Raw genomic sequence first — 57,340 nt, 5'->3', positions numbered from 1 at the left:
CTCCTTGATACGACCAGCCCGGGCCAGAGCGATGGCTGCAGGACCGTTCGAGGGGACGTTGAAAAAGAGGTCCTGCTCACGCCACGGCAGCACACCCGTGGACTCCTGCCGACCATCGCCCAAGCATGAAATCAGCCGTGCTGTCGTCTTCTTGGGCACCGATGCGCCGAGGACAGCGTCGGCACGCCCGAGCGCCAACGCCATCCACGCGCGATCGTCGTAGTACTTGTTCTTGGTCAGCAGCGTGAGGTTGCGAATGCGGATACCCCGAGTGGTCTGGCGGATAGCGCGGTACTTCTCCTTAGAAGGCACGCGCTTGGCTGCGTCTACCAGGCAGTCGAGATACTGCGCCTGCCACCAGTAATGCCAGTTGATGAAGACCTTATGTCGCAGCGGCGCGGGCCAGGAAGCCATTGCCAAATTCGTGCCCGGAAGACCCCACAGCTTCGCCGCATGACGGTTGCGAATCGCCTGTTCAGCCACGTCCGCACGATAGGCCCACGTTTCGGCCTCCGGACGCGACATTTTTAGAACCACTGGCTCTCCTTAAAACGGCTGTGAAACAGCTCTAAAACAGCCTTCGAAATAAAACACCTAAGCAGACAATTACCAGGCCGCGGTGATATCTGCATGAGTACGAATCCAAGAGTGCATGGCAATACCCGCCGCTACCCCCGCATTTATCGAACGCGTCGAGCCAAATTGGGCAATCGACACCGTCAAATCCGCCGACTGCTGTGCTTCTTCAGTCACTCCCGGCCCCTCCTGGCCGAAGAGCAAAAGACAACGCTCGGGCAACTCAACGGTTTCGATGGGTACGGAGCCCGGCACATTGTCCACGGCCACGACAGCCAAATCATGCTCGCGCGCCCAGCTAATGACCTCCGACACCGTCTCGTGGTGCAGCAAGTGCTGGTAGCGGTCAGTCACCATCGCGCCGCGACGATTCCAACGCTTGCGCCCCACGATGTGCACGGCCTCCACCAGGAAGGCATTTGCGGTGCGTACCACGGTGCCAATGTTGGAGTCATTCTCAAAATTCTCGATGGCGATGTGCAACGGATGACGACGCTTATCCAGCTCCGCGACGATAGCCTCCATCGTCCAGTAGCGGTAGGCATCGACGACATTACGTCGGTCGCCCTCATCCAGAAGCTGCTCATCGTATTCTGGGCCGGTCGGCCGGGGTTCGTTCGGGTGCTCCTGCTCCCACGGCCCCACCCCGACACGAGCCTCAAACCATTCCGTCGGCCCCTTCCCGGGCTCAGGCGCGGTCAAGAGCCAACAGCCCCTCGACCAGGAACAACTGCGCCACGGTGTAGGTGTCCATCACTGCCGCATTCAGAAGCTTGCCGACGACGCCCTCCTCCGCAAACATCTTTCGAGCCATCAGTAGCGTGTCGGAGACGAGGAACAGGTTGCCACCGTGGCCGAGGCCGTAGGCGGCATCGGCAATCGGTAGGCCGGTCTGCTCATCAGTACCGACAGCACCGGCACCCTCCAGCAGCGCCGGGTCATCGGCCAGTGCGGAGGTCACAGCCAGCAGCGGACCGTAGCCAACAGCAGCGGGCAGCGCCTCGGGCTTTACAGCACCGACCAGCGGTACCGAACCAGCCCACAGTGGGAAGCGAATGGCAGCACGCAGCGCGCTAATCCGAGCTCCGGCACGCCACAGCAGCACGTGGTAGGCAACCTGGTTAACTGCGAACGGCACAGAACCGCGGTTCAGGTTCGGCTTATTCGGCATGAGAATCAAGTCGCCCAGCCAACCGCCGGCGAGGCCGATGAGCAGGGTGGTCGTCGTAAAGCGAGACGTCTCGTGGCGACGGCGCCAAACATTGGCCGCCAACAGTGGCATGAGGACAGTCTTGGAAACTCGACGTGGAGTCTCCCAGCCGAAGGCACTGGAGACAACGTTGACCGCACTGGCGGCGATATAGCCGGCACGTTCTGGGGCACGGCGGGTGTCGGAGCTTGCGCTGGCGATACCGACGAGTGCGCCGAGGCCCTCGCCCGTGCGACGCACAAACATGTCAGCGACGGTTTCCTTGGTGCCGGGAAGTTTGGTCGTGGTGAGCTTGGACAGGAGTCCTGCGCGCTTGGTGGTCATGGGGATGTTCCTCTTTCGTGGGACTGCGTTGGGGCGGTGAGCTGGGTGAGGCTCGGCGAGCAGGGTGAGGCTCGGCGATAGCTCTAGCGCTCAGATTCTTAGGCCAGACCCAAGTCATCCAAACCGAGCAGGTAACGGTAGTCCAGGCCTTCAGCCTTGATGACCTCGTCGGCGCCCGTCGCGCGGTCAACCACCGTGGCGACACCGACAACCTCAGCACCGGCCTCACGTAGTGCAGCGACGGCGGTCAGCGGAGAGTTGCCCGTGGTGGTGGTGTCCTCCACAACCAGGACCTTCTTGCCTACAATGTCCGGTCCCTCGATGCGGCGCTGCATGCCGTGCTTCTTGGCTTCCTTACGCACCACAAAGGCATCAATTGGACGCCCTTCGGCGTGCATGACAGAGGTAGCCACCGGATCCGCGCCAAGCGTCAGACCACCGACGTGCGCGTAGTCCCAGTCTCCAGTGAGCTCTCGTAGCAGAGAACCAATCAGACGCGAGGCCTCATGATGTAGAGTGGCGCGGCGCAGGTCAACGTAGTAATCAGCCTCACGTCCAGACGACAGCGTGACCTTGCCATGAACAACCGCCAGCTCCTTGACCAGCTCGGCCAAACGCTGCAGCTTCTCCTGATTGACATTGCTCGTGTGGATGCTCATCTGAGGTTGTCTCCTAAATAAACGACTGTGTGCTCAAGGATATGTCTGGTTCTACTCGTCCGCGGAATCAGGGGTTACGCCCTTGTCCTCGGACATAGATTCGATGGGGTCGTCGCTGCTGTCGAGGTCTGGGGCGGCGTCGGTAAAAATACTGGCGGGCTTCACATTTGATCGCACCACACGCCCCTGGCTCGAGCGCATCCGGCTATGTTCGGGGTCCTCCCCAAGCGCAGGAATCTGCTGGCCAGAATCCCCAATGTCCTCCGACTCGCCAACGTTTGCACCCATCTTTCGTGCCGTCGACCGCGAAGGCAGCGCCGTCGGATCCAGCGGTATATCCCGCGTAGGGCGCCACGACGAACCGTCAATCGCCTGCACCACCGTGGGTTGTGCATTGCTTTGCGACGGCCACTGCGAATCATCCGTGGTTGCATCCGCGGTAGCAGCGGACGAGGACGAAGGAGAATCTGCGTAAACAATTTCCTCAACGTCCAGCGGCTCTTCACCCTTGCTATTCTGCGCGCTGTGACTCTGGGCATGCCCGTTCTGTGAGCTGTGATCCTGCGAATCGTGGTTAGCAGAACCGTTGCGACGCTGATCTGGTACCGCGTGCAAGTGCCCACGCCCGGTTCCATCCGAAATCAAGGAACCAGAGTCAACGGACTGCTCGGTGAGCTGCAAACGAGTGGGATCCCACTGTTTAGTGTCCGGAGCGACGGTTTCGCCTTCCGCTGGTGGCAACCTGCGTGCAATGTCGGAGAAGTCCGACAGCGATGCCAGTGCACCGTCCCAGTCCTCTGGCACCGAATTATCAATCAGCTGAGCCAAGGACCAGGAGTTTTCGGACCACATGCGGGTAATGGCCGGGTGCACGTCGGCAAGCATGCGGGTTGCACGGTCGTCGAAAATGCGATGAATGAGCTCTGGGTCGGTAGCTGCGACTACCAGGCCGGCTTCGGTAGCTACGTGAGGCAGCGTCGTGCCGCCGCTGCGGCGCAACTCGAAAACCTCATCGCTGGATACAGAACGGCGGATGGCGATGGTGGTGATGCCGCCGACATCGGCGAGGTGCATTTCCCGGCCAAAGGCGAAACCGGAGACCACGGCCTTGGCATCGCCGTCCGGCGTACGCTGCCAGTACGACGGCAGCTCATGGTCCACACGGTTATAGACAGAATTACGTTCCTGCGCCCAGGCCTTCCGCAAGTGACGCACACGGCGACCGCTGATACGTCGACGGATAGGGGCCACTGATTGCTGCTGAGCGCGCTGCGGTTGCGCGGGCTGGGTGGGCTCAGTGTGCGGGGTGGCCTGGGTGGCCTGGGTGCGCGCCGCACGATCGGATGATTGCGACACTTCGTCAGTCTCGGCATTTTCGCCGGCTGCAGCCCGGAATTCTGTACCCCCAACAGTTCCAGTGCGAGCGTCAGCAGCGGTGGTGCTGTCGGCCCCTGTGGCAACGGCATCGCCCACTAAACCTGTCTCGGGCTCATCCGCGGTATCGGTATCTTCAGCAGTCACCGACTCGGCTGGCTCCGCGCCAGGCCCTGCTCCAGATTCTGTGCCAGACTCCGCGCCGCTTCGGAGAGTCACGTCCGTTCCCGCATTCAGATCAGCTGCTGCTTCCGATGTTTCGGCAGCACCCGCGTCTTCTGTTGCTTCGGGCATTTCAGCAGTGGCCGCCGGCTCGATTCCCGAGACAGATTCAGGCTCCGTCGGTGTCTTTTCTACAGCTGAAGTCCCCAGTTCTGTCGTCGAAACCTCAGTTTCAGAATCAACTTCAGCGGCGCTATCAGTCTCAGCGGCAACCTCAGAGTCAGCGTCAGCTGCGACATTCGGTCTCGCCACAGAAGTTGTCTCGGGGCTGCCTTGCTCCGAAGAATCCGACTGTTCGGACACAACATCTTCTGCCGCCACACCGGTTACTTCGCCGGTGGAGTCCGAGGGCTCGTCGTAAAGCGATGGCGATGACGGAGACGCCACAGCAGTCTCACTTGTGCTGCGACGGCGGCGGTCGACAACGAACAGCGCGACTGCGGCGATGATGAGAATCGCTGCGAGGGTGAATACTAGGGGAATCATTAATCTCCTAGCTTAAGCCAGAAGCCGTTCTATTTGGTCAGCGACAAGATGCCGTCCCCCGTCTGGCGCAATGCCAATGCCCGAGGAGAAAGCGTACGGGACTCTCTAGGACGGTAAAGGGCGAGGGGCAAAAGCCACATGGACGGCACATCTGGGGCCCTGGGGCGGTCGCCCTGGCCCGGGCCCGCTTAGAAGCGGACGATAGGCAGGCTCGGATTGCCAGCCCACTGGGACCAGCCACCGACATACAGAGAGGCCCCCGTGATGCCCGCTTCTTCCATAGCCTGAATGAACAGCGAGGAATGAAGACCGGAACCGGAGTAGACCGCTACATTGCGACCGTCTTCGATACCGACGGAGGCAAAGCGCTCACGGAGCTGCTCAACAGGCAGGAAGGAGCCGTCGGCATTTTGCAGACTGCGAGCCGCCAGGTTCACGGCACCCGGGATGTGACCTGCCTGCAGATCGACGCGCTCACTACGACCTTCAAAACGGCTGGGCTCACGCGCATCCACCAAAATTCCACGCTCAGACCAGGTGCGCACGTCATCGAGGCTGGCAACAGGCATATTGCCTTCACTCACTGCAATCGTTCCAGGCCGCGGCAGATTTCCGGGCCCGAAGGCAGTCTCGTTTCCATCTGCTTCCCAAGCAGCTAGCCCACCGGTGAGGACACGCACATTCTCCAAACCTGCCCAGCGCAGAATCCACCAAGCACGTGACGCGAACAGTCCATCGCCCGCGTCGTAGACGATCACCAGATGCTCCGAGCGGACTCCCCATCGACGGACGGCATCGCGCACACGCTCGATATCCGGCAACGGGTTGCGACCAGCTTCTCGGCTTGGAACACCTGCTAGGTCCAACTCGGGATCACAGAACACGGCCAGTGGGATGTGAGCCGTGGCGTAGGAGTCATATGGTTTTTTAGCACGCGACCAGCGTGCGTCAACGACGACGATGCGACCGCCGCCGGCAATCTTGTCACGAAGCTCTTGTACCGAGATGGATGTTGTCATAATTCCGGATTCTAAATCGATTGACTTGGTAGCGCGATATGTACGTTATTAAAACTAGGAGCTTGGGAAGGTGTCTGAAGATGCTGCCCACATGGCCGTTTTCATCTCAGGCACCGGCCATGGAATCGGCTGTGCCACCGCAGAAAAACTACTGCACTATGCCGCCAGCGTCGGCACCCCTTTTCTTAACCGCTTCATTAACCCAAAGCTGACTACGAAACGGAAGATCAACCTCTAAGCCAGGCCCCGCCTCCCAATCCGACTACCCACCGGGATCCTGTCCCGTCCCACCATTGCCATCCGCTGTGTCCCTCGTCCGTTTCTCTCGCGCTTTACGACGCAACCAGCGCCCCGGGCTATCGAACGTATCGGGGTCCTCATTGGATTCCGCTTTCCGGTTTCCTTCCTCGTCTTTCGGGGGCACCCAGACCACACGATCAGTAGAGGCCGGCTCACACTCCCCGCTAACCCCGTCCCCTTCGTCAGTTCCTAGAATCTCCGGCACCTCATCCGGCCGGAGCGTCCACCAAGCATTTTCATCACATCGAGCATCATCGATCTTTCGATGCGTACCCGGATCCACCAACGTGAGATTATCCAGGTCAGTGCCACCACCGGAAGCCCACGACTGCACATGGTGAACATCGCACATAGCTCCCGGAGTGCCCATGCCCGGCGCGGAGGAACCTCCTTCCTCTCCAAGAAGGGCCAGATACTGCGGCAAAGTCCCCAGCCTGCGGGATCGACCAAAGTACAAGGTCTGCCCCTCATTCCCCAAGACTTGGAGGAACGAATTTCTATCGACCATCTGTTGCACGGCCTGACTAATGGAAATTCGCACTCCCGCGTCTGAGACCGCTTTACCCGATCCAGGAAGTACAAAATCTTCCCCCTCAGGCAGGGAGACTCCAGCTAACGCTGCCACATCTGCGATATGCGCGACGGTGACCACCGATGTCGTCCCCCGCGCCGGCTGAAGCTCACCGCCCGGTTGAAAGCCCCCATTCACCGCCGCTTCCACGGCATCATGGAAACGCTGCTCCGGATTCCGCTGGTCATCGGCACCTTCTTCGAGCAACCCGCCAGGTCGCGCATAATCTGCCTGCAGCCTTTTGAGCACCGCCGCAAACGAAGGCGTAACCACACCGCTCAACCGGCTCATGCCATCCGGCCCTTGAGCACCGATTTTTAGGCTTCGTTTCCGAGCACGGTCTTCATCCGTATACGGGTCATCAACCCCCAGCATCGCCCGCAGACGGTTCGGCAATTTATTGAGATCATCAACACGGATTTTGTCCACTAAATCTGCAATGTGCTTGTCCAGCAGCCTAGACAGCTGTGCATGCTCCGTTGCCGGCAGCTCGCGAACGGCTTTGTCAATCTTCGCAACAGCATCCGCACCGACAACACCTTCCTCAACTTTCTGACGAAGGTTCGGCATTCGCACATCCTCATTCGCCGGAGCAAACGGATCAACATTCCTACTCAGACGTCCGACGACATTGATACGCTGCCTCGCTTCTGCTCGCGAGATTCGCATCTCCTGCGCTAGCCACGCGATCCTTCGGTGCTCCGCGCTGGGCATCCGCCCTTTCATTGTCTCCACATAAGTCGCATCAATTACTGCGAGTCGTTTTCGCGCTTTCTCAATCGACTTATATGCGTCGTGCGCATGATCCGGTGCAAGTACTTCGAAGTTCTCCACGATGACTGTCGACAGAGCTTCAAACTGCGCAACCGCATCTAAAACCTGCGATGTCGAAAGCGGTCCACCGCCGTTTGACGCCGATGGTGTAGACATTTCCCCACCCCCCTTTTAAAACGCTAGCAATCCGAATCCCCAAATGGACTAACTAATTTCCCTCCCCCACATTATCGCACACCCATTCGACACACCACAACCCCCTAAGTCAACTTTTTCGAACCTTTTTCCGAAACGCTGCCTCGCTTCCAGCGCCTAAACACCCCACCATCCGCCCTGAAAACCCCACCAACTCGCGCAGTCCCTCACCACCCGCGCAGCCCCCACCAAAAACTGCACGCCGAAAACCTAAAACCGCACCACCATCACATCATGGTCCGGGAAGCTCGAGCGCCCCACTAGCTCAAATCCCGCCTTCACATAGGCTTTCGCCGCCCGCGGGTTGGCATCATGGACAGCCAGACTAACCCCCGGGTACCCCAGCTCACGCGCATACTCAAGGAGTCCTGCAATCATCGGCTGCGACAGCCTGCGCCCAACAACACCCGGACGCAGCGCAATCGCTACCTCAGGAATCCGATTTTCCACAAACCCGTACCCCGGATCGTCCTGCGTAAACGTACGCAGCCAGGCTGCCCCCACCGGCACTTCATAGCTCTCGTGCTCTTCGCTTGACGACGAATCCCCGCGCTCCAACCATTCCGTCTTAATGGCGGCCGCACTGTAGGTAGCCTCGCGAGAAACCCTCGGTTCAAATGGGTCAGTGCGGGTCATGTCGCTACTGAGCGACTCGAGGTCAGCGTCGTCAAGCGAAGTGGCGAAAAGGATAACCCCGCCCTGACTCGCGTCCCACTGGTCGACGTACTGACGCCTCGTGACTACATAATCTTCCGGCAGTGGCTGACTTTCATCTCCGAATGTTTCCGTTAGTTCGTCCATCCAGGCAATGAAGGGGAGGTCGGAGTCTGTCGCTGGTCGCCACTGAAAGTTAGTCATATTTGCGCACTATACCGACGCACTCCAGACTGACCGGAATGCAACAAGCACACACGGTCGGTCACAAGACACATAAACCCGGACAATAAAGGCACAAAAAAGGGGCGGTTCAGGAGAAAACTCTCTCAAACCGCCCCAACAAACAGACAACCTGCTCAGCAGTTATCGCCCTGAGTATCAGGCGCCCTAGATTCGGGCTACGCCATCCTCGTCATAGCCGACAACCTTCAGCGACTCGCTATCGTCAGCAACCGTGACCTCTACGCGGTCACCATCGCGAACATCACCGGCGAGCAGTCGACGTGCCAGCTCATCGCCGATTGCCTTCTGCACCAGACGACGCAACGGACGGGCGCCGTAGGCCGGGTCGTAGCCGCGCTCCGACAGCCAATCCAGTGCCTCATCGGAGACATCCAGCACCAGACGACGTGCCTCCAGGCGTTCTGCCAGGTTGCGAACCTGAATGTCCACAATGCCGCGCAGCTGCTCGGAGGTCAGCGGATCGAAGATCACTACATCGTCGAGACGGTTGATGAACTCCGGCTTGAAGGCCATCTTGACCGCATCCATGATCTGCTCATGCGTACCACCAGCACCGAGGTTGGAGGTCAGAATCAGAATCGTGTTTCGGAAGTCCACGGTTCGGCCCTGACCATCGGTCAGGCGACCCTCATCGAGCACCTGCAGGAGCACATCGAACACGTCCGGGTGAGCCTTCTCGACCTCGTCGAAAAGCACGACGGTGTACGGACGGCGACGAACAGCCTCGGTGAGCTGACCGCCAGCGTCGTAGCCGACGTATCCGGGAGGAGCACCAATCAGACGAGCGACAGAGTGCTTCTCGCCGTACTCGGACATATCGATGCGCACCATCGCACGCTCATCGTCGAAGAGGAACTCCGCCAGCGCCTTGGCCAGCTCTGTCTTACCAACGCCAGTTGGACCGAGGAACAGGAAGGAACCAGTCGGACGGTTCGGATCGGCAACACCCGCACGCGAACGGCGGACGGCATCGGAGACAGCCTCCACAGCGGCATTCTGACCAACAACGCGACGGCCGAGGTTGAGCTCCATTTCGAGCAGCTTCTCGGTCTCACCCTGCATCATCTTGCCAGCCGGGATACCCGTCCAGGCGGAGACAACCTCAGCGACTTCCTGAGGCGTGACCTCCTCCTTGAGCATGGAGTTTTCCTCTGCGTCAGCGACCGATTCCTCGGCGGCCTCCAGCTTCTTCTCCAACTCAGGGATGCGTCCGTAACGCAGCTCTGCGACGCGCCCGTAGTCACCTTCGCGCTCAGCCTTTTCGGACTCAGTGCGCAGGGCATCGAGCTCTTCGCGGACGGAGCGGACATCATCAATCGAGGACTTCTCGTTCTGCCAGCGAGTCTTCAGAGCGTTGAGCTTCTCGCGCTCATCTGCAAGTTCCTCACGGAGCTTGTCCAGACGCTCCTTCGACGCGATGTCAGTTTCCTTCTCCAGGGCCATTTCCTCGATTTCGAGGCGGCGCACGATGCGTTCCGCGGAGTCGATTTCCTCCGGCGAGGAGTCAATCTCCATACGCAGACGCGATGCGGCCTCATCAACCAGGTCGATAGCCTTATCCGGCAGGAAGCGGGATGTGATGTAGCGATCCGACAGCGTTGCTGCAGCCACTAGCGCGGAGTCTTGGATACGAACACCGTGGTGGACCTCGTAGCGCTCCTTCAGGCCACGCAGAATACCAATGGCGTCCTCAACGCTCGGCTCACCGACAAAGACCTGCTGGAAACGACGCTCCAGCGCAGCATCCTTCTCGATGTACTTGCGGTACTCATCCAGGGTCGTCGCACCGACCAGCCGCAGCTCACCACGAGCCAGCATCGGCTTAATCATATTGCCCGCATCCATCGAGCCATCACCCGTGGCGCCAGCGCCAACGATGGTGTGAATCTCATCGATGAAGGTAATAATCTGACCGTCGGACTCCTTAATCTCGTCCAGAACCGCCTTCAGGCGCTCCTCGAACTCACCGCGGTACTTCGCACCGGCGACCATAGAGCCCAGATCCAGGCTCATCAGCGTCTTGCCCTTCAGAGATTCCGGCACATCACCTGCAACAATGCGTCGTGCCAGCCCCTCTACAATGGCCGTCTTACCAACGCCCGGCTCACCAATGAGCACCGGATTGTTCTTGGTACGACGACTCAAGACCTGTACCACGCGACGAATCTCCGCATCGCGGCCAATAACTGGGTCAATCTTGCCCTCACGTGCCCGCGCGGTTAAGTCCGTCGCATACTTTTCCAGAGCCTGGTACTGCTCTTCTGGATTCTCCGTTGTTACCTTCCTCGATCCACGCACACTAGTCAGCGCACCCTTTAACGCCTCGGCAGTAGCACCCGCCGACTGCAGCACAGTTGCCGCCTCCGACTGGCCAGTTGCTACACCGATAAGCAGAATTTCCGTGGAAACGTACTCGTCTCCCAGCTCCCCCGCCAGCTCCTCGGCGGCGTTCAGAGCATTAACGGCGTCCCTATTAAACTGTGGGTTCGCCATATTCGCCCCGCTTGCCGACGGGTACCCCGCGACCAACTCCTTAGCGCGGGTCAAAACCCCGGAAGGATTAACGCCCGCTGCTTCAAGCAGTGGAGCCGCAATACCCTCCTTTTGCTCCAGCAGTGCTACCAGAATGTGCCCAGGCCGGATATCCGGGTTACCCGCGCTGGTCGCGGCCTTCATAGCTTCCTGGAGAACTTCTCCAGTCTTAGTTGTTGGTGTAAAACTCATAACTTGCGCCCCTTTGACTCAACTTTGTCATTCACTACCCATAACGCACTCAGCCTTGAGTCTGTTCCACTCAACTTCAAATTTTTCAATTTCCCGACCGTGATTCACACCACACCTATAGCAAAAAGGATTGAGCTCGGCAGCGTCGTTAAGCGTAGTAGCGCGCCGGAAAGCACTAGAAAACGTTGGAAAGCTCCAGAAACCACGTGCGAACACACTCCGACACACCGCCCGACGTCCTCACCAGCACACTCCCGCCGGATTCAACTTCCCCCATGTGAGTGATGGGTGGACAGCGCACTCATACTGTTTTGGTTACCCTAGTAGGTGACATTCCTTCATTCTCACGAAAGGACTCGAATGAACATCGAGCAGGCACGTCAGATGACTGAGGGCAAGGGCTTCATCGCCGCTCTCGACCAGTCCGGTGGATCTACCCCGAAGGCTCTGCGCCTGTACGGCATCAACGAGGATCAGTACTCGAACGAAGATGAAATGTTCGACCTGGTTCACGAGATGCGTACCCGCATCATCACTTCCCCGTCCTTCAACTCTGAGCAGATTATTGGCGCGATTCTCTTCGAGCAGACCATGGATCGCGACATTGAGGGAATCCCGACCGCTCAGTACCTGTGGGAAAAGAAGGGCATCGTCCCGTTCCTGAAGACTGACAAGGGCCTGGCTGACAAGGAAAACGGCGTTCAGCTTATGAAGCCGTGCCCGGGCCTGGATGAGCTGCTGGAGCGCGCTGTCGCTAAGGGCATCTTCGGTACCAAGATGCGTTCCTTCATTGCCGAGGCAAACGAAGAGGGCATCAAGGCCAACATTGCCCAGCAGTTCGAGTTCGGCAAGCAGGTTCTGTCCCACGGTCTGGTTCCGATCCTGGAGCCGGAGGTCGACATCAACGCTGCTGACAAGGCAGAGGCTGAGGACATCGTCCTGCGCGAACTGCTCGCTGGCCTGGATGACCTGGCTGATGACCAGAAGGTCATGATCAAGGTTTCCATCCCGACCAAGGATGACCTGTACAAGCCGCTGATTGAGCACCCGAAGGTCATGCGCGTCGTTGCCCTGTCCGGTGGCTACGAGCGCGAGGACGCCAACGAGCGCCTGTCCCGCAACCACGGCATGATTGCTTCCTTCTCCCGTGCACTGTCTGAGGGCCTGTCCGCTCAGCAGTCCGACGAAGAGTTCAACGCAACTATGGCTGAGTCCGTCAAGGGCATCTACGAGGCTTCGATTTCCTAATCGTCCGTGCTGTGCATCTGCGCTTGTGCGCACCTCTAGGTAGTCGCTAGCGCAATTAAAAACTCCCGCACCAGGTTTTCTTGGTGCGGGAGTTTTTCTGTCGGCGCCTCTGCCCTTACGACAGCACCGTCCTACACCGAGCGCTTCGCAACAGCTGCTTTACGACGCGCATTCACACCACCAATGACAACCGGTAGCACGGAAATTGCAATGACCAGCAACATGATCTTGTCGATGGAACTGGTGATTCCCGGAATGTTGCCCAGCAGCACACCAACAGCGACCATACTGGCGACCCAGCCAATCGCACCGGTGACATTCCAGCCGATGAACTTTCCGTAGGGCATATTCGCAGTGCCCGCCGCCAGCGGAACGTAGGTGCGCACAATGGGAACAAATCGCCCCAGCACCAACGACAGTGGTCCGTACTTGGCAAAGAACTTCTCGGCCGCTTCCAGCCGATTAGTTCGGAGCACCTTGGCATTGTCGCTGAACAGTTTGCGGCCGAAGGAGTGGCCTAAGAAGTAACCGACTTGATCACCCAGCACCGCGGCAATAATACCGATAACCAGCACCTGCCAGGTGTGGACATCTAGCTCTGACCTTAAGACGGCAGCAGTGACCAACAGCGAGTCACCGGGCAGAAAAGGAAAGAGCACACCGGACTCAATAAAGATGATGAGTCCAAGCCCCGCAAGCACCCAAGGGCCAAACCCCTGGAGTAGAGCTTCGGGGTCTCCGATACCGGAGAGGAATCCAGAAAAATCCATAACGGCAATCTTTTCAGCAACAACTATCGATTCTGCTGAGCTAATTAGAGTATTTTGCTGAGAGTTTTTCTGGGTACTGTGTTTTAATCGCGCCCCTGATAGTCAAATACCGGCAGCGACCAGCCACGCCAAAGCGCCGCTAGTCGAATGAACAGTGCGGACAGCACCGCACAGATGATGTTGATGTTCTCGTGCAGGCCAACCATGTCGAGCACGTAGTAAAGCGTCGCCGCGACGACTGCGATGGAGGCATAGAGCTCCTTTTGAAACACCAGCGGGACGCGGTCACACATCAGGTCGCGGAGCACACCTCCAAACGCACCGGTAAGAACGGCGCCGACAATAGCGATGATGACGCCGTGCCCCATTTCCATGGCCACGCGGGCACCAATGATGGAAAACGCCGACAAACCGATTGCGTCAGCGACCAAGAACACGACCCGGAAGTGCTTCATCAGGAAGTCGGCCAACAGCACCGTGATCAGTGCTGCACCGACAATAACCAGCAAATACTGTGGGCTTGCAACCCACACCAACGGATAGTGACCGAGAATGACATCGCGCAGGGTACCGCCGCCGATAGCAGTCATGCACGCAATTGTTGAAACTCCAAAGAGATCCATGCGCATTCGACCGGCCGCTAGTGCGCCGGTGACGCCTTCGGCCGTAATTCCGATGACCCAGAGGATGTGGAGCAGCATGATAAGAAATATAAAGGACTTCGCCCGAATCGGTAGAACTATAGGCTAATATCCCGCAATCTTCGCCCCCTCGACTCGGCCCGCTTCATTGCTTCCCGGCTAGCCCTGATCGCGAATTTCCAGCACCGGAATCGAGCGACGAATCCGCTCCACCTCCGCTATATCCACATCGGCCACAAGCAACTGCGGGTCGTAGCCCGCCGAGGCAATAACTCCGCCGTCCGCATTGACCAACATGGAGTGCCCCGCGCCGGTCGGCCCCTCATCTTTCCCCGCGGCCTTCGCCCCACCAGGCCGGGCTGCATCGACTGCCGCAATCACACAAGTGCTATCCAGTGCGCGTGCCGACACCAGCGTCTGCCACTGCCTTACCTTGCCCGGGCCGTCATTCCACGATGCAGGCAGCGCGATGACCTCTGCGCCCAGGTTGGCCAGTTGAATGAATTGCTCCGGGAACCTGATGTCAAAGCATGTCGCAAGACCGAGGGCGACCGACGATCCGTCGGCAAGCGGGACATCACAGACCACGTGCGCGTTGCCCGGCGCGACAGTATCCGATTCGCGAAACCCAAAAGCGTCGAAGAGGTGGAGTTTGTCGTAGAACTCGACACCGGGGCCGTCCTCATCACGCCAAGCCAGGAGCAGCGAATTGAAGACGCGGTGCATCGTCTTACCGTCGCGCTCCACTTCATCTGCCGGGCGGAACATGCCGACTACCACGCTGATTCCGGCATCGTGAGCGGCCTGCGAGACCTCCGCTACGAACCTATCGCTGCTGGACTCCGCCACGGCATCCAGGCGACCGGAATTGAACGCCTTCATCGTGGCCTCGGGGAAGACCACCAAATCGGCGTTGTCCTGTGCTGCTCGCGCGATAGTCACCTTCACCGCGTCCAGATTCTCTTCAACCGATGCTGACAATTCCAACTGAGCCAGTGCAATACGCATGCCTAAATGTTACCGGCTCCCCCCCGGATTGACTGTCCTGAAGTTATCCACAGGACGTCGCCGTGCGTTGCTATCGCTCAGAGTTATCCACAGTTCGCTGAAGATGCTCTTCCGCTGCCTTTCGCCACCCAGCAGAATCAAAAACATGGCCGAACACATCACAGTCAATCCAGCTCAACTATCCGCCTTAAGCCGCTCTTACCAGCAGATCTCCACTCGTATTGATGGTCTTTCCACCATCGTCGCAGCTGCCCCGGGAAGTGCCGACCTCACCTCTGCCCTGCCCGGCTCACGGATTGTCCCCGCTGCCTCCACTACTTGTGGGAAGTGGTCGGAATCATTGCTTGCCGCGTGCACAAACATCGACGTTATTGCGCAGGCTGCCGATGCCCTCGCGGTCAGCGCTCTCGCGCACGAGCGTGACCAGTCCGCCACCTTGGAAAAGCCGTCATGGTCACGGTAGGCGAAGCGCTGCTGTGGCGTGTGGATTCGCTGGAGATCCTCGCCCGGGCGCTGCGTTCCGGGGCGCGCGCCCTCACCGATTCCGCCGACAGTTCCCAGGGCGCACTCAACGCGCTTTCAGAGGATGACTTCGCCGGCGACAACCGCAGCGCCGCCGAGGCTTCTGTCACCCACAGCTCCACGCGTCTGCGCCGGAGCAGCGTAGCGCTCGAACGTCTCGCCGCCTGCTGCAGCGATACCGCCGCCATGCTTAACGACGTCATCCGCGAACTTACCGACGCGGTAAACCAGGCAACCAACCTGGGGTTTCAGGTGAATCTGGTTTCTGGTGCGGTGACTCCGCCGGAGGGCATGCTGTCTACGATTGCGCGCAGCCTCGTTCATCCCAAAATTCCTTCCGGGCCTTTCACCATGGCCGAATGGCGTGCAACCTCGCAGCTTCGGATTCAGTCGGCCTTGGCTGAACTCAACCGACTCGATGAGAAGGCGGCGGGCGCAATCTCAGCTCTTTCACCACTGGTGGCAAGCGGAGCTAGTGGCTCGGGTAGATTGCAGCCATCGCAGGCTGGTCGTAGTACTGGCACCACTAGCGACAAAGAGATTGACGGTGGTTGGGACTTGGAAGTTGGGAGCGGATGGGCTGGGGCGTATTCGAGTAGCCCGCTATCAGAGATAGATGCCGCCATGTCCGCTCGCGCCAGGGCTTTGGGGCTGCCTCCTGGACAACTATTGGAGTCCTCGCCTGGACATTCTGCGATTGCGTTCGGTGACGTTGAGCGAGCATCGACTGTGATCACTCTCGTCCCCGGTACCAGCTCTAGCGCGGAGGACGCTAGCAGGCAGTTCGAGCGTGTAGCCGCGACCTTCCACGCCGCCGGTGGAGATCCGGAGGATGTGGCGGTGGTGTTGTTTTCCTATGACGCGCCACCCAACCTCCGTGAGGCCATACGCACCGAGTATCACAATTTTGCTGCAGAGCGGCTGCAGCACTTGCAAGCCGGTTTGATTGAGCGTTCCGGTGGTGTCGATAGCGGTGACACTGCAATTGCCGGCGGTGTTACTAGCCACGGCACGTCTTCGAATCAGGAGGTCTCCGGTAATCCAAGCAACGCCGCTACTCATTCCCAAACCCAGTCTCCTACTCAGCGGCACGTTGTCGCCGGCTATAGCTATGGAGCGACGGTGGTCTCGCAGGCTTCCCTTGGTAGTGGCCTCTACGCGGATAGGGTGCTGCTCATAGCTCCGCCAGGTGTTGGCCCTGGACTGGAGCGCGCAAACGACATGAAACTGCTCAAGCCGGACGGTACAGCCCGACCCGAATATGAAAATAGCCACCGTGTGGCGGTGGCGACGTCCCCGATGGACCCCATTCGTATTCCTGCCGAACTGGAGATTCATGGGAAAAACCCGGCGGATAAAGACTTCGGCGCGTACACACTCAACCTGAGTGAGCGTGGCCTGTCCATGCGAGACTTGGCCGAATTCATGGTCACTCCCGTGCAGGATATTCCTCAAAAGTATCGGCACGTTCAGGGCAACCCACACATCGAACACTACTTTGACGATGAAGTTTTCACTCGCGAGACCAACCGGTGGCTAACTGATAGCTGACCGGCGTCTCAGATCAACAGTTGCTTATCCGCGGCCCAAATTAACAAGCCAAGAGAAAACGGACTAACCAGCCGACGCTGCTTAGTCCGTTCAATCACCCGTGTGGGTTATCCTCCCCAACACGATCACCTCTGCGCCCGCGCCGCGTGCGCGGCTCCCACATCACCACGGCCGTAGAGCGTGGGACGTGAACCAGTTCGCCACGCGAGCGGCGAGCCTGTGCCTTTGCTTGATAGAGCTGCTCTCTCAGTTCTGCATTTTCCTGCTCAAGCGAATCCACCCGCTCAGTCAGGTCGATGATGGCCTTAATACCGGCCAGGTTGACGCCGTCTTCCTGACTCAGACGCTGAATCTCACGCAGCAGCGCCACATCGCGTTTGGTGTAGCGCCGACCTCCGCCGGAGGTGCGCTGCGGAGTTACTAACCCGAGTCGGTCATAATTACGCAGCGTCTGCGCATGCATGCCGGCGAGATTCGCGGCTACGGATATGACATAGACCTCAGTGTTGTCGGACATTATTTCGCACCTGCCCACCCCTCACGAGGATTGAACCCGCTAGCACGCTCCGCTTCGACGTAGGAGCGCAATGCCGAAGTGGCATTGTCATCCAAATTGGTCGGTACCTTCACGCGCACGGTCACTAGCAGATCACCCGGAGTGCCATTGCGCTTTGGGATACCCCGACCGCGCACACGCAGTGTTCGGCCATCGGCTGTGCCAGCCGGCACACGCACACGAATCTTGTCACCCAACGTCGGCACAGTAATGGTGCCGCCGAGTGCGAGTTCGCCGAAGCTCACCGGTACCGTGACCTCAAGGTCATTGCCGCTGCGGGTGAAGACTTCATCCGGGCGAACATGAACGGTGACAAAGAGGTCACCGGCCGGACGCCCTCGCAGTCCCGCTTCACCTTGGCCAGCAAGACGAACCTTCTGGCCGTCCACCACACCTGCGGGGACGCGAACGGTGATGGTACGACGACGGGTGGTCACACCGGTGCCGTTACACTGCGAGCAGGGATTCTCAATGCGAGTTCCCTGGCCACCACAGTCCGCACACGGACTGGAGAAGCCAAAGGCCCCCTTTTGCTCCTTGACATACCCCGAACCGTGACAGGTAGTACACGTCACCGGCGAGGTTCCCGGCGCTGCACCCGAACCATTGCAGTTCGTGCATGGCGACGGGTTGGTGAGCTGCAGCGGGATAGTGACACCTTGGGCGGCCTCGCGGAAATCGAGCGTAATCTCTGTCTCCACATCCGCACCACGGCGGGCCTTCTGCCGGCCGGCAGCACCAGCGCCACCATTGCGGTTTACGAAGCCGCCCAGGAAATCACCTAGGCCACCTGCACCACCAGCATTGCCACCGAATCCGGCACCTCCTCCGAAGAGATCCGACACGTCGAAGTCGAATCCACGTCCACCGGCAGCACCGGCTCCGCCGGCACCTGCGGCACCGGGGAATCGGAAACCACCTGCGAGCGCTGCACGCAGCTCATCGTATTCGCGGCGCTTGTCCTCGTCACCGACCACCGAGTATGCCTCGGAGATTCGCTTGAACTTATCTTCAGCAGCCTTGTTGCCCGGGTTCTTATCCGGGTGGTTCTCCCGGGCTAACTTGCGGTAGGCCTTTTTAATCTCGTCGAGTGACGCAGACTTAGAGACGCCCAAGTCAGCGTAATAGTCCTTATCTGCCCATTCCCGTTGAGTCATGGTGCATCTCCTCCTTTCAAAAAACTAATTCAAAGAAATCTGCGTCACTTGTGTCTCCGCTACTGCGGATCGCCGATGATTACCATCGCCGTACGGATGACACGGTCATTAATGCGGTAGCCCTTGCGCAGCACATTGGCTAGAACCTTGTCATCCCCTTCGGAGAGATCCTGGACAGCCTCGTGGATGTCCGGGTCGAATTCCTCTCCTGCAGCACCAAACTCCTCAACCCCCTGTGCGGTCAGCACACCGCGGAACTTATCCGCGAAAGCCTTCAGCGGGGTGCCGTCTGCCAAGTCGCCGTGCTCTTCAGCCCGGTCGAGGTCATCAGCCAAAACCAGCAGTTCTCCAGCCAGCTTTGCCTTTGCCTGTACGCGCTCGGCCTCACGGTCTCGGTCAACTCGACGACGGTAGTTTGCGAACTCCGCCGACAGGCGCTGCAGGTCCTCCGTACGCTCATCCAACTCACGCTGGATGGCTGCAACTGGGTCTGCAGCTTCCTCCGCGGCGGTGTCGCCGGCGGCATTTTCGGTCGCCGGCTCCACGTCGTCGTCAAGCTTGGCCTGCTCGAAGACCTCGTTGACCTGATCGGCCAGGTTGGCCGGCTCCTCCGGGGTGGGCTGGTTTCCCTGATCCTGGTCAGTCATTCTTACTTGTCCTTCTCGTCCTCGTCGACGACCTCAGCGTCAACGACGTTGTCGTCAGCGTCAGCGGCCTCAGCACCCTCGGCTGCGGTTGCACCCTCAGCTGCCTGAGCCTCGTAGATAGCCTTACCCATCTCCTGGCTCTCGGTGGACAGCTTCTCGACGGCGGACTTGATGGCCTCGATGTCGGAGCCCTTCAGAGCCTCGTCGACTTCCTTGGCAGCCTCTTCAACGCGGTCGCGGATGTCCTGGGAAACCTTGTCCTCGTTCTCCGATGCGAACTTGCGGGTCTGGTAAGCCATGGACTCAGCCGAGTTGCGGACTTCCTGCTCCTCGCGGCGCTTCTTGTCCTCGTCAGCGTGCTTCTCAGCGTCCTTGATCATCTGGTCGATCTCCTCCTTGGAGAGGCCGGAGCCGTCCTGGATGGTGATCGTGTTTTCCTTACCAGTGCCCTTGTCCTTAGCGGTGACGTGGACAATGCCGTTGGCGTCGATGTCGAAGGTGACCTCAATCTGCGGGACACCACGCGGTGCCGGAGCGATACCGCCCAGCTCGAAAGAGCCCAGCAGCTTGTTAGCTGCAGCCATCTCACGCTCGCCCTGGAAGACCTGAATCTGAACGCTCGGCTGGTTGTCTTCAGCAGTGGTGAAGGTCTCCGAACGCTTGGTCGGGATAGTGGTGTTGCGTTCGATCAGCTTGGTCATGACACCGCCCTTGGTCTCAATACCCAGCGACAGCGGGGTGACGTCGAGCAGCAGCACGTCCTTGACCTCACCGCGCAGAACGCCGGCCTGCAGAGCAGCACCAACTGCGACAACCTCGTCCGGGTTAACGCCCTTGTTCGGCTCACGACCACCGGTCAGTTCCTTGACCAGCTCGGAGACTGCCGGCATACGGGTGGAACCACCGACCAGCACGACGTGGTCAATGTCGGAAACCGAAACATCAGCGTCAGCAATGACCTGCTGGAACGGCTTACGAGTGCGGTCAAGCAAATCAGAGGTGATGCGCTGGAACTCAGTACGGGACAGGGTCTCGTCCAGGAACAGCGGGTTCTTGTCAGCATCAACGGTGATGTACGGCAGGTTGATAGATGCCTGCTGCGAGGAGGACAGCTCAATCTTGGCCTTCTCAGCAGCCTCACGCAGACGCTGCAGAGCCATCTTGTCCTTGGTCAGGTCAATGCCGTTGCTGGACTGGAACTTCTCAACCAACCAGTCAACGATGCGCTGATCCCAGTCATCGCCACCGAGCTTGTTGTCACCAGCAGTTGCGCGAACCTCAACAACACCGTCGCCGATCTCCAGCAGGGAGACGTCGAAGGTACCGCCACCGAGGTCGAAGACCAGAATGGTCTGCTCCTTGTCGGACTTCTCCAGACCGTAAGCAAGTGCAGCAGCAGTCGGCTCATTGACAATGCGCAGGACGTTCAGGCCAGCAATCTGACCCGCTTCCTTGGTTGCCTGACGCTCAGCGTCGTTGAAGTAAGCCGGAACGGTAATAACCGCATCAGTGACGTCGTCACCCAGGTAAGACTCAGCGTCGCGCTTCAGCTTCATCAGCGTACGAGCGGAAATCTCCTGCGGAGTGTACTTCTTGTCATCAATCTCGATGCTCCAGTCAGTACCCATGTGGCGCTTGACCGAACGAATAGTGCGATCAACGTTAGTGACAGCCTGGTTCTTAGCGGACTGGCCAACCAGGACCTCACCATTCTTTGCAAATGCAACCACCGACGGAGTGGTGCGCGAACCCTCAGCGTTCGCAATCACCTGAGCCTCGCCGCCCTCGAGGACGGAGACACAGGAGTTCGTCGTACCCAAGTCAATACCAACAGCGCGTCCCATGATGAACACCTTTCTAGAAGAGTAAAAGAATTGCCCTTAAGTCTTACGCGCTCAAGTCTGCATTGCCGTAGAAAATCTGTCAAGCAAACTTGAGTGTGTCCGACTCAATGTTTGTCATGCTATGCAACGGACTATGGGACAAAGTTATTCCAACCCGACTCAACTTTTCTAAAAAAACCGTCATCACCGCAGGTCACCGCGATAAAAGATTTTTACAAGACTATGCTCTAAAGCCACTCACGGTAGCCGACAGCGCAATTTTCTATACAGAATCCTGCCTCTGGACTCCAGGGGGACAAAGAATTTCCTAGCACTAGCCCTGGGAACTTTCCTGCACAGCGAACCGACTAATCCCCTGACGTGTTTTGCAGCCACCGGCTCATCAACAGGCCATGCCCTTGTTACCCCATGGCCTGACACCGAATCAGCTCTGGCGGCTCCACTAATACATGTCTAAATTCTCCCCATTTACGGGGCGATTGAGCCAAGAATTCATCCCACTTATTTAGGAGTTTTTCGTGCCTCAGAATGCACAGCGACACCATTTCCCCTTTTTCCGTGGGCTCGCAGTAGCGTCGGCAAGCGCCGCACTAACCCTCGCCTTCCCTGCCATTGCATCCGCACATGTGCATGCAACCCCGTCGTCTGCCCCGATTGGCGGCTACGCGGATCTGGCTTTCGGGGTCGGCCATGGCTGCGACGGTTCGCCGACGACGAAGGTCGAGTTCACCATCCCGGAGGAGTTCGAAAAGGTTACGCCGAACGTGAACGCGAACTGGGATGTCACCAAGGAGTCGACCGGCTCTGGCAAGAATGAAAAGGTGCAGAAGGTCATCTACACCGCAAAGACTCCACTGCCGTCGGACCTGAAGGATTCTCTGACGCTCAGCGTGAAGGTGGCTGATGACGCAAAGCCGTCGACAGTTGAGGTGCCGACGCTGCAAACCTGTGAAAAGGGTTCGATGAACTGGGCTGAAAAGGACCACGATAGTGACTACCCGGTTCCAACTGTGGAGCTGATTGAGAAGTCGGAAGACAATGAACATAGCCACGGCCACGACCACAGCCACAACCATGGCACCAGCGAGACAAACCACGGCGATAGCCGCTCAGACGACGTGGAGCATTCCGCAGCTGCTACCAGCGAGGATTCGAGCAGCACGCTTGGCGGCTGGGGCCTGGGGCTCGGCCTCGTGGGCGCGCTGACCGGTATTGCCGCATTGGTAGTTTCACTGCGTAAGCGAGGTTAAGACCACAGGCGGATTGCCACTCGGGAATCCGCCTTCACCGCGGCACTGCCGCCCATGCCTTCACAGAGCTCACCCCATGCGAGCACATAGAGCCGGCCGATCTTGACAATGCACGCCGGAGGATAATCCGTGCTGTCGGCTCGTCGTTTCGGTCGACGCAGTGAACGGACAATGCAAAGCTCTCAAACAATGACGGCTGAATCACGCATCTAGGCTCGGATTGAGTTAGGCGAAGCTTTATGGCGTATTCGAAAACCGTTCGAAGGCAGTGGGAGGATTACACTGGCAAAACAGCAAAAACTCGAGCTGGGAACCCCGTCCCATCCTTTGGCTTCGGCCAGGAGGCAACCACGAGAGCCCCCGTTTCCGGCACCTGGTCGAGCCCAGCCAGAAGTTCAATCTGCCATCGGTCACGCCCTAATAGATAGAGTTCCGTCGGCAAGCTGCCACCATGAGCCACGATGCCGGGGTCCGTATCAGTGGTCTCGTGCCCAATCGCCACAACGCCACGGTTGTCTATCAACCATTCGACAACCTCAACGTTCCATCCTGGGTAGTGAGTCACGCCCTCTTCATCCGCATTGGCCATTGCCTCAGCGTCAGGCCACCGCTTTGACCAGTCACTGCGAAATGCGACAAATGCACCGCCCGGAATCAAACCATTGCGTTCCTCCCACGCCTCGACATCAGCAATCGAAGGGGAGAAATCATTATCCCGAGCGACTTCAGCAGTGAAATCTAGGACGACCAAAGGCAGGATCATCTGCTCGACGCCAATATTGTCAAGAGTTCTCGTCTCTTGGACGAAATGCACAGGCGGATCCACATGCGTACCCCACTGGCCAACAAACTGATACTGGTCGATTTCAAATCCATGCTCAGCAACGGTGAAAAGCCGTGTTCGCTGTTCGTCGGGAAGCGCAGGGAATTTCGGCTGACCGGCGTGAAACGCGTGAGTCAAGTCAACATAGGTGTGGTTTTCCCGAAGCTTGCGAGCAATGTCCCATAGTTCGTGCGTGTTTGCGGTGTTCTTGTTCGACATAAAGCGAAGTATATAGACAAAGCTGTCTAGTTAGCCAATATGGCCACCGGCACATCGAGCACTAAAAGACACCAACTCGCCCCACCCTGCACCTATCAGCTCAAACAGCCTGACGACACCCGCTACCGCAGGTACCCTCGCATACAGGAAAGACTTTTCAAGCCGCAGCCACGTTCTTCAGATTTTGGAATTGCGGGCTACATACACAACTTTCACCAAACTCAAGCCATCCCAAAGGAGTATCTAATGACCACCTACGAAAACATCCTTACCGAAACCCGAGGTCGCGTCGGCATTATCACCCTGAACCGCCCGAAGGCACTGAACGCCCTGAACCACAAGACCATGGAAGAGATCGGCGCAGCAGCCACCGCTTTCGACAACGACTCGGGAATCGGCGCGATTATCATCACCGGCTCCGAGAAGGCGTTTGCCGCAGGTGCGGACATTAAGGAGATGGCGGACAAGTCCGGCACCGAGATGTATGTCTCTGACTGGTTCGCACGTTGGGATGTTCTGACTTCCGTCCGCACTCCAGTTATCGCCGCCGTCAACGGCTACGCCCTGGGCGGTGGCTGCGAGGTCGCTATGATGGCGGACTTCATCATCGCTGGCGCTAAGGCCAAGTTCGGTCAGCCTGAGGTCAACCTCGGCATCTCTCCGGGCATGGGCGGCTCGCAGCGTCTCACCCGCGCAATCGGCAAGGCTAAGGCAATGGAGATGTGCCTCACCGGCCGCATGATGGGTGCCGAGGAAGCTGAGTGCGCAGGTCTGGTCGCCCGCGTCGTCGAGCCGGACGCGCTTCTCGACGAGGCCCTGAAAGTCGCCGACACCATTGCGTCGAAGTCTCTGGTTGCCACTACCCAGATTAAGGAACAGATCAACCAGGCCTACGAAATGACGCTGTCGCAGGGACTGCTCTTTGAGCGTCGCACCTTCCACTCCCTGTTCTCCTCCAATGACCAGAAGGAAGGCATGGCCGCTTTCACTGAAAAGCGCGAGGCAAACTTCACCAATTCCTAGAAACTGCTAGTTCACAGTCGACGGGACTGCCAGCCACAGAGCCGAGTTGTCGGCGGCAGCATAGGTGTCTCGTGCACGCGGTGTGTGCGTTGGAGAAGTCACAATGACAGCAGCACGAACGCCACGGGCTCCCGATCCTGCAAGGTATGCAGTGCCTGCCGCGTTTTCAACGGTGGAGTCTGAGTTTGCTTCCATCGTGATTCGTCGCTTCCACACTCCCATAGATGCAAGCGCATCACGCATGTACTCAGCCTCAGTCTGGCAGCCCGGCCGAGTACGACCACCCGTGACGACGACCGGGTTAAGCGGATGACGCAGCGCCAGCGAACGTGCAGTTTCCAATCGGGACGTCAACACAGCAGGAGCACTGCAGTCGGGATTGAGACGGGCCCCGAGCACAATAATCGGCACCTGAGGATCAAGTAACGCAGTCTCCGCAGCTGCACGTCCGACCGGGGAAACCACCACTGGAGTCGCAAGCGAGCTATTGAACGCCTTGACTGCGACTGCACTGACCGGATTGGCGTTTGCCACTGCGCCCGAGCCAAAGACCGCACTCGCAGTAAGAATAAGGCCAGCTCCAGCCATAGCGATTGCACGGAAAGATCGCGCCATTAAAGTCCCTCTCAAGAAAAGTGGCACGGAAAAATCCATACCCCACATGCCATTTAGAATCAGGCGGATAAATCCGCAGTATCACGCCGCTAATACTAGGCGCTACACAAAATGGCGCCTACATAAGAATTACGCGGGGGTGGCCAGGCACTCTCTTCGCCACCAAAATAGCACGCCGCCTACCAGGTAAATTGCGGACGTAGAGGCTTTTAAATCCACTTGGGATTCATAAAAGTGAGTTACATTTAATGACTTTTTCGTTAACTGCCAGCAAATCCCGGGATCCAATAGCAAATTATCCACCAAAACACAGGTACAGAAGTCACTATTGTTATTTAAGTTAAGGATGTAACGCATGTGAATAGATGTCCGCTTCAGTCAATCTTCAAAAATCAACACGCCACCGAACATCTTCTCCACCTCGCAACACAGCCCCACCCCTGCACTCCAGCACTACCCCCACAATGCGTCCGCAAAACATCGAATCGACAACACTCGACAACTACATACACGCAACTCCGCCGCCACTTCCGCCTACAAATGCGTGACGACGAAAGTGCCGCGCGCCGTCGTCAAGCGAAGGCGTCAACCCCCTCGAACCCCTCTCGAATAAAACAACGATTTTTTTGCGTAATTCGTCAAATAACCGCTGGTTACACCGTGTATCGATGAATTCAGCACTATTTTGCACATTAGTTAGGTAAGCGTCCGCGGCTCGTGATAGAACTCACAAGAGAACTATTTTCACTCAGCCATCACCCTGGCTGAGCCAGCCTAGAAGGAACATTATGAGCGTGCTCAACCTCGCCGCGGCGACGGCTGACACGGCGATTCCGGAATCTACCGGATTCACCGTCGCAGTCGGCGTTATTGGCGTCCTGTTGTCCCTGCCCTGCTGGTTCATCTTTATTAAGGGATTCACCCATATGGTGAAGACCATCATGGTGGGCCAAAAGACGTACGGTCACACCGGTGAATGGGGAACCCGTATTTGGACCATGATCCGAGAGATCGTCGGTCACACCAAGATGGCCAAGAAGCCCGGCGTTGCTGTGGCTCACTGGTTCGTCATGGTGGGCTTCCTCCTCGGTTCCCTAGTGTGGTTCGAGGCGTACATTCAGACCTTCTGGCCAGCCGGTGGTTGGCCAATCCTCAGGAATCTGACCGCCTGGCACTTCATCGACGAACTGCTCGGCCTGGGCACCACCCTGGGCATCCTGGCACTGATTCTCGTCCGCCAGACCAACCTGGGCAAGGAGCGTCTGAGCCGCTTCTACGGATCCAACGCCAAGGCTGCCTACTTCGTTGAGGCCGTCGTCCTCATCGAGGGCCTGGGCATGATGTTCGTCAAGGCTGCCAAGCTGGCTACCTACGGCGACCACGGTCACACTGGCGCCGAGGTCTGGACCTGGGCGAACTTCGTCACCGGTGGTATCGCACAGATTCTGCCGGCCTCCGAAGTCATGGTGTCCATCTTCGCGCTGATTAAGCTGCTGTCCGGTATGGTCTGGCTCTTCGTTGTTGGCCGCAACCTAACTTGGGGTGTCGCATGGCACCGCTTCCTGGCGTTCGCCAACATCCTGCTCAAGCGCAACGCTGACGGCTACAACGCCCTCGCTGGGGCTAAGCCGATGACCTCTAACGGCGAAATCCTGAACCTGGAAGAGGCTGACCCGGAGGTTGACTCCATGGGCACCGGCGTAGTCACCGACCACTCCTGGAAGGCTCTGCTGGACTTCACCTCCTGCACCGAGTGTGGTCGCTGCCAGGAGCAGTGCCCGGCATGGAACACTTCCAAGCCGCTGTCCCCGAAGCTGCTGGTTAACCAGCTGCGTGACCACGCTTACGCTTCTGCCCCGTACCTGTTGGCTGGCGAGACCATCGAAACCGCTCGCGAGGGCGAAGGTGCTGGCGCAGCACTCCTGACCAAGCCGCTGGTTGGCGACGGCGACGAGGGCATCATCGACCAGGACGTTCTGTGGTCCTGCACCAACTGTGGTGCCTGTGTTGAGCAGTGCCCGGTTGACATTGAGCACATCGACCACATCGTTGATATGCGTCGCTACCAGGTCCTGGTGGAGTCGGACTTCCCGACCGAGCTGGCTGGCCTGTTCAAGAACCTTGAGACCAAGGGCAACCCGTGGGGCCAGAACGCTTCCACTCGCGCCGACTGGATCAATGAGGTCCGCAAGGAAGGCGTCGTTGTCCCGATTTGGGGCGAGGATGTCGAGAGCTTCGACGATACCGAGTACCTGTTCTGGGTCGGTTGTGCCGGTGCTTACGACGACAATGCGAAGAAGACCACCAAGGCTGTTGCAGAGATGCTTTACACCGCAGGTGTGAAGTACGCTGTGCTCTCCCAGGCCGAGGGTTGTACTGGCGACTCCGCTCGCCGTGCTGGTAACGAATTCCTCTTCCAGATGTTGGCTGAGCAGAACATCGAGCAGCTCGACGAGGTCTTCGACGGTGTGCCGCCTAAGCAGCGCAAGATTGTCGTCACCTGTGCGCACTGCTTCAACACCTTCAAGAACGAGTACCCGGAGCTGGGCGGACAGTACGAAGTTGTCCACCACACCCAGCTGCTGAACAAGCTGGTTCGTGCTAACCGCCTGCAGCCGGTTGCTTCGGGTCAGGGCCGCCAGGTCACCTACCACGACCCATGCTTCCTGGGCCGCCACAACAAGGTATTCGAAGCTCCGCGTGAGCTGATTGGCGCGTCCGGCGCCAACCTCGTCGAAATGCCACGTAATAAGAACACCGGCTTCTGCTGTGGTGCTGGTGGCGCTCGCATGTGGATGGAAGAGACCATCGGTCAGCGCATCAACGTAAACCGCACCGAAGAGGCTGTCGGAACCGGCGCTGAGGCAATTGCCATCGGCTGCCCGTTCTGTAAGACGATGATGAACGATGGCGTCAACAACGTCATCGAGGACGACGAGAAGAAGCCGGAGGTCCTGGACATCGCCCAGATGCTCCGCGACTCCGTGAAGGTCGACGGCGAGCTGCCGCAGGCACGCGAACCGGAGTGGATTGAGCAGCCGGAGCGTGGCTGGGTCGATCCGAAGAAGGCTGAAGAGGAAGAGCGTCAGCGCCTCGAGGAAGAGGAAGCTAAGCGCAAGAAGGCTGAGGCTGCCGAGAAGAAGAAGGCAGAGAAGGCTTCCGCTGCCGGCGCTGGTGCCGCAGCTGCTGGTGCTGCTGCAGGCGCTGCCGCCAAGGGTGGCGCTCCGACTCCGGGTGGTGCTCCGAAGCCGGGTGGTGCCAAGGGCGGCGCACCGACCCCAGGTGGTGCCAAGAAGGGCGCTCCGACTCCGGGTGGCGCTCCAAAGCCAGGCGGTGCCAAGGCCGGCGCACCAACTCCGGGTGGCGCCAAGAAGGGTGCTCCTGCTCCGGGTGGCGCTCCGAAGCCAGGCGGCGCCAAGGCCGGCGCCCCGGTTCCAGGTGGTGCAAAGGGCGGCGCCCCGACCCCAGGCGGTGCCAAGAAGGGTGCTCCAGCTCCGGGCGGCGCTCCGAAGCCAGGCGGAGCAAAGGCCGGCGCACCGGTTCCAGGTGGCGCTAAGAAGGGCGCTCCAGTTCCGGGCGGCGCCAAGGCCGCTAAGCCGGCCGCGCAGGCAGAGCCAGCAGCTGCAGAAACCGAAGCTCCGGCTGAGGCTCCGAAGGCAACCAAGGGCGCTCCGATTCCGGGTGGCGCACGCAAGGGTGCCCCGGTTCCAGGTGGTGCTAAGAAGGCAGCCCCGGCCGCCAAGCCGAAGGCCGAGGAAACCGCTCCCGCCGAGGACACCGCTGCTGAAGTAGCGGCCACCGAGTCCGAGCAGCCAGCAGCTGACCAGCCAGCAGCTGAGCAGCCGAAGACCGCATCCGGTGCTCCGGTTCCGGGCGGCGCACGCAAGGGCGCTCCAATCCCGGGTGGCGCACGCAAGGCCAAGCCAGTCGCTAGCACCCCTGCCCCGGCAGCAGAGGAAACCGAAGCTCAGGAGGCTCCTGCTCAGCCAGTGGCAGAGCAGGCTCCGGCGCAGCCAGAGGTTACTGAACAGCAGTCGGCGGAAGATGCCGCCTCCACCGAGCAGGCCACTGAGGCCCCAGCCGAGGAGACGCAGGCGCCGTCGGCAAGCGCTAAGAACCTTCCGCGCAACCAGCACGGAGTTCCGCTGCCAGGATCGGCGCGTCGTAAGTAGCACTCGCTAAGTAAGCAAAAATCCGCCCGAGAGGTTATTCTTCCCGGGCGGATTTTTTGTGCTTTACGACGACCCCTGCGCCACGGCATTAATCATGCAAATGGCACTCTCAACCGCACTGACAATATATTGATTACTGCATATTGATTACTGCATCCCGTTAGAGATGACCGCGTTGTGGTGTGGAAAGAGGTCTTGGCGTAGTGATTAAGAAATCGCTGTCACAGATAAGGGACTTTCTGAGGACTCCGGGGTCAGTGGAGATGGTCATTGCGCTGATCCTCACTGCTCTCGATGCGCTAATTTTCCGCGAGAGCAACTCTGATCTATTGTTGCCGACCATTATCGGTGGCCTTCAGGTCATTCTTGTTGCAGTGGCGACGTATTTGCCGCTCTTTGCCATGGTGGTTGTCCCAGCGAATTTCTTGGCGTTGACTTTCCTTCCCACAGAGCAGGCTCCAATGCAGATTTTCTGCGCGCTTCTCATCGTGGAAGTGATGCGTGCTAACAACAACAAGATGCCGGCGAGAATCACTGCGTTGCTGTTGTTGGTGATTTCAAACTACGACGTAAACACAAGTACTTTCGCACGCGACCATGTCGCGACCTTTGTGACAACACTGCTTTTTGTGATTGCCTACGCCATCGGCATGATGCGCAGCCGCTACAAAGAACAACGCCGGCGGGCAACGATTGAATCTAACCGCGCTCTGGAAGAACAACGCCTTGAGTTGGCGACCGTACTGCACGACTCCACCGCCAAGTCCTTTACTCGCGTAACCATGCTGGCGCAGGCGCTCGCCATCGAGCGAGAAGGGTCCGATGAAAAACTTGAAGAATCCCTGGAGGACATCGCAGAGACCTCCCGAGAAGGCCTGCTACAGCTTCGCCAGTTGCTTTCATTGCTGAAATCAGCTGACGACGAGAGTTCTTTGACCTCAGCTATCGGCCAGGATGAGCGAGTTCCCAGCATGAACAAGGTGCTCCAACAGGCCAAGGATGAACTGCAGGAAGCTGGGTTTAACGTTTCGCTGGCCACGAAGATTGAAACCGAGCCCTCTTTGACGCAGATTTCAGAGGTTATCTCGCCGGCGCTGTCGGAGTTCTGCACGAACATTCAGAAGTACGGCGAACCGCAAACGAACGTTCACATTCTGGCGCTGAGCAATGAGGAAGATGGCTTCACGCTCGACATCAGCAATCAGATATCGAAGGCGCTACCGCATTTTCTGCCGCGGGCGATGCTCTCGAGCGGTTTGGGGCTTTCCTCACTGCATCGGCGAGTGCGACCGTGGGACGGTTCCATCACGTCAGAACGAGAAGGAAATGTGTGGAATTGCAAACTCCACATGCCACCTACCAACCAGTAGGTTACGCTAGCGTAAGATTGATGTAGTAGCCGCCTGTGACGAAGATATCTCTCGAAAAGTCCTGGTTAGCGTAGTAATATCACACGATGACAGATATTGTTCGGTTTTTATAACTTCTATGAAAGGTTCGCGGATGTCTGACATTAAGGTTCTCATTGTCGACGACGACCCACTCGTACTCTCGACGCTGCGAACCTATTTCAAGAAGGCACCGCATATCACCGTGGTCGATGAAGCCAGCGATGGCCACGAAGCTCTCAACATTATTGCCCGTGGTGGCGTTGACGTAGTTTTGACCGATATTCATATGCCCAACATGGACGGCGTTGAGCTACTTGAGCGCATTAAGAAGGTGGAGAATCCACCGAAATTCATCGCTATCACCTCATTTGATACCGATGAAACAATGCTGAAAATCTTGAGTCTCGGCGGAAATGGCTACATTCTCAAAACTGCCCGCCCGGAATCTGTCATTGGCACCGTTGAAGATGTCTTCCAGGGTGGCACCGTCATCTCGCCGATTTCTGCGACTCGGCTGATTAAAACTCTGCCGTCCCGCAACATTTCCTCGTACAAGATTACTCAAGCCGAGCGAGAGGTTCTCGGCCTAATCTGCCGCGGTAAGTCAAACCACGACATCGCCAAGGAACTCGGCAAGTCGCCGGGCACTATCAAGAAGCACCTCTCCAGCATGTTCAATAAGTTTGGAGCTACCTCTCGCCTGGACCTGGCGCTGAAAGCAATAGATGCGGGCTTCCACCCGCCGGCATCCGCTGCCGCAGAATAACCAGAGGCTCTGAGATTTGGCCGGGTAGCGGCTCTGAATCGAGCCTTTGCAAGCCCGAGATAGATAGCAAAAAGGGGCATATTCGCTTTCGTGAATATGCCCCTTTTACCCGTGCTGAGTGTGGAGAGAGAACTGTGTAACTACTGGATGGTCACCTCGACATGTCGCTCGCGCGGAGCCACACCGAAGTAGCTGCGCCCAATTGGCTCCCACGTCTTCGAGTTGGCGTTGCAGCGAACTGTCTGTCCGGCGAACTCGTCAACCAGGAATCCCCAGCTCAGACGACCAGTTTCACCCTTGCGCACTTCGTATGGTCCGATCTTCTGCCCGAGGCTCCAAACCATCTCTCGGGAGTATTCCCAGGAGTACTTGCGGTTGAGCTCCTTACTGACCTTCACGCTGACAGAGATATTGGTCCACCACTTCTTGGTCTTGGACTCCTTGATGGTCTGCGTCAGCGGAATCGGCTCATCACCGATGTCATTCTTCGTAGAGACAACGCCCTCAACGTCGTAGCGAGAGCCGGTGATTTCCACGAACTCAGCCACCGAACCCGGAGCTTCACAAGTGGTTCCCGGTGCCGGACCGCGGTCAACTGCCGCCGGCTTGGGCACTGGTACCCACTCCTCCGGCGCGAACGGTTCACCGGCTCCTGGATTCGGGGCGGCCACCGCTGTCGGAGCACCGAGTCCGAGCGCAAAGACCGTCGTCAAGCACATGGCGACAACACGCTTTTTCATAACTGCTCCTAGTCGTTAATCGTGGCGGATGCCGGGCCGCCGTCACCGGAGTTACCGCTGACAGGCGCCCACTGCTGACGGTGCTCGCCCTCCTTGGTGGTCTTGTGCCAGACCACGAAGCGAGTCGACGGCCCCTTGCCGTTGTACTCACCGAAGTAGGGCTCACCGCGCCACAGGCCGGTCTTCTGGTCACAGGTGCGAACACGGCCAATGAAGGACTTCATGTGCACGCCGTAGTCTGCGCGAACAGTCTCACCGGGGTTGACGGTCACCGGGCCCAGCTTGTCGCCAACCGACCACTGACTGACCTCGACGATGCCGTACTTGTTCTTCACCCCGTGGAGGAACACGTCCCACATATTTCCGGAGCTCATGGCCTTCACAGACTCGTTGACTCCCTCTGTCACCTCGAGGGTGTACTGAATAGGGCGGTCAGTGCGGTTGGTGAATGAGTTAGTGCCGTTGTAGCGGTCCCATTCGTCGGTAATCCACTGCTCCCAGGGGTGACGCTTGGCATCCTTGACCGGGTCACACTTATCCGTGTTGGTGAAACCGGTGTGGTGCTCATCTTGGTCAGGGGTCTGGGTCAGCGGGGTCGCCGCGACCTGTCCAACGATGCCTGGCGCAAGAAGACTTGCACCCATCACCGCGCAGGCCAGGGCCTTCTTTTTCACGCTCAACATGGAGAAACTTCCTTCTACTTCGAGGCTTTAGGGGCTCTGGCCGCCTTAAACGGCGTACTCCTTGACCTGCGGAGCAGCACCGTCGACGGAGCGATCAGCTTCGTTGGCGCGCATGGAAACGCGAATGTGACGCTCCTTCGGGATGGTGCCCCAGTACGGACGACCCGCGTCAATCCACTTTCCGCCCTTACAGGTCAGGTGAGTACCTTCGAAGGACTGATTCAGGAAGCCATACTCCAGAACACCGGTGTAGCCAGGCTTGACTGGGTACGGGCCGAGGGTCTGGCCAACTTCCCAGGTCTGAGTGGACTGGTAGCCGGCGCTAAAGGTGACATGGAAGAGCTTGAGCAGGTCGAAGTCGACCGAACCGCCGACGTTCCAGGACTTGGTCTTGCCCTCCTTCAGGGTCTGGGTCAGCGGCAGGTCGGTGTCGCCGTAGTTAGCGACAGTCGCAGTACCTTCGACCTCGAACTTCGAGCCGGTGATCTTCAGGGACTGGCCGGACTGGCCTTCAACGGAGCAGGTGCCACCGACGGTGCCCGGGGTAGGGGCTGGGGCAGCTTCCGCCATCGGGGCGACAGCCAGCGAGGACATGGTAACCAGGGCTGCAATGGAGCCGGAGAGCAGGGTCTTCTTCACGGCGAAATCCTTTCAGGATGTGACGAGCAACTCGTAAGGAAATACTTGAACTGACACCTGCAAAGGTAAGTCGAAATTCAGCGTTTTGTAATGGAAAATTTTCGACTGACTTTACGACGGCCGCAGCGATTATCCACATAGTAAAAATGGAATCCCACCGATTTCTGTCACGCGAAAATACGACATCTAATTGACCCTGACCAGCAATTATGGGCGCAACAATAAGATTTCGTCGATCAATTTAAACGCATTAGAACTACGCCTTTTGAACCAATTCAAAAATGCCTCGGTCGGCCACTTGGTACTAGACAATCAACATTTCGGCCACTAGCCCACCTACATAAAGACACCAGAGAGTAGCCGAATGGCCACCCCCAGGCGCGGGCAGGTAGAGAGACCTCCACACTTCACACTCTTGATTAAATAGTTATGATTTCTTTATTAATCACTGGCGAAGTCCGGCAGTCCACAAAGCCCTGACACTTTGCCGAGGCAGATATCTTTCGGAGTACTACCTAATGTTTCGACGCACTTCCGTTCTTGCTACCACCATTGTATCCGCAGCACTTTCCCTGAGCGCGCTGACCGGCGCTCCGGCCGCTACCGCAGCACCGACAGCTACAACCAGCAGCGACGACCTGCAGGTTAAGGAATACGCTCTTTCCGATACCTTCTCTTGCGACTACTACAACCTCCCGTGGTGCCGCTAAAGAGCGCTGACCCCCTACCCCTCCTCTGCCGCCCCTTCACGTGAGCGCGGCTACTTCGCGGTGCCGTCGAGCCCCTCTAGCAGTGTGGCAAAATCCGTGACATTAGTATCCACCCGCGTGTTTGTACTGCGTCGCTGGTTCGGCTCGCCAACACCCCGATTCCCCTCGCTGGCCCCGCCCGCTGAATGCTCCGCACCCTTTTCTTCAGCTTCGTTCCCAAAATCTGGACCAAAACCGACTACGGCCGAGCGAACACCGACAAGGTACTCGGCAAGCTCACGAGCTGCACGCACCACGCGATTATTCATCTCCGCGCCGGACACTCCGCCGGCGCCATTTCCGGCACCATCGCCAGCACCAAAGTCCTCAGTGGCTGCAAATACAGCAGTCGGCATAACCGTGCCGCGCAGGTAGCTAAACAGCGGACGCATCGCATACTCCAGCACCAACGAATGTCGTGCTGTGCCAGCCGTCGCAGCAATAATGACCGGCATGGAAGTCAGCGCATCCTTATCCAGGGCGTCGAAAAACATCTTGAACAACCCAGAGTAGGACGCTGCGAACACCGGGGTCGCGGCAATCAATCCATCAGCACCGCTGACAGTATCGAGGGCGGCGCGCAATTTTTCGTCGTAAAGCCCTGTGGACATCACAGTGCCGAGGCTGACAGCGAGTTCGCGCAGCTCGACGTACTCAACTTGGACCCCCTCGCCACGCTTGGAGACCTGCGCCTCGACGGCCTCCGCGATGCGGTCGGCAAGGATGCGCGTGGTTGATGGATCGGAAACACCGGCACTTACGACGACGAGCTTTTTCACTACTGATTCCTTTCAGCCGGGCGGACGAGAAGGTGCGGGGAATCTGCGCCCTCGGCAACCAGCGAGGCATGCGTCGGCGGGTCGGAAGGCACGTGCGCCGGACGGCGGCGCTCGAACTCTTCACGCAGGACCGGAACGATTTCGGTTCCCAGGATTTCAACCTGCTCCAACGCCATTTCCAGCGGCAGGCCGGCGTGATCGATAAGGAAGAGCTGACGCTGGTAGTCGCCAACGGCGTCTGCATAGCCCAGGTAACGTTCGATGATTTGCTCAGGCGTGCCGACGGTCAGTGGAGTGATGTTCTCGAATTCTTCCAGAGATGGCCCATGTCCATAGACCGGGGCATTGTCGAAGTATGGGCGGAAAATCTCCTTGGCCTTCTTCTCCGTCTCAGCGGCGAAGACCTGACCGCCAAGCCCGACGATTGCCTGATCAGCAGCACCATGACCGTAGTGCTCATAGCGCTGGCGGTAGAGATTGACCATGGCTGTGGTGTGCTCGATATTCCAGAAAATGTGATTATGGAAGAAGCCGTCCCCATAGAAGGCGGCCTGCTCAGCAATCTCAGTGGAGCGGATTGAGCCGTGCCACACGAAAGGTGCTACACCGTCGAGCGGGCGCGGTGTGGACGTAAATGACTGCAGCGGAGTGCGGAATTGACCTTGCCAATCCACATTCTCCTCACGCCAAAGGGTGCGCAGCAGGTGATAGTTCTCGATGGCCAGCGGAATTCCCTTGCGAATATCCTTGCCAAACCACGGATAAACCGGCCCGGTGTTGCCGCGGCCCATCATCAGATCAATGCGACCTTCGGAAAGGTGCTGGAGGTAGGCGTAATCCTCGGCGATGCGCACGGGGTCGGTGGTGGTAATCAGCGTTGTCGAGGTCGACAGAATCAGATTTTCGGTCTGTGCTGTGAGGTTGGCTAATAAAATCGGCGGATTCGCCGGTGCCACAAACGGTGGATTGTGGTGCTGGCCAGTAGCAAATACATCGAGGCCGACCTCTTCGGCCTTCTTCGCTAGGGCGACAGTTGCCTTAATGCGCTCATGTTCAGTAGGGATTTGTCCAGTCGTGGGATCTTTTGTGACGTCGCCAATTGTAAAAATTCCGAATTGCATAATTCTCAATCCTAAATAGCAGTTGTTGACATGTCAACGCCTGTTATGCTGGGCATAAGCACTTAAAACGACTCCATATGAACCGCCTCCAACCAAAGGAGCCTCGCCCAGCCATGACAAAACCCCGAACCGATCGCCCGACCGGATGTGCGCTTCTAAAAAATATTCGGCATTTTCTTTGACCTTTGTTGACACATCATCACATCTAGAGTTATCGTTGACACGTCAACACCGGAAGTTGGTTCCGGCGGACAAAAATACTTCGAAACATTCGAGATACTTTTAACTTTTAGGAGATTCACTATGGCTCTTCAGTCTGGCAACTACGTTCTTGATGCACAGCACTCCACCGTTGGATTCACCGTTCGTCACGCAATGATCACTAAGGTCCACGGTCAGTTCACTGAGTTTGAGTCCGTTATTAATTTTGATGCCGACAAGCCGGAGAATTCCACGGCAAAGGCGACCATTCAGGCGAACTCCATCAACACCAACAATGAAGAGCGCGACAACCACCTGCGCTCGAAGGACTTCTTCGGCACCGACGAAAACCCGACCTTCGAATTCGTTTCCACCGCTATCGAGCTCCAGAGCGAAGAAAAGGCCACCGTTACCGGCGACCTAACCATCAACGGCATCACCAAGCCGGTCACCCTGGATGTCGACATTTTCGGCTCCGCTGAAGACCCATGGGGTCAGACTCGCGTTGGCTTCGAGGCAGCCACCAAGATTGACCGCACCGATTTCGGCATCGATTACAACGCTCCTATTAAGACTGGCGGCCTGCTCCTTGGCAACGAGATTTCCCTGCAGATCGACGGCTCCGCAGTTAAGCAGTAACTAGCAGCCAGAACCCCAGCTGCCCGCACCCCAGTAAAGCGTCCTGCATCCTCATGCAGGGCGCTTTTGCGCAATCAATGTGCAATTAATCTGCCCCCCGCTGTGAGAAAAGCATGGTGCGGGAGCAAAAAAGTGGCATGCTTAGACAGGTGAGTTCCAGTAAAGACACTTCCCAGGGCACCGAAACCACCAACGAGACAACGCAGGACGCTCAGGCTGCGCAGGCCGCTCAGGCCGAGCAGTCCCGTGCTGCCCGTGTTGCCGCCCGTCGTGGAAACATCAGGGCACCTCGCCGCACTCCACTGAAGACACTGGACCAATCCTCCAAGCTGCAGAACGTCCTCTACGACATTCGCGGTCCGGTGACTACTCTCGCCGAACAGATGGAGGCCGACGGCCACCGCATCATGATGCTCAACACCGGCAATCCGGCAAAGTTCGGCTTTGATGCACCTGACACCATCGTGCAGGACATGGTCCGCGCCCTCCCCCACGCACAGGGCTACTCCGAGTCCAAGGGTATTTACTCCGCACGCCGTGCCGTCGTCACGCGCTATGAGATGGACCCGGACTTCCCCCGTTTCGACGTCAACGACGTCTGGCTGGGCAACGGCGTCTCCGAGCTGATTTCCATCACCACGCAGGCGCTGCTCAACGAGGGCGATGAGGTCCTCATTCCAGCTCCGGATTACCCGCTCTGGACTGCAGCAACCACCCTCGCCGGCGGCAAGGCCGTCCACTACACGTGCGATGAGGAGAATAACTGGGCCCCGGATGTCGAAGACATTCGCTCGAAGGTGACGGATCGCACGAAGGCTATTGTCATCATCAACCCGAACAATCCGACCGGCGCGGTCTACACACGCCAGACGCTCGAAGCCATCGTCGATATCGCTCGTGAGCACTCACTCCTGCTGCTTTCCGACGAAATCTACGACCGCATCCTCTACGACGATGCAGAGCACATTTCCACTGCCTCCTTGGCCCCGGATTTGCTCTGTATCACCTTCAACGGCCTGTCCAAGACCTACCGTGTGGCCGGTTACCGCGCGGGCTGGATGGTGCTGACTGGCCCGAAGCGCCACGCAGAGGGCTTTATCGAGGGCATCAACTTGCTGGCCAGCACCCGTCTATGCCCGAATGTCCCTGCTCAACACGGCATTCAGGTGGCACTCGGCGGCTACCAGTCCATCGAGGACTTGATCTTGCCAGGCGGTCGCCTGCTGGAGCAGCGCAATGTCGCCTACGAGGGACTGACCTCAATTCCGGGCGTAAGCTGCGTGAAGCCGATGGGAGCAATGTACGCATTCCCGAAGCTGGATCCGAACGTCTACGAAATTCACGATGACGAGAAGCTGATGCTCGACATCCTGCGTGAAGAGAAGATCCTGATGGTCGGCGGCTCTGGCTTCAACTACCCGACGCCGGATCACTTCCGAATTGTCACCCTGCCGTGGGCACGCGACCTGAAGGAAGCTATCGAGCGCCTAGGCAACTTCCTGGTCAGCTACAAGCAATAGCAGTACTTAAGGTTGCGCACGCTACTGGTTCTGCCCTTCTCACATATCGATGCGCTATTCACTTATGGACACACTGGAGCGCATCGATGAGTGAGTATTGCATCGATAGGTGGGCCATAGCGCTGATGACTACGGCTCGGCGCGCCGGAATGGCGGTACGCCTTCCGGTGCTGGTGCAGCGATTAGGTTATTAAGGGTGGGCAGGCATTCAAAAGATTCAATGAACTCTGACAACCAGCAACCTTTTCGCGTTGCTCCGGGTTCCGACATAGGTGCGCATCTCGACGTACTGAAGAACTCGAACAACGGCTCCCCTACCGGCCGGTTCCGGGCTGTCAATGCCGCGAATCAACCCAACTCTGCAACTTCGGCTGCCCCAGCACGACATGCAGAGCCTGCCGCACATTCAAAACCAGCACCGGCACGGCAAAACGAACCTGCGCAAGCCAAACCAAAACCAACGAAACCGCGGCACAACCCCACAAGAGCACGTCGCTTGCTGGCCACAGTTCTCACAGTTGCTGGTATTGCCACTTTCCTCGCAGTGATTGGGCTCTGGCCATCGGGTGAAGCTCCGAGCCCAGGGCCGGGATTCCTGCAGTCACAGACGTCAGCTGCAGAGACGGTTAAGGGAACCGTCGTAAAGCACAGCGTCGGCGCGTGCAATTCGCCTGACAACGGACGCGTCTTCGATGACCAGCCGCGGCCAGGACTGGCGGCCTCCCTCAATGACCCCGCGGCGCCGAAGTGCCAGCTCTCGGTCATTGAGCTGACCTCGGGTCCAGACGAGGGCAAGAAGACTCTGCTGGAAGCATCCGGCCTTCCCGGCGAGATTGAGCTGGCGGAGGGCGACAAGGTCGTCCTGGCAATTCACCGTCCAAACGCTGCCGGTACCGGAGCTGTCGACAATGGTGCCGTGCCGAATCCGGGGTTGATGACACCACCTCCCGGCATTGTTCCCGCGCCTGCCCCTGAGGGCGCAGAGGATGCGCCTGCACCAGCCCCAGAGACTCCCGCACCGGCTCCGGCACCAGCTCCGGCTCCGGAGCAGGAACCAGCACCTGAATCCGGCGCAGAAGCTCCTGCTGCTCCTGCTCCACCCGCACCACCTGCCCCCGAGGCTCCCGCGGCCGACACTAACGTCGTCGACCTCGCACCTCATCAGGTTGTCGACACCGCTAGCATCGGGAACACCTACACCTTCCTGGACATGGATCGCACCACGACAATCTGGTTGTGGCTCGGCGCGGCAGTACTTCTCATCATCCTCGTCGGCATGACTCGCGGGGTCTTGAGCCTCATTGGTCTTGGCATCACGTTGGCCGCAGTGATGGGATTTCTGGTTCCGGCACTGCTACGCGGCGGCGATTCTGTGGCCTTAGCCATCACGGCGGGCGCGGCGATTCTCTTCCCTGTGCTCTTCCTCGTTCATGGCATCAACTGGAAGTCAGCTTCCGCACTGGCGGGAACACTCACCACGATGGTGCTGGCGGCGGGCCTGGCCAACCTCGCAATCTCCACGTCGCAGCTACGTGGTCTCGGCAACGAGGACAACCTACTTATTCAGCTTTACCTGCCTGACGTCTCCGTCACAGGTCTGCTTCTGGCGGGATTCATCATCGGCGCGTTGGGTGTGCTTAACGACGTCACCATCGCCCAGGCCTCTACCGTCCAGGAGCTCTACGAAGCAGCTCCGCGGTCGCGGCCTATGGAGGTCTTCCGTTCGGCAATGCGCGTCGGTCGCGACCACATCGCGTCGATGGTCTACACACTGGTACTGGCGTACCTCGGCACCGCACTGCCGCTATCGATTTTGTTAAGCGTCTCCGACCGGCCGCTGATGCAGTCGTTGACCTCCGATGTAGTGGCCACAGAGCTGCTGCGTTCCACCATCGGTGCGGTCGCTTTGGTACTCGCGGTGCCGATTACCACCCTCATCGCCGCCTATACCGTGGCTCCGGAGGGTATGAAGTTCCCGAAGCGCTCGAGAGCGGCCAGTATTTAGCCGCGGCCGAGGCAGGTGACGTCCCAGCCTGCGGCACGCCACTGATCGGTTGGCAGGCAGTTGCGGCCGTCAAGGACCGCTGCGCGCTTGACCAGTTTCTTCGCAGCCACCGGGTCGATGTCGCGGAACTGCTGCCACTCGGTGGCGACGACAACCATCTCCGAGCCTTCCAGAGCTGCTTCGATGCTCGGTGCGTACTCCAAGGTCGGGAAATTCTTCTTGGCGTTCTCCATGGCCTGTGGGTCGTAAACGCTCACCGAAGCGCCTGCCAACGACAGCGAACCGGCAATCGACAGCGCCGGGGAGTCACGCACATCGTCAGAGTTCGGCTTGAAAGCCGCACCCAGCACAGTCACGGTGTGACCGAGCAACGAGCCACCGAAGCTGCCGCGTACCAGGTCAACGGTCTTTTCACGGCGACGCATGTTGATTGCATCGACCTCGCGCAGGAAAGTCAGCGCCTGGTCAACGCCCAGCTCACCAGCGCGGGCCATGAATGCGCGGATATCCTTCGGCAGGCAACCGCCGCCGAAGCCCAGCCCCGCATTGAGGAAGCGGCGGCCAATTCGAGCGTCCATACCGATGGCGTCGGCAAGCGTGGTGATATCCGCACCTGTGACCTCACAGATTTCAGAGACCGCGTTGATGAAGGAAATCTTGGTGGCGAGGAATGCATTCGCCGACACCTTCACCAGCTCTGCGGTGGCGGTGTCCGCGACGATAAACGGCGTCTCACGCTCAAAGATAGGGCCGAAGCACTCGCGCAGGCTGTCCTCAGCGATTGACTCGACCTCCTGACCAGCACCATTGAGGATCATGCCCGGCTTCTGGGTGCCCAGCACCACACGGTCCGGCTCCAGGGTGTCCTTTACCGCGAAGCCCTCGCGCAGGAACTCCGGGTTCCAGGCGATCTCGAGGCTGGTGTTCTTCAACTGCTCATCACCGGCTGCGGCGCGCTCACCGATCATCTTCGCAGCCAGCTCCTGCAGGCGCGGTGCGGTACCGACGGGCACAGTGGACTTACCAAACACTAAATGCTTGCCGACGACGCGCTTAGCCAATTCGGTAATAGCTGCGTCCACATAGCGAACATCGGCGGCGTACGAGCCCTTAACCTGCGGAGTTCCGACACCTACGAAGTGGACGTTCGCAAATTCAACGGCTTCGTCGTAGTTAGTGGTGAAACGTAGTCGCCCCGACTCAACGTGCTTCTTTAGCAGTTCGGGCAAGCCAGGCTCAAAGAAAGGAACTTGACCTGCGGACAATGCCTCAATCTTGGCGGGATCAACATCTACGCCGAGAACCTCGTGGCCTAACTCCGCCATTGCCGCGGCATGAGTGGCGCCAAGGTAACCCGTACCAATAACCGTAATACGCATAAGGGCTATTATTTATCGAAAGATAAAAGGCCCTCAAGCCGATTTAACCCTTAAATGGTGTGAACTAAAGGCCCATATTTAGGCTTTTCACCTGCGGAAACTCTTTATTGAACAATTGTTTCCATTTCTTCACCGAGAATTCACTCGGGGCTATTCACAATTCATTTATATTCCGAGTTCATATCCCGAGTTTCAGGTGCCTTATTCCTCATCACGGAAGTTCAGGTACGCACGCGACGGCGTCGGGCCGCGCTGCCCCTGATACTTCGAACCGAGCTTGCCGGAACCGTAAGGCACTTCTGCCGGCGAGGACATCTTGAACAGTGCCAGCTGGCCGACCTTCATATTTGGCCACAGTGCGATAGGCAAGTTCGCCACATTGGATAGCTCCAGCGTGATGTGACCTGAAAACCCTGGATCAATAAAGCCGGCGGTCGAGTGCGTTGCCAGGCCCAGACGCCCCAGCGAAGACTTACCTTCCAGGCGGCCTGCCAAGTTCGGAGGAATAGTGAAGTACTCCAGGGTCGATGCCAGGACGAACTCGCCCGGGTGAAGAATGAAGGGCTGCCCTTCTGGAACCTCGTGCGGGGACGTCAGTTCTTCCTGCGGCAACTTCGGATCGATGTGCGTGTACTGCGAGTTGTTAAAAACTCGGAAGAACTTGTCCAGACGCACGTCGATGGACGAAGGCTGAATCATCTTCGGGTCAAAAGGATCAATGCCGAGATGGCCGGAGCCTTCGGCATCGATAGCGGCACGAATATCACGATCTGAGAGCAACACATAGACCAGCTTAACCGCTCTGTAATGCACAGCGTGCGCGGGTTGCAGGATATGCCCGCGATAAATTCAGCGGAGCTGCTGCCAACCAATTTTTTCGACGCGAATCGAGAGTGCTACATTGAAGTTACAGAGGGCGACTGATTTCCTGCATGCCACACCTACTGTGCCAATCCCGTGGCGTGCTTTTAATCATTCCGCCTACTGTGTGCCGATGTAGTTCAATGGTAGAACTCCTGCTTCCCAAGCAGGCGGCGCGGGTTCGATTCCCGTCATCGGCTCCACTTAGACGTCGAAAATGATAAGTAGGCGTTTGCGTTAGCGAGTATGCCCCAAGGGGGTCAAGAAAATCGCTTGCGTTAGCGAGTGTATAGCGCGTTAACTCTGACCTGTAGAAACACTTTCCTCTCTTTCGGCTGAGTGAGCGTTTGCGTTAGCAGGCGTTGATTTGGTCGAGGTGGATAGCGTGGTCGGCGACCTCGGTAACGAGTTCAGCATCGTGGGTGATGACGATGACGACGGCACCAGTGTCAGCGAGTTTACGCATTACTCGGGAAATCGCGACAAGGTGTTTGTAGCCAACACCGGACGTGGGCTCGTCGAAGATGTAAACTTTCTTGTTCGCAGCAAGCGCTGTAGCAATAACCAGACGTTGACGTTGCCCGCCAGAGAGTGCTTGCGGATGATCAGCCTCGTGGTCGGCAAGGTCGAGTTCTTCAAGGATCGCGTGGGCATCGATGTGTTGCTTTTCGGCTTTGGTCGTGCCGAGCGTGACTTCGTCGATGACGGTATCTGAGAACAACTGTCGGGTAGGGTCTTGCATCACAAGGTAGGCGTCGCGGCTGGTGAATTTTTGTCCGCCGAGTGTGATGGATGCATGTTTGGCTTTTTCTAGTCCGCAAACAATGCGTGCCAGTGTTGATTTGCCTGACCCGCACGGGCCGAGGAGTGCCGTGATTTTCCCTGCCGGAAACAACACGTGGTTAATATTGAGGACTGTGTTTCCGTGGCGGTAGGCAAAGGCGAGGTTGTCGATTGTGAGCCCTTCACCTTCTGGTTCGGGCAGGCTCGGCATGGATACGGGCACTAGGGATCGCAGCCCAAGCTGTTTGCGCTCCTCATCCGAGGTAGCGTAGAACTCTTCGCCGGTTGCGGTGAGGACAATCTTGCCTTTGTCGAAGCAGTAGACACGGTCGACGATCCCGGAAAGGAAACTTAGCCGGTGTTCAGCAATGATGATGGTGTGTCCATCGGCTTTGAGCCTGGCGATGAGTGTGGCGAGTTGGTCGATAACGTCAGCGGACAAGTTCGCGGTTGGCTCGTCAAAGACGATCAGCGACGTGTTGTTGCACATGGCGACGGAGCAGGCCACGCGTTGCATCTGTCCGCCTGATAGTTGTGTGACGCGGGATTCCAGCAGGTCGGCGATACCTAACTCGGCTGCGACCTCGTCAATGCGGGCACAGATCTCCTGCGGGTCGCGGCCGAGATTTTCTGGGCCGAAGGCGAGTTCTTGGCGCACGTGGGTGGTGTAGAACTGGGTGCGCGGGTTTTGAAACACTGTCGAACAGTGGTGGGCAAGGCGTGGCAGGTCTGTTTGTGCCACGTCAATGTCGTCGACTGTGACGTTTCCGGTAAGGTCGCCGTCGTGGAAGTGCGGGATGAGCCCGTTAAATAGCCGTAGTGCGGTGGTTTTTCCTGACCCGGATGCGCCACACAGCAAGGTGACGGTTCCGGGTGTGATGGTGATGGTTGCGTCGTTGATTGAGGGGTGGTCTGCTCCTCGATAGGTGAAGGTGACCCTAGTTGCTTGGGCTATTGTCATAGGACGATTCTCCATATCGCGAAGCCGATAACGATGAGCAGAATGACTGCGTCGACCACTCGGAATTTCACGACTGTGACTGAGGTGGGCTTTGCGGTTCCGCCCAGTCCGCGCACGAGGGCGGCCGATGCCAGTTCGTCCCCGCTGCGTACCACGGTCGATAGCAGAGGGATTGTGAAGTATTGCGCCGCACGCAGTGAGAGCACGGACATGCCGCGTAGTTTCATGGCATCTGAGATCGCTTTAACTTCGTGGCCGATCACGGGCAGCACACGTAACGCGACTGAGATCGGGATCGTGAAACAGGTCGGGATTCGTGAGCTGGCGAGTGCTTTTTGCAAGGTGGCGGGTCGGATTACGCCGATCGCGTAGGCTCCCATTCCTGCGCTGACGCTGAATCGCCACATCCACTGCAGAAACAGCACGAGGAACGCGCTGGCTGTTGATTTCCAGACCAGGGGTATCACGAAGACGAGTGTGCCGAGAGCCGCAAACGTGGCCAGGTAGACGGCCACCCAGCTCGGGCGCACGAGCGTGTTGGGGTTGATCGTAGCGCTCGTCAGCATCACGGCGGCGAATCCGCCCAGAGTACACACGAACCACGGCGAGTAGGCACTGTAGATCGTGGTGGAGACGATGACGAGCGCTGCGATAATGGTGCGCGGGTCGGGAAGTTTAGACAAGACCGGCCCGTTCAAAGTGTTTGCGCGCGACCCTGGTTCCCAACAGACCAGCAAGCCAGCCCACGATGAGCATCACGCCGAAGAAGCCCAGCAGAATCGGAATCGTGACGACCTGTGCCATCTTGGCGGCATACTCGGCACCCATTTGTTCGGCGATCTGCGACATATATGCGTCTTGGTTCATAAATAGCGGAATCCACGGGGAAACATAGATCGGCAGAATAAACAGTGCATATGCCAGCGGGACACGAACTTTCACGCTCTTCGGCCCCTTGGTGATCACCAAGTCAGCGAGCAGGCCGAACACAGCGGCGATCGCAATTCCTCCCACCCAGTGGCCGGTCACGAAGAAGAGGATTTCGATGATAATCAGCATGATTGTCAACGCCCCCATCTTCGGAGTGCGGGCAGTAAACAGCGCAAAGACGATGCCGTTAACGAGGATAGAAAGCAAGAAGCCGGCATACATGGCAGCCGGAATGAACCCGAGCATTCCGAATGCAAACACGATGACGAACATCAAGGCAGTGAAGACGCCGATATTGATGAAGTCGCGCGCGTTGAGGCGCGAGGATGTGGGTGTGGACATAGTTTTTCCTTTTATGTGCTGATATGCGCTGTGTTTAGACGAGTTGCCATCCGCCTGCGTTGATGCGCTCTTGCCAGAAATCGCGGTATTGACCCGGCTGGTTGACCAGCTCGTCGTGGCACCCGCGCTGGGCGATACGCCCACCGTGGGAGAGCACAATAATTTGGTCAGCTTGTCGAATGGTTTCAAGTTTGTGGGCGATCACGATCAGCGTGGAGTGCTTGCGTAGCTCATTCATCGCCGCAACAATATTGGCTTCATTTTCCGCGTCCAATGCGCTGGTGGCCTCATCGAAAAGCACGATCGGGGCCTTCTTCACCAAGGCGCGAGCGATAGAGACGCGTTGCCGTTCCCCACCTGACAGTGCACGCCCGCCAGAACCCGCCAATGAATTCCAGCCATCTGGGAGGCGGTTGACGATTTCCGTCACGCCCGACAGGTCAGCGGCCCACCTGATTTCTTCATCGGTGGCTTCTGGGTTGCCAAGGCGAATGTTGGCTTCGAGAGTGTCGTTGAATAAGTAGACGTCTTGGAAGACAAGAGACACCTGGCGCATCAAATCTTCGGTGGTCTGCTCGCGCACGTCCACTCCGCCAACGCGCACGCTGCCGGACTGCACATCCCAGAAACGTGCAACCAACCGGGCGATCGTCGTCTTCCCGCACCCAGATGGACCAACCAGGGCACACATGCCACCTTGCGGGACATGGAAGGAAATATCACGGAGAACCGGGGTGTCCGGATCGTAGCCGAAGGTGACGTCCTCGAAACGAACATCACCAGGGGCGTTTATCGGTGTAGAGGCATCGGGTTCGGACAGTTCGGGGGCATCCATGACCTTGTCGACGTGGTTCATCTGCTGGCGGCGTTCTTCCAGCCCGGTCATGCAGCCACCGATGTCTTGGAGCATGGTGGTGAACCGCAGGCACATGCCGATTGTGACCACGGCGTTCAGCGCATTCATTTGCCCGCCGAGGGCGAGTTGGGCGGTCAGCCAGATCATCACCACAATGAGCGCTTGAACGAACATCCCATTAATCAGGTTCGCTAGTGTTTCGATCCACAATGCTTTGCGACCCTTGCGGTCAGCCTGTTTGAATGCCCGATCAAGGGCCGGGTAGTCGTCGGCGACATGGCAGGAGCGCAGCGCGCCTTGGCAGGTGGCGAATTCGACCATGCGAGCCGCCAGCTCCGATTCGGCTGGTTCGGAAACCTTCTTGCCCTTATCGAGAAGCACACGGGAAATATGGAGGAAGGCAAGCATGATCGGGAACGCGATCGTCAAGGTCAGTCCCAGCCGCCAATCCCAGAACCAGGTTCCCACAGTGATCACCAGCACGGCCGAGAGTTTTTGGACGAGAGAGAAAATGAAATGTGCCGCCGACTCGCCCAAGTTCATCATTTCCTGGGTGACCATGCGCGACAGCCGTCCAGAGCTACCCGAATCGAACACTCCCAACGGTAGGCGGGCTACTTTGTTACCTACTGCCTGGTGGACGTCGTGAATGAATCCAAGCGCGCCGATATAGCCGGTGCGCATGCCATAAAACTCCGTGCCCACGCCCAGCACCGCGAACACCGCCAAGGCGATGAGCCAGCCCCAAAACGACAGCCCCCACACCGGCATTCCGGTCGCCAAGGCGCTTGCTGCAGGGAGTAGCGCGAGCAGGGCAAAGCCGTGACACAGTCCTGAGACCGCACCCCACGCTTGACCAACCGAAAGGTCTCGCCACGAGGCGGGTTCCATCAAACGCTTAAAGCGTGGCAGCAATAGTTGATTCATCGTGTCATCTCCTCGCATGCACCTTGGGCAAGAAGTGCCTGATAGTGCGCATTACCCAACAACTCGTCGTGTTTACCGACCACAGCAATGCCCCCGCGTTCCATGACGACAATCTGATCCGCGCCCCTGATCGAGGCCAGTCGGTGGGCGATCACAATCACGGTTCTGCCTTTGGCAAGAGTCGAGAGAGCTTGTTGGATTTTCGATTCCGATTCCGGGTCCGCCATCGCCGTCGCCTCGTCCAGCACCAACACTGGGGCATCAACCATGAGCGCCCGGGCGATCGCGATACGGGCTGCCTGCCCGCCCGAAACGTGGGTGTCCTCCCCCAACACAGTGTCGTAACCATCTGGCAGGCTCATGATGAACTCGTCGATCTGCGCTGCTCTCGCCGCCTGCCGCACCTGATCCAAGGTTGCGTCTCGCGCGCCCAGGGCAATGTTGTTGTGGATGGTGTCGCGAATAAGCTGTGCATCTTGCAGGACGAATGCGACCGTCGAATACAACACATCCTGGGAAATGCTCTTTAGATCAACCCCGCCGATGGTGATCGTGCCAGCGTCCGGGTCATCAAAGCGGGCCATCAAACTCGCCAACGTCGACTTCCCCGCACCCGACGGGCCAACCAGCGCGGTCACCGTGCCTGCCGGAATGCTCAGGCTCACCTCGTCTAATGCCTGGGTGTCGTCATAGGCATACGACACACCCCGAATCTCGATATCATGACCGTGTGGTGTCTGTGGCGCATCGGGCTGACTCAACGCCGGTAGCTCCATGACATTCACCAGCCGTACTGCCGCTGAACCTGCGAGCTGATAAGACCAGGCGATGGTTGCGACTGCCATCAACGCTCCCGGCAGCACCAAGGCAATCAACGTCGTCGCTATCACCTCGTAGATGCTCACCCAACCGGCGTTCATCATCAACGCGCCACCGCCAAGGTTCACGATCAACAACACCGGGATCGACACCCACGAAAATGAGGCGACCGACATCGACACCAGCGGCATACACCACGCCCGGTAGAACTTAGAAAACTCGTTAGCTGCATCTAAATAGGCTTTATGTGCTTGGCCAACCTTGCCGAACGCTTTCACCACTGAGATACCGGCAACGAACTCGGCCATCGTTGCCGAAACCTGAGCAAGCTTGGTGTCCATTTCCGCGGTCTTCTCATTCATCCCACGCATCGACATGCCATACATGCCCACATAAACCGGAATCGTCGCAATCGACAGCAGAGCGAGCCGCCAATCCACCACGAACGCATAGGCCAACAAGGCGAGCGGGGAGACGATTGCGTTCAGTTTCTCGATCGGCCCGTGTGCGATCACTGTGTGCACCGTGGCCGTATCATCCTGAATGGTCTTGCGGATCTTCCCTTCGCCCTCGCGGGTAAACCACGACAGCGGAGCAGTCGACATTCGGGCGGCAATTTGCCGACGCATCTGATTACGCAACGACAGGTCAATAAAATGCGTCACGCCCAACGCAACAAAATACAAAGTCAACCGCGCCATGTAAGCAGAAACAAGGAGCATCACGATCCAGTTCACCCGCGCCGGGTCCACCCGGTCTTGCATCAGCGCAGCTCCCAGCTCCACCAAAGCCACATAGGGTGCGATAGCCAACACCCCAGAGGCGAACGTTAAGGCCTGCGCGATAAACAGTTTGCCTTTCACCGGCTGCGATAGCTGACGGATCGCGTTCTGGCCAGCGACTGATTTTTCCTTCGCCGACCCATACTCGCCTTCAACAACCCGATCCGTTGCACTTTCGTTCACGTAAGCACCATCCTTCTTAGGCATGCCTAACCTTACTATATTTCTGGGAGGTGTGTCTACTGTGCACGTCAACTGATACGAACATCACCCTTTCAGGGCAATCCTCACCTGTTCACCGGTGCGGAACACGAACCGGATCGCGTCCTCGGTGACAATGGCGTGGTCGATAAGTGCGCTCCATTGTGCGGGGTGAAACTCGCTCACAGGTTCCCCTGTCAGATCATTCAGGGTTGTGGTGATGGCGGCGTGCTTGGCGGTGTTCGCTGCGATATCTTTTTCCAGGCTTGTTCTACGTGCGAGCGTCTTACGGTAGGTAGTATCGAGTTCGGCGTACGCGGATTGGCAGGCGTCCTGGTCGAGCGCACACCGCTGGTTTTCCGCAATCAGCGCTTCGATCTGCTCGTCTTTCACCGTCGCGCTGCTGCAGGGATGTTCGTCTGTGTATTTATGGTTGCATTGCCAAACTGCGTCTTTGCATTTCGTGTTCGACGCCCACGTTTTACGCCCATACCACGCCCCACACCGAGCACATTCCAGCCGGGTGGAGAACAACCCGACTTTCGCTGACTATATGTTGCCATGCCTGGTGGCGAGTTCGTATTGCATCTGATCCCAGATACGCGGTTCGGTAATCGGCTCATGATTACCTGATACATAGTATTGTGGTACTTCGCCTTCGTTGACCTTCATCTTCTTAGTAAGGAAATCGGTGGTGAACGTCTTTTGCAGCAGGGCGTCGTCCTTGTATTTTTCGTTGGACAGGATGGAGCACACTGTCGAGGTTGACCACACTTCTTTCCCGCGCGGGGTGAGAATCTTGCGGGCAGCGAGCTCGGTTTTAATCTCACTGATCGCTATCCCATCAAGGAACAGCTGGTAGATCAACCGCACGGTCGGAGCCTGCGTCTCGTCGATGACGAGGCTTCCACCCTCGCCTTTCTTATATCCGAGTAGCACCAATTACCCATAATCCCCACGCCGACTCCCGTTTCGAAGGAGTCGGCGCGGGGGCTTTTGCGTGGGTATGGAGCTGATTCAGGGGCGCAACCTAAGCCGACGGCGACGACGACGGCGACGGCGACGGTGCAGTGTATCTCAGCCACCGCAATACTGCTTTGACACGACGGTTGTTATCTTCCGGTTGGAAGCCGAGCTTCAAGAACACATTCGCCACATGCTTACTCACAGCGCCTGCGGTTAGTACTAGGCGTTTTTCTATTTCCTTATTACTAAGCCCCTGCGCCATCAGGTCGAGCACTTCGCGCTCACGTGGAGTCAGCTCGGCGATGCCGTCCTGCTTTGCGGCCAGTAGCGTCGCAACCACTTCAGAATCGACCACGGTACCGCCACCACGCACTTCTTCCAGCGCCGCAACGAAGTGGTCGACATCCGAGACGCGTTCCTTAAGCAGGTACCCAAAGCCACCATGCTGCAGCAGGCGATCCAGGTAGCTGGCCGCCACGTATTGGCTGAGCACCACAACCGGCTGGTCGGGGTTGTCCTGGCGAAGTGTGGAGACCGCGAGCAGTCCGTCGTCACGCATGTTCGGCGGCATTCGGACATCGGTGACGATGACATCGAACACCTGCCCTTCGGCGGTGGCGAGCAGCTGATCCGCATCGCCGACGGCGACGACCTCGTGCCCCAGTGCCCGCAGCAGGCCGGTCAGCCCCTCGCGCAGGAGTACGGAGTCCTCTGCCAACAGTACTTTCATCGCATCCTTCCTTGGCGAATCGGCAGTTCCAGCAGCAATTGGGCTCCACCGTCGGCGTTGGTGAGTTCCACGGTTCCACCGAGCGCTGCCGCCCGTTCGCGCAGGCCCGCAATGCCGGTTCCACTGTCATGCTTTACGACGTCTACAGCGTCTGCACTCGTTGGTTTTTCCAGGCCTTCGCCATTGTCGCGCACAGTGACCGTAAGCGTACCCAGATGGGACACGAGCGCCTTCTTCGGAGTCTGAACCGCGAGAGTGATATCAGCTCGATCGGCATGGCCATGCTTGGTGGCGTTGGTCAGCCCCTCCGCTGCGCAGTGGTAAGCGAGCAGCGCTGTGGTTTCATCAATCGGGCCGAAGTCGGAGACACCGTCCTCACGAACAGAAACCTCCATGCCAGAGTGCGCTGCCAATTCCTCTACTGCTGCGACTAGGCCATTTTCGAAAAGCACTGGCGGGGCAACGCCAAGCACCACGGAGCGCAGCTGCGCAAGAGCCTGCGTTGCATTGCGGTCGGCGGCAGAGAGTGCCTCGGCTACCTTTTCCTCAGTCTTACCCATGCGAGCAGCGGCAATGTTGAGTTTCAAGGCGGTCAGGTGCTGCTGCGGACCGTCGTGAAGCTCGCGCTCAATGCGACGGCGCTCGCCTGAGAAGGAGTCAATGAGCACATCGCGGGACTGGCTGACTTCCTCGCTGGATGGTGCGAGGATGACGCGGGAGAGCCAAATGGACAGCAGGCCGGCACCGAAGTTGATGGCGATGGTCAGCGCCAAAAAGAGGATGGCGAAAACCCAGGCAACAGCAATTTTCTGTGTTGGGTCCGTCAGAGTCCAGCTGAAAAACTGCACTTCATCAACCAGGAAAGGTGCAGCGAAGAGCACACCGACAGTGAAGCCGCCGCCGACCCACGCTGTGAAGGTGACAAAGCCAATGGCCAACTGGACGAGCAAGTTGACGAAGTTGCGGATGTCGAACCAACGATTGGTCACGCGGTTGGCAATCGGGGTGCCGGACCACGATGCCACCCAGCGAGAGAGCCAGTCGGCACCTCGGCCGATGAGCGGAATCCACGGCAGAAGCACAACAGAGGCAATCAAACCCGGAATGAACAGCAGTCCGAGAATAAAACTCCAGGCCAGCGCGATTAAATTCTTTTTCTTTGTCATAGGTTCAAAGCTAAGTTGGCCCGGGTTCAAATGCAGTGGAGCTAACTCCCCTAAATTCAGTCGAGCTGAATACGTCCCGGCTTCTTTTCGCCGATACCACGGTCGGCCAGTTCGTCATCAATGTACGTTGGCCGACCGACAGCCAGCCCAAGCACTGCAAGCACGACCGTAGTACCAAGCAGTACGACCAGAATAGGTGTCCACGTTTCCGTCGTTCCAGCGGCCACACCCACCAGGAATGGCCCGACTGCGGAGAAAATGTAGCCGATTGGCTGCACGAAGCCGGACAGCCGCGCGGTCAGCTCATGGCTGCGCGTGCGGCCCGGAATCAGCGCGATAGCCATGGGGAAACAAAAACCACCCACGCCCAGCAGGAACGCAGCCCCAATCGCGTATCCAACACCAGTTTCCGCCGCTCCCCGCTGGTCGATCAGAATCATCAACGCGTACCCGAGGAAGAAAAGGCAGCCGAGACCAAAGGCGACGTAGGACATGGTGCGGAGCCGTGCAATCAGCGGTGGCATCAGCAGACCGCCGATGATGCCCAGCCCTTGAACAATCATGGATGCCGCGGTAGCTACGCTGACGCTGATGCCTGCGTCGATAAGCATTTTCGGCATCCAGCCCATCAGCACGTAAGCGTTCATCGACTGCACGCCGAAGAAAACTGCCAGTGCAATGGCTGTCGGTGACTTCCAGATTGGTGTGCTTGCCGAGGCACTGACCGGCGCCTTCGGGTAGTCGAATCCGATGCGTGCACGCAGCGGCAACCACACGACGAGCTGCACCAGGGCGGTGATTGCCCATGCGGCAAGCGCCCAGCGCCACATTTCGATACCACCTGCAGATGTCTCGGGAGAATCGCTAATCAAAAATGCCGTCGCTGGCCCCAGTCCACCGCCGAGGGCGATCATGCTGGAGTACAGCATCATCAGCACGACCGTATGGCGACCACCGTGCACCTTAATCCACGCAGGTAGCAGCACATTTCCCAGCGCAATGCCCGCAACCGATAACGCAGTAAACAACAGCAATAGCCAGATGCTGCTCACCCACGCGCACCGCAAGGCCGACGAATAGCAACGTCGCAGACAGTGTGAGTGCACCGCTTAAGCCCATTCGCTTGCCGACGGAAACCGCGGACAACCCAATCGCGAAAAATGCGAGCCCCGGAATCGCTGTAATCAAACCACCAAAGGCGGAGGAAGCGCCAAGGTCGGATAGGAGCTGATCAAGCACCGGACCGATTGACGCAATACTCGGGCGCAAATTCAGCGCCGCGACGATTACGGCGATAACAAGAACGGGAACGCTGAGCGCGATGGCATTCTTCGAGGACCCGGCAGCCTTTGGCTGTGGTTGCCCTGGTTTTTCTTCTATCGCCATAACAATGGACGTTACCGCTTCCTGCTAAGGACTCTCTAGCTGACCCAAGCCGGCTGGGTTCGGGGAAGCTTAAAAAACTAGCGTGCTGAATGTTGCTGTTGTCCTATCCTGGACTACAACGACATCTCTTTTTCTTTATCTATTGACAGTCTTTCGGCTATCTCTGACGTAAGGATTGAACTCAAAAATGGTTGAACCGATTTCTGATTCCATGCTCATTGCCTACGACGGCTCCGACGAAGCCAAGCGGGCGCTGGCCTATGCCGGAAAACTGCTGCGCGTTAAGAAGGCCTACATTCTGACTGCCTGGGAACCCCTGCAGCGCGCTGCAGCGCGCACTGCTGGCGCCTCTGGCATGATGCAGCCCGACTGGGATGCCACGACTGAAGACGGCGATCCGGCTCACGACGAGGCCGTCCGTATTTGCCGTGAGGGTGTACAGATTGCCGCTGAGGCTGGCTTCGTCGCGGAGCCCTACTTGGTAGAGACGGAAACTACTATCTGGTCGGCCATCGTCGATGCAGCTCACGACCTCGATGCGGGCGTGATTATCTCCGGCACTCGTGGTGTGACTGGTTTGCGTGGTCTGTTCACCGCCTCGACCTCTGACGCGTTGCTGAAGAATGCTGGCCGCCCGGTCCTCGTCGTTCCGGGGGAAAAGGAATAATTTCTAGAAAATTTTTAAAAACTTACTTAGCTGATAGAAAATGGGTTAATCTCTCAACTAAGAAAACTCAATGACCGCTGAAACCGCTCAAAATTCAAGGCGGGGAGAGAATCCCAGCTGTTCCACTGGTTTACAGAAGTCACAGAGTGTAGTTTTATAAACAGTATTGACTTAATGCACACGAGGAGTCCTCAACATGGCATACGAAACTGATTCCGAGCAGCGTCGTAGCGTTGGCCCTGCCCTGGCCTCGGCGCTCATTGGCGCCCTTCTCGGTGGTGCCGCTATCTTCGGCATCGGCCAGGCTCTGACCGAAGACCGAATTCCGGAAGCACAGGCTGTTTCCGCCGATGACGCTCTGCTTGGCGGTGTCGAGTACGGTCAGCGTTAAGTTTTTAACGCTAACCCTCCTTTAAAGCTATGCCCACCTTTGTTCGAGCGCGTAAGCGCGTGCTTGTACCTTGGTGGGCTTTGCTGTGCCTGCTGGCATTCATCCAGTCTCCCGGCAAGACTGTCGCTGACACAAAGCACGACCTGACAGAAGACCCCATCGGGTTTTTGTCCGCCTCGCTCAACATGTGGTCAGACACCATGCCGCTGGGACAGCTCCAAAACCAGGCATATGGCTATCTCTTTCCACAGGGCGCATTCTTCGCGCTGTTTAGTTTGCTGCCCGATGTCCTAGCGCCCGGCTGGCTGGTTCAGGCGCTGTGGTGGAGCCTTACTCTCTGCGTGGCTTTTACCGGCGCATATCGCGTGGCCGAAGCTATAAACGTCGGCACGCATACCTCTCGCGTATTGGCGGCATTGTTGTACGCGTTGTCGCCGCGTGTGATTACGACGTTGGGCGCGATTTCGTCCGAGACCTGGCCCGTCGCGCTGGCACCGTGGATTCTGCTTCCGCTCCTGCGGGTCGCAGCCCGGCGCGAGGAACTGCCCTGGCGTGCGACTGCCCGTGCCGTATTGCTGTCCGGTCTAGCGGTACTGTGCACTGGCGCGGTCAATGCGGTCAGTACAGCGGCGGCTTGCATCCCCGCAGGTCTGATGCTGCTCTTCTTCGCTTTTACGGGGCCTCGTCGCGGGCGTGCGTGGACGATGCTCGGCGGTTGGCTGGCTGCGTGTGCAGCGGTCAGCATGTGGTGGATTGTGCCGCTACTGCTGCTGGGCAAGTACTCACCACCGTTTACGGACTACATCGAGTCCTCCGGTGTGACCACTCGCTGGCTGAGCCTCGGCGAGACGCTGCGCGGCGCTACCTCGTGGACGCCGTTTGTCTCTTTTGAGCGCGTGGGTGGAAATGCGCTGGTCGCGGAGCCAATTCTGATCTACGCCACGATGGCTGTCGCAGCAATCGGACTGCTTGGCCTGGTCATGCGTTCACTGCCGCTGCGCCGGATGTGGCTGCTGATGATGCTCATCGGCCTTGTCATCATGGCGGCCTGGACGGAGCCATTCGGACTGGTGTGGGAATCGGCTCGAGAGATGCTCGATTCCACGCTCGCAGCGGTACGCAACCTGCACAAATTCGACACTATTGTGCGCCTGCCGCTCGTTATCGGTTTCGCTCATGCGACAGCGCAGCTGCCATGGCCGTGGCGGGAACCTGCGATTGACCGTGCGGAGAAGGCGAGTGCTGATGCTGACGCCGAAAACACCGATGCCAAGGTTCCAGCCGTAGCTCAAGCGACCACCGGCTGGCAGCAGTGGCTGCACCCGGAGAAGCACCCGCGCGCTATCGCATCGATGCTGGTTCTGGTGGTTCTCGCTAGCGCCACCGCACCTGCGTGGAGTGCTCGCTTAGCTCCGGCAGGAGGTTTTTCCGAGGTTCCGGGCTACTGGCACGAGGCCGCCGATTGGCTGAACAAGCAGGGCGAGGACACCCGCACGCTGGTCGTACCGTCATCACCGTTTGCCGATCAGACGTGGGGCAATACTCGTGACGAACCACTCCAGCCGCTTGCCGACGTCCCCTGGGCCGTCCGCGATACCGTGCCATTGGTACCTCCAGAGGCGATTCGCGGCCTCGATGGTCTGCGCAATTCGCTGACTCGTGGGCGTGAAGTACCGGCACTGGACGCCACACTGCGCAACAATGGCATCGGCTATGTACTGGTCCGCCACGACCTGCGAGTGGCATCAAGAGGCGATTCACTGCGCGCCATTACCTCCACGCTGCAGGACTCTCCGACCATGGAAAAGGTGGCGGAGTTCGCGGACGAGGACGGCCATACCGCTATCCAGATTTGGGGTGCGGGCCCGAAGGAGCTGCGCAATCACGCACTTTCACCGCGGTTGGTGGACACTACCCAGGTACCGCTAGTCGCCGGCGGCCCCGAAGTGCTCCCGCGGCTTGACGAAGTCGATTCCGATGCTCCGGTGCGCATCCTGTCTGGCAAGGATGCCGGCACTGTCACCGACACCCCCGCCCGCCGCGGCCGCAACTATGGTGAAGTCGTCGGTGCGGAGTCAGCAATCCTGGCCGAAGACGAGGACTCATATGTCCGCAACCTCGTTCCGGACTACCCCGTCGTGGGACTGCCACTGACGCAGACAGCAACGGGTCGCGCCACAATTGAGGTTTCGTCGTCGGCCTCTGAGCCATACAACGTCGGTGGTGCATCGGCTGACCACTCGGTCAACGCAATGCTCGACGGCGACACCACCACCTGGTGGGAACCCTTGGCGGGCAAGAGCCAGGCTGAATGGGTCAAACTGTCATGGAAGGAACCGACCGATAACGCAGTGCTCAGCCTGACCGGTGCTCGCGTTCCAGTGCAACTGCGCATCCAGACTGATACGGCTTCGAGCTCCGTACAGTTAGTCCCGGGTGAGACGACTCGTATTCCGCTGCCCGGCGGCAAGACCACATCTGTGCTCATCACAGCAAAGATTGCTCCTGTAGGCTTTGCTATCTCCGAGCTAGGCCTGGTGATTCCAAAGCGAGACACTGGCTTCGACGCATTCGAATCCA

Annotated in this window: 52 protein-coding genes and 1 tRNA gene (2 of these 53 only partly in view); 17 read left to right on the top strand and 36 right to left on the bottom strand. The window is 58.3% G+C overall.

Features of this window, described 5'->3' with window-relative positions; all coding sequences use genetic code 11:
- From HMPREF2878_RS01750 to HMPREF2878_RS01725, 6 genes are all read right to left on the bottom strand, one after another.
- Positions 1 to 537, bottom strand: the start of a protein-coding gene (locus tag HMPREF2878_RS01750) for a glycoside hydrolase family 76 protein (protein ID WP_049169856.1). It extends 681 nt beyond the left edge of the window; only the first 537 of its 1,218 coding nucleotides appear in the window; it begins with the start codon at positions 535 to 537; the stop codon falls past the left edge of the window.
- Between the two features lie 69 nt (positions 538 to 606).
- Positions 607 to 1,278, bottom strand: a complete 672-nt coding sequence (locus tag HMPREF2878_RS01745) for a TrmH family RNA methyltransferase (RefSeq protein WP_070429389.1) — start codon at positions 1,276 to 1,278, stop codon at positions 607 to 609.
- Positions 1,265 to 2,110, bottom strand: coding sequence for a lysoplasmalogenase family protein (locus HMPREF2878_RS01740; protein WP_016421548.1), 846 nt, complete (start codon positions 2,108 to 2,110; stop codon positions 1,265 to 1,267). Before HMPREF2878_RS01740 ends, HMPREF2878_RS01745 begins: the two co-directional genes overlap by 14 nt.
- A 98-nt stretch (positions 2,111 to 2,208) precedes the next feature.
- The gene (gene pyrE, locus HMPREF2878_RS01735) at positions 2,209 to 2,769 is read right to left on the bottom strand and encodes an orotate phosphoribosyltransferase (protein WP_049169851.1); all 561 of its coding nucleotides are present in this window, start codon (positions 2,767 to 2,769) and stop codon (positions 2,209 to 2,211) included.
- A gap of 51 nt (positions 2,770 to 2,820) precedes the next feature.
- Positions 2,821 to 4,851 carry a hypothetical protein gene (locus tag HMPREF2878_RS01730; RefSeq protein ID WP_070652749.1) on the bottom strand — a complete coding sequence of 677 codons (2,031 nt, stop codon included), beginning with the start codon at positions 4,849 to 4,851 and terminating at the stop codon, positions 2,821 to 2,823.
- A gap of 188 nt (positions 4,852 to 5,039) precedes the next feature.
- Positions 5,040 to 5,870 (bottom strand): sulfurtransferase, encoded by an 831-nt coding sequence (locus HMPREF2878_RS01725; RefSeq protein WP_049169848.1) that lies wholly within the window; start codon positions 5,868 to 5,870, stop codon positions 5,040 to 5,042.
- A gap of 70 nt (positions 5,871 to 5,940) precedes the next feature.
- Here HMPREF2878_RS01725 and HMPREF2878_RS11375 point away from each other — a divergent pair, with 70 nt between their 5' ends.
- Entirely contained in the window at positions 5,941 to 6,108 is a 168-nt protein-coding gene (locus tag HMPREF2878_RS11375; protein WP_210387010.1) for a hypothetical protein, read from the top strand.
- A gap of 24 nt (positions 6,109 to 6,132) precedes the next feature.
- On the opposite strand, the gene HMPREF2878_RS01720 is transcribed toward HMPREF2878_RS11375, so the two are convergent.
- From HMPREF2878_RS01720 to clpB, 3 genes are all read right to left on the bottom strand, one after another.
- Positions 6,133 to 7,671: an HNH endonuclease signature motif containing protein gene (locus tag HMPREF2878_RS01720; RefSeq protein ID WP_049169846.1), complete on the bottom strand. Its 1,539-nt coding sequence runs from the start codon at positions 7,669 to 7,671 to the stop codon at positions 6,133 to 6,135.
- 249 nt (positions 7,672 to 7,920) lie between these two features.
- A complete protein-coding gene (locus HMPREF2878_RS01715; RefSeq protein ID WP_048734476.1) occupies positions 7,921 to 8,568 on the bottom strand; it encodes a GNAT family N-acetyltransferase in 648 nt (215 codons plus the stop codon).
- A 186-nt stretch (positions 8,569 to 8,754) separates the two neighbouring features.
- Positions 8,755 to 11,334, bottom strand: coding sequence for an ATP-dependent chaperone ClpB (gene clpB / locus HMPREF2878_RS01710; RefSeq protein WP_070549988.1), 2,580 nt, complete (start codon positions 11,332 to 11,334; stop codon positions 8,755 to 8,757).
- A 360-nt stretch (positions 11,335 to 11,694) separates the two neighbouring features.
- On the opposite strand from clpB, the gene HMPREF2878_RS01705 reads away from it, so the two are divergent.
- Entirely contained in the window at positions 11,695 to 12,582 is an 888-nt protein-coding gene (locus HMPREF2878_RS01705) for a fructose bisphosphate aldolase (protein WP_038626781.1), read from the top strand.
- 131 nt (positions 12,583 to 12,713) lie between these two features.
- Here the strand turns inward: HMPREF2878_RS01705 and HMPREF2878_RS01700 are convergent, their stop codons facing one another.
- From HMPREF2878_RS01700 to HMPREF2878_RS01690, 3 genes are all read right to left on the bottom strand, one after another.
- Entirely contained in the window at positions 12,714 to 13,352 is a 639-nt protein-coding gene (locus tag HMPREF2878_RS01700) for a DedA family protein (protein ID WP_016421557.1), read from the bottom strand.
- A gap of 83 nt (positions 13,353 to 13,435) precedes the next feature.
- Positions 13,436 to 14,053, bottom strand: coding sequence for a trimeric intracellular cation channel family protein (locus HMPREF2878_RS01695; protein WP_016421558.1), 618 nt, complete (start codon positions 14,051 to 14,053; stop codon positions 13,436 to 13,438).
- Between the two features lie 99 nt (positions 14,054 to 14,152).
- On the bottom strand, positions 14,153 to 15,001 hold the full coding sequence (locus HMPREF2878_RS01690) for a carbon-nitrogen hydrolase family protein (protein WP_070652748.1): 849 nt from the start codon (positions 14,999 to 15,001) through the stop codon (positions 14,153 to 14,155).
- 145 nt (positions 15,002 to 15,146) lie between these two features.
- Between HMPREF2878_RS01690 and HMPREF2878_RS01685 the strand changes: the two genes are divergently transcribed.
- Positions 15,147 to 15,464 (top strand): hypothetical protein, encoded by a 318-nt coding sequence (locus tag HMPREF2878_RS01685; RefSeq protein ID WP_070652747.1) that lies wholly within the window; start codon positions 15,147 to 15,149, stop codon positions 15,462 to 15,464.
- Positions 15,452 to 17,074, top strand: coding sequence for an alpha/beta hydrolase (locus tag HMPREF2878_RS01680; protein WP_070652746.1), 1,623 nt, complete (start codon positions 15,452 to 15,454; stop codon positions 17,072 to 17,074). The genes HMPREF2878_RS01685 and HMPREF2878_RS01680 overlap by 13 nt, the downstream gene beginning before the upstream one ends.
- 94 nt (positions 17,075 to 17,168) lie before the next feature.
- Here the strand turns inward: HMPREF2878_RS01680 and HMPREF2878_RS01675 are convergent, their stop codons facing one another.
- From HMPREF2878_RS01675 to dnaK, 4 genes are read right to left on the bottom strand one after another with little or no spacing between them, the layout of a single operon-like run.
- Entirely contained in the window at positions 17,169 to 17,591 is a 423-nt protein-coding gene (locus HMPREF2878_RS01675; protein WP_038626791.1) for a heat shock protein transcriptional repressor HspR, read from the bottom strand.
- Positions 17,591 to 18,787 (bottom strand): molecular chaperone DnaJ, encoded by a 1,197-nt coding sequence (gene dnaJ, locus HMPREF2878_RS01670; protein ID WP_070652745.1) that lies wholly within the window; start codon positions 18,785 to 18,787, stop codon positions 17,591 to 17,593. Before dnaJ ends, HMPREF2878_RS01675 begins: the two co-directional genes overlap by 1 nt.
- A 59-nt stretch (positions 18,788 to 18,846) precedes the next feature.
- Positions 18,847 to 19,434: a nucleotide exchange factor GrpE gene (gene grpE, locus HMPREF2878_RS01665; RefSeq protein ID WP_038626795.1), complete on the bottom strand. Its 588-nt coding sequence runs from the start codon at positions 19,432 to 19,434 to the stop codon at positions 18,847 to 18,849.
- A gap of 2 nt (positions 19,435 to 19,436) precedes the next feature.
- Positions 19,437 to 21,278, bottom strand: a complete 1,842-nt coding sequence (dnaK, locus tag HMPREF2878_RS01660; protein WP_048734453.1) for a molecular chaperone DnaK — start codon at positions 21,276 to 21,278, stop codon at positions 19,437 to 19,439.
- Positions 21,279 to 21,796: 518 nt separating this feature from the next.
- Between dnaK and HMPREF2878_RS01655 the strand changes: the two genes are divergently transcribed.
- Complete coding sequence (locus HMPREF2878_RS01655) at positions 21,797 to 22,528, top strand: YcnI family protein (protein ID WP_049171733.1); 732 nt, start codon at positions 21,797 to 21,799, stop codon at positions 22,526 to 22,528.
- A 277-nt stretch (positions 22,529 to 22,805) separates the two neighbouring features.
- Here HMPREF2878_RS01655 and HMPREF2878_RS01650 read toward each other — a convergent pair whose 3' ends face one another.
- Positions 22,806 to 23,570 (bottom strand): cyclase family protein, encoded by a 765-nt coding sequence (locus HMPREF2878_RS01650; RefSeq protein WP_049171735.1) that lies wholly within the window; start codon positions 23,568 to 23,570, stop codon positions 22,806 to 22,808.
- Between the two features lie 246 nt (positions 23,571 to 23,816).
- On the opposite strand from HMPREF2878_RS01650, the gene HMPREF2878_RS01645 reads away from it, so the two are divergent.
- The gene (locus HMPREF2878_RS01645; RefSeq protein WP_049193758.1) at positions 23,817 to 24,593 is read left to right on the top strand and encodes an enoyl-CoA hydratase; all 777 of its coding nucleotides are present in this window, start codon (positions 23,817 to 23,819) and stop codon (positions 24,591 to 24,593) included.
- A 6-nt stretch (positions 24,594 to 24,599) separates the two neighbouring features.
- Here HMPREF2878_RS01645 and HMPREF2878_RS01640 read toward each other — a convergent pair whose 3' ends face one another.
- Positions 24,600 to 25,208, bottom strand: coding sequence for a YdcF family protein (locus HMPREF2878_RS01640; protein ID WP_070652744.1), 609 nt, complete (start codon positions 25,206 to 25,208; stop codon positions 24,600 to 24,602).
- 788 nt (positions 25,209 to 25,996) lie between these two features.
- Between HMPREF2878_RS01640 and HMPREF2878_RS01635 the strand changes: the two genes are divergently transcribed.
- The 3 genes from HMPREF2878_RS01635 to HMPREF2878_RS01625 all read left to right on the top strand — a co-directional run bounded on the left by HMPREF2878_RS01635 (position 25,997) and on the right by HMPREF2878_RS01625 (position 31,537).
- On the top strand, positions 25,997 to 29,380 hold the full coding sequence (locus HMPREF2878_RS01635) for a heterodisulfide reductase-related iron-sulfur binding cluster (RefSeq protein ID WP_070652743.1): 3,384 nt from the start codon (positions 25,997 to 25,999) through the stop codon (positions 29,378 to 29,380).
- 263 nt (positions 29,381 to 29,643) lie between these two features.
- Positions 29,644 to 30,750: a histidine kinase gene (locus HMPREF2878_RS01630; RefSeq protein ID WP_222867644.1), complete on the top strand. Its 1,107-nt coding sequence runs from the start codon at positions 29,644 to 29,646 to the stop codon at positions 30,748 to 30,750.
- 133 nt (positions 30,751 to 30,883) lie between these two features.
- Positions 30,884 to 31,537: a response regulator transcription factor gene (locus tag HMPREF2878_RS01625; RefSeq protein ID WP_016421571.1), complete on the top strand. Its 654-nt coding sequence runs from the start codon at positions 30,884 to 30,886 to the stop codon at positions 31,535 to 31,537.
- A 140-nt stretch (positions 31,538 to 31,677) separates the two neighbouring features.
- Here the strand turns inward: HMPREF2878_RS01625 and HMPREF2878_RS01620 are convergent, their stop codons facing one another.
- The 3 genes from HMPREF2878_RS01620 to HMPREF2878_RS01610 are packed head-to-tail and all read right to left on the bottom strand — an operon-like array spanning position 31,678 to position 33,599.
- Entirely contained in the window at positions 31,678 to 32,277 is a 600-nt protein-coding gene (locus HMPREF2878_RS01620; RefSeq protein ID WP_005511781.1) for a hypothetical protein, read from the bottom strand.
- 8 nt (positions 32,278 to 32,285) lie between these two features.
- Complete coding sequence (locus HMPREF2878_RS01615; protein ID WP_070595699.1) at positions 32,286 to 32,960, bottom strand: hypothetical protein; 675 nt, start codon at positions 32,958 to 32,960, stop codon at positions 32,286 to 32,288.
- Between the two features lie 45 nt (positions 32,961 to 33,005).
- Positions 33,006 to 33,599 (bottom strand): hypothetical protein, encoded by a 594-nt coding sequence (locus HMPREF2878_RS01610; protein WP_016421574.1) that lies wholly within the window; start codon positions 33,597 to 33,599, stop codon positions 33,006 to 33,008.
- Between the two features lie 518 nt (positions 33,600 to 34,117).
- Here HMPREF2878_RS01610 and HMPREF2878_RS01605 point away from each other — a divergent pair.
- A complete protein-coding gene (locus tag HMPREF2878_RS01605; protein WP_070652741.1) occupies positions 34,118 to 34,309 on the top strand; it encodes a hypothetical protein in 192 nt (63 codons plus the stop codon).
- A 50-nt stretch (positions 34,310 to 34,359) separates the two neighbouring features.
- On the opposite strand, the gene HMPREF2878_RS01600 is transcribed toward HMPREF2878_RS01605, so the two are convergent.
- Together HMPREF2878_RS01600 and HMPREF2878_RS01595 are read right to left on the bottom strand one after the other, a co-directional pair.
- Complete coding sequence (locus HMPREF2878_RS01600) at positions 34,360 to 35,127, bottom strand: FMN reductase (RefSeq protein WP_049171746.1); 768 nt, start codon at positions 35,125 to 35,127, stop codon at positions 34,360 to 34,362.
- Positions 35,127 to 36,248 (bottom strand): CE1758 family FMN-dependent luciferase-like monooxygenase, encoded by a 1,122-nt coding sequence (locus tag HMPREF2878_RS01595; protein ID WP_070546015.1) that lies wholly within the window; start codon positions 36,246 to 36,248, stop codon positions 35,127 to 35,129. The genes HMPREF2878_RS01600 and HMPREF2878_RS01595 overlap by 1 nt, the downstream gene beginning before the upstream one ends.
- A gap of 303 nt (positions 36,249 to 36,551) precedes the next feature.
- On the opposite strand from HMPREF2878_RS01595, the gene HMPREF2878_RS01590 reads away from it, so the two are divergent.
- From HMPREF2878_RS01590 to HMPREF2878_RS01580, 3 genes are all read left to right on the top strand, one after another.
- Entirely contained in the window at positions 36,552 to 37,088 is a 537-nt protein-coding gene (locus HMPREF2878_RS01590; RefSeq protein WP_016421578.1) for a YceI family protein, read from the top strand.
- 149 nt (positions 37,089 to 37,237) lie between these two features.
- A complete protein-coding gene (locus HMPREF2878_RS01585; RefSeq protein ID WP_370449407.1) occupies positions 37,238 to 38,608 on the top strand; it encodes a pyridoxal phosphate-dependent aminotransferase in 1,371 nt (456 codons plus the stop codon).
- Between the two features lie 496 nt (positions 38,609 to 39,104).
- Entirely contained in the window at positions 39,105 to 40,613 is a 1,509-nt protein-coding gene (locus HMPREF2878_RS01580; protein ID WP_070652740.1) for a YibE/F family protein, read from the top strand.
- Here the strand turns inward: HMPREF2878_RS01580 and HMPREF2878_RS01575 are convergent.
- Both HMPREF2878_RS01575 and dcd read right to left on the bottom strand, forming a co-directional pair.
- The gene (locus HMPREF2878_RS01575) at positions 40,610 to 41,992 is read right to left on the bottom strand and encodes a UDP-glucose dehydrogenase family protein (protein ID WP_070607408.1); all 1,383 of its coding nucleotides are present in this window, start codon (positions 41,990 to 41,992) and stop codon (positions 40,610 to 40,612) included. The two genes, HMPREF2878_RS01580 and HMPREF2878_RS01575, sit on opposite strands and share 4 nt — an antisense overlap.
- A 201-nt stretch (positions 41,993 to 42,193) precedes the next feature.
- Positions 42,194 to 42,775 carry a dCTP deaminase gene (gene dcd / locus HMPREF2878_RS01570; RefSeq protein WP_038626826.1) on the bottom strand — a complete coding sequence of 194 codons (582 nt, stop codon included), beginning with the start codon at positions 42,773 to 42,775 and terminating at the stop codon, positions 42,194 to 42,196.
- A gap of 207 nt (positions 42,776 to 42,982) precedes the next feature.
- Between dcd and HMPREF2878_RS01565 the strand changes: the two genes are divergently transcribed.
- Positions 42,983 to 43,056, top strand: a tRNA-Gly gene (locus HMPREF2878_RS01565).
- A 149-nt stretch (positions 43,057 to 43,205) separates the two neighbouring features.
- On the opposite strand, the gene HMPREF2878_RS01560 is transcribed toward HMPREF2878_RS01565, so the two are convergent.
- From HMPREF2878_RS01560 to HMPREF2878_RS11410, 11 genes are all read right to left on the bottom strand, one after another.
- Complete coding sequence (locus tag HMPREF2878_RS01560) at positions 43,206 to 44,597, bottom strand: ABC transporter ATP-binding protein (protein WP_070602388.1); 1,392 nt, start codon at positions 44,595 to 44,597, stop codon at positions 43,206 to 43,208.
- Positions 44,594 to 45,280: an energy-coupling factor transporter transmembrane component T family protein gene (locus tag HMPREF2878_RS01555; protein WP_070437217.1), complete on the bottom strand. Its 687-nt coding sequence runs from the start codon at positions 45,278 to 45,280 to the stop codon at positions 44,594 to 44,596. Before HMPREF2878_RS01555 ends, HMPREF2878_RS01560 begins: the two co-directional genes overlap by 4 nt.
- On the bottom strand, positions 45,273 to 45,869 hold the full coding sequence (locus tag HMPREF2878_RS01550; protein WP_070437219.1) for an MptD family putative ECF transporter S component: 597 nt from the start codon (positions 45,867 to 45,869) through the stop codon (positions 45,273 to 45,275). Before HMPREF2878_RS01550 ends, HMPREF2878_RS01555 begins: the two co-directional genes overlap by 8 nt.
- A gap of 34 nt (positions 45,870 to 45,903) precedes the next feature.
- Complete coding sequence (locus tag HMPREF2878_RS01545; RefSeq protein WP_070437222.1) at positions 45,904 to 47,652, bottom strand: ABC transporter ATP-binding protein; 1,749 nt, start codon at positions 47,650 to 47,652, stop codon at positions 45,904 to 45,906.
- Positions 47,649 to 49,436, bottom strand: a complete 1,788-nt coding sequence (locus tag HMPREF2878_RS01540; protein WP_070437316.1) for an ABC transporter ATP-binding protein — start codon at positions 49,434 to 49,436, stop codon at positions 47,649 to 47,651. Before HMPREF2878_RS01540 ends, HMPREF2878_RS01545 begins: the two co-directional genes overlap by 4 nt.
- An 84-nt stretch (positions 49,437 to 49,520) precedes the next feature.
- Complete coding sequence (locus tag HMPREF2878_RS11425) at positions 49,521 to 49,988, bottom strand: recombinase zinc ribbon domain-containing protein (RefSeq protein WP_224433374.1); 468 nt, start codon at positions 49,986 to 49,988, stop codon at positions 49,521 to 49,523.
- Between the two features lie 15 nt (positions 49,989 to 50,003).
- The gene (locus HMPREF2878_RS11415; protein ID WP_070429408.1) at positions 50,004 to 50,393 is read right to left on the bottom strand and encodes a recombinase family protein; all 390 of its coding nucleotides are present in this window, start codon (positions 50,391 to 50,393) and stop codon (positions 50,004 to 50,006) included.
- A gap of 91 nt (positions 50,394 to 50,484) precedes the next feature.
- Positions 50,485 to 51,150 carry a response regulator transcription factor gene (locus HMPREF2878_RS01525; RefSeq protein WP_070652739.1) on the bottom strand — a complete coding sequence of 222 codons (666 nt, stop codon included), beginning with the start codon at positions 51,148 to 51,150 and terminating at the stop codon, positions 50,485 to 50,487.
- The gene (locus HMPREF2878_RS01520) at positions 51,147 to 52,316 is read right to left on the bottom strand and encodes a sensor histidine kinase (RefSeq protein WP_070652738.1); all 1,170 of its coding nucleotides are present in this window, start codon (positions 52,314 to 52,316) and stop codon (positions 51,147 to 51,149) included. The genes HMPREF2878_RS01525 and HMPREF2878_RS01520 overlap by 4 nt, the downstream gene beginning before the upstream one ends.
- A gap of 56 nt (positions 52,317 to 52,372) precedes the next feature.
- Entirely contained in the window at positions 52,373 to 53,350 is a 978-nt protein-coding gene (locus tag HMPREF2878_RS01515) for an MFS transporter (RefSeq protein WP_246821886.1), read from the bottom strand.
- A complete protein-coding gene (locus tag HMPREF2878_RS11410; RefSeq protein ID WP_246821884.1) occupies positions 53,280 to 53,702 on the bottom strand; it encodes an MFS transporter in 423 nt (140 codons plus the stop codon). Before HMPREF2878_RS11410 ends, HMPREF2878_RS01515 begins: the two co-directional genes overlap by 71 nt.
- A gap of 187 nt (positions 53,703 to 53,889) precedes the next feature.
- On the opposite strand from HMPREF2878_RS11410, the gene HMPREF2878_RS01510 reads away from it, so the two are divergent.
- From HMPREF2878_RS01510 to HMPREF2878_RS01500, 3 genes are all read left to right on the top strand, one after another.
- The gene (locus tag HMPREF2878_RS01510; RefSeq protein ID WP_005510532.1) at positions 53,890 to 54,369 is read left to right on the top strand and encodes a universal stress protein; all 480 of its coding nucleotides are present in this window, start codon (positions 53,890 to 53,892) and stop codon (positions 54,367 to 54,369) included.
- Positions 54,370 to 54,565: 196 nt separating this feature from the next.
- A complete protein-coding gene (locus HMPREF2878_RS01505) occupies positions 54,566 to 54,760 on the top strand; it encodes a DUF2613 domain-containing protein (protein WP_070652737.1) in 195 nt (64 codons plus the stop codon).
- Between the two features lie 29 nt (positions 54,761 to 54,789).
- On the top strand, positions 54,790 to 57,340 hold the 5' portion of the coding sequence (locus tag HMPREF2878_RS01500; protein WP_070652736.1) for an alpha-(1->3)-arabinofuranosyltransferase domain-containing protein. It continues 1,082 nt past the right edge of the window; 2,551 of the gene's 3,633 nt are visible here — the first part of the coding sequence; its start codon is at positions 54,790 to 54,792; the stop codon falls past the right edge of the window.

The organism is Corynebacterium sp. HMSC065H09, from assembly GCF_001812845.1.
Taxonomy (GTDB): domain Bacteria; phylum Actinomycetota; class Actinomycetes; order Mycobacteriales; family Mycobacteriaceae; genus Corynebacterium; species Corynebacterium jeikeium_D.
The sequence above is the reverse complement of the archived record's forward strand: the minus strand, read 5'-3'. Positions and strand labels throughout refer to the sequence as shown.

What these genes read in the sequence shown, in the direction of transcription:
- HMPREF2878_RS01740 (WP_016421548.1), bottom strand. Translation starts at nt 2,110, where the DNA reads ATGACCACCAAGCGCGCAGGACTCCTGTCCAAGCTCACCACGACCAAA.
- pyrE (WP_049169851.1), bottom strand. Translation starts at nt 2,769, where the DNA reads ATGAGCATCCACACGAGCAATGTCAATCAGGAGAAGCTGCAGCGTTTG.
- HMPREF2878_RS01730 (WP_070652749.1), bottom strand. Translation starts at nt 4,851, where the DNA reads ATGATTCCCCTAGTATTCACCCTCGCAGCGATTCTCATCATCGCCGCA.
- HMPREF2878_RS01725 (WP_049169848.1), bottom strand. Translation starts at nt 5,870, where the DNA reads ATGACAACATCCATCTCGGTACAAGAGCTTCGTGACAAGATTGCCGGC.
- HMPREF2878_RS01720 (WP_049169846.1), bottom strand. Translation starts at nt 7,671, where the DNA reads ATGTCTACACCATCGGCGTCAAACGGCGGTGGACCGCTTTCGACATCG.
- HMPREF2878_RS01715 (WP_048734476.1), bottom strand. Translation starts at nt 8,568, where the DNA reads ATGACTAACTTTCAGTGGCGACCAGCGACAGACTCCGACCTCCCCTTC.
- clpB (WP_070549988.1), bottom strand. Translation starts at nt 11,334, where the DNA reads ATGAGTTTTACACCAACAACTAAGACTGGAGAAGTTCTCCAGGAAGCT.
- HMPREF2878_RS01705 (WP_038626781.1), top strand. Translation starts at nt 11,695, where the DNA reads ATGAACATCGAGCAGGCACGTCAGATGACTGAGGGCAAGGGCTTCATC.
- HMPREF2878_RS01700 (WP_016421557.1), bottom strand. Translation starts at nt 13,352, where the DNA reads ATGGATTTTTCTGGATTCCTCTCCGGTATCGGAGACCCCGAAGCTCTA.
- HMPREF2878_RS01695 (WP_016421558.1), bottom strand. Translation starts at nt 14,053, where the DNA reads ATGCTGCTCCACATCCTCTGGGTCATCGGAATTACGGCCGAAGGCGTC.
- HMPREF2878_RS01690 (WP_070652748.1), bottom strand. Translation starts at nt 15,001, where the DNA reads ATGCGTATTGCACTGGCTCAGTTGGAATTGTCAGCATCGGTTGAAGAG.
- HMPREF2878_RS01685 (WP_070652747.1), top strand. Translation starts at nt 15,147, where the DNA reads ATGGCCGAACACATCACAGTCAATCCAGCTCAACTATCCGCCTTAAGC.
- HMPREF2878_RS01680 (WP_070652746.1), top strand. Translation starts at nt 15,452, where the DNA reads ATGGTCACGGTAGGCGAAGCGCTGCTGTGGCGTGTGGATTCGCTGGAG.
- HMPREF2878_RS01675 (WP_038626791.1), bottom strand. Translation starts at nt 17,591, where the DNA reads ATGTCCGACAACACTGAGGTCTATGTCATATCCGTAGCCGCGAATCTC.
- dnaJ (WP_070652745.1), bottom strand. Translation starts at nt 18,787, where the DNA reads ATGACTCAACGGGAATGGGCAGATAAGGACTATTACGCTGACTTGGGC.
- grpE (WP_038626795.1), bottom strand. Translation starts at nt 19,434, where the DNA reads ATGACTGACCAGGATCAGGGAAACCAGCCCACCCCGGAGGAGCCGGCC.
- dnaK (WP_048734453.1), bottom strand. Translation starts at nt 21,278, where the DNA reads ATGGGACGCGCTGTTGGTATTGACTTGGGTACGACGAACTCCTGTGTC.
- HMPREF2878_RS01650 (WP_049171735.1), bottom strand. Translation starts at nt 23,570, where the DNA reads ATGTCGAACAAGAACACCGCAAACACGCACGAACTATGGGACATTGCT.
- HMPREF2878_RS01645 (WP_049193758.1), top strand. Translation starts at nt 23,817, where the DNA reads ATGACCACCTACGAAAACATCCTTACCGAAACCCGAGGTCGCGTCGGC.
- HMPREF2878_RS01640 (WP_070652744.1), bottom strand. Translation starts at nt 25,208, where the DNA reads ATGGCGCGATCTTTCCGTGCAATCGCTATGGCTGGAGCTGGCCTTATT.
- HMPREF2878_RS01635 (WP_070652743.1), top strand. Translation starts at nt 25,997, where the DNA reads ATGAGCGTGCTCAACCTCGCCGCGGCGACGGCTGACACGGCGATTCCG.
- HMPREF2878_RS01630 (WP_222867644.1), top strand. Translation starts at nt 29,644, where the DNA reads ATGGTCATTGCGCTGATCCTCACTGCTCTCGATGCGCTAATTTTCCGC.
- HMPREF2878_RS01625 (WP_016421571.1), top strand. Translation starts at nt 30,884, where the DNA reads ATGTCTGACATTAAGGTTCTCATTGTCGACGACGACCCACTCGTACTC.
- HMPREF2878_RS01620 (WP_005511781.1), bottom strand. Translation starts at nt 32,277, where the DNA reads ATGAAAAAGCGTGTTGTCGCCATGTGCTTGACGACGGTCTTTGCGCTC.
- HMPREF2878_RS01615 (WP_070595699.1), bottom strand. Translation starts at nt 32,960, where the DNA reads ATGTTGAGCGTGAAAAAGAAGGCCCTGGCCTGCGCGGTGATGGGTGCA.
- HMPREF2878_RS01605 (WP_070652741.1), top strand. Translation starts at nt 34,118, where the DNA reads ATGTTTCGACGCACTTCCGTTCTTGCTACCACCATTGTATCCGCAGCA.
- HMPREF2878_RS01595 (WP_070546015.1), bottom strand. Translation starts at nt 36,248, where the DNA reads ATGCAATTCGGAATTTTTACAATTGGCGACGTCACAAAAGATCCCACG.
- HMPREF2878_RS01590 (WP_016421578.1), top strand. Translation starts at nt 36,552, where the DNA reads ATGGCTCTTCAGTCTGGCAACTACGTTCTTGATGCACAGCACTCCACC.
- HMPREF2878_RS01575 (WP_070607408.1), bottom strand. Translation starts at nt 41,992, where the DNA reads ATGCGTATTACGGTTATTGGTACGGGTTACCTTGGCGCCACTCATGCC.
- HMPREF2878_RS01560 (WP_070602388.1), bottom strand. Translation starts at nt 44,597, where the DNA reads ATGACAATAGCCCAAGCAACTAGGGTCACCTTCACCTATCGAGGAGCA.
- HMPREF2878_RS01550 (WP_070437219.1), bottom strand. Translation starts at nt 45,869, where the DNA reads ATGTCCACACCCACATCCTCGCGCCTCAACGCGCGCGACTTCATCAAT.
- HMPREF2878_RS01545 (WP_070437222.1), bottom strand. Translation starts at nt 47,652, where the DNA reads ATGAATCAACTATTGCTGCCACGCTTTAAGCGTTTGATGGAACCCGCC.
- HMPREF2878_RS01525 (WP_070652739.1), bottom strand. Translation starts at nt 51,150, where the DNA reads ATGAAAGTACTGTTGGCAGAGGACTCCGTACTCCTGCGCGAGGGGCTG.
- HMPREF2878_RS01520 (WP_070652738.1), bottom strand. Translation starts at nt 52,316, where the DNA reads ATGACAAAGAAAAAGAATTTAATCGCGCTGGCCTGGAGTTTTATTCTC.
- HMPREF2878_RS11410 (WP_246821884.1), bottom strand. Translation starts at nt 53,702, where the DNA reads ATGGCGATAGAAGAAAAACCAGGGCAACCACAGCCAAAGGCTGCCGGG.
- HMPREF2878_RS01510 (WP_005510532.1), top strand. Translation starts at nt 53,890, where the DNA reads ATGGTTGAACCGATTTCTGATTCCATGCTCATTGCCTACGACGGCTCC.
- HMPREF2878_RS01505 (WP_070652737.1), top strand. Translation starts at nt 54,566, where the DNA reads ATGGCATACGAAACTGATTCCGAGCAGCGTCGTAGCGTTGGCCCTGCC.